The 57,671-nt window shown below is 55.4% G+C and carries 52 protein-coding genes, 3 tRNA genes and 1 pseudogene (1 of these 56 running past the window's edge); 39 read left to right on the forward strand and 17 right to left on the reverse strand.

All coding sequences use genetic code 11. The annotated features are described in order from the left end of the window. The 13 genes and pseudogenes from ACESYO_RS00895 to ACESYO_RS00955 form a co-directional block, all read left to right on the forward strand. A pseudogene (locus ACESYO_RS00895) lies at positions 1-621 on the forward strand (hypothetical protein); the annotation flags it as partial. A 2-nt stretch (positions 622-623) separates the two neighbouring features. Next, entirely contained in the window at positions 624-1,625 is a 1,002-nt protein-coding gene (locus ACESYO_RS00900; protein WP_283127888.1) for an acyltransferase family protein, read from the forward strand. 42 nt (positions 1,626-1,667) lie between these two features. After that, positions 1,668-2,423: an ABC transporter permease gene (locus ACESYO_RS00905; RefSeq protein ID WP_373211164.1), complete on the forward strand. Its 756-nt coding sequence runs from the start codon at positions 1,668-1,670 to the stop codon at positions 2,421-2,423. Between the two features lie 12 nt (positions 2,424-2,435). After that, positions 2,436-3,182, forward strand: coding sequence for an ABC transporter ATP-binding protein (locus ACESYO_RS00910; protein ID WP_283127884.1), 747 nt, complete (start codon positions 2,436-2,438; stop codon positions 3,180-3,182). 26 nt (positions 3,183-3,208) lie between these two features. After that, complete coding sequence (locus ACESYO_RS00915; protein WP_373209192.1) at positions 3,209-5,074, forward strand: DUF4422 domain-containing protein; 1,866 nt, start codon at positions 3,209-3,211, stop codon at positions 5,072-5,074. A 19-nt stretch (positions 5,075-5,093) separates the two neighbouring features. Beyond that, a complete protein-coding gene (locus tag ACESYO_RS00920; RefSeq protein ID WP_283127882.1) occupies positions 5,094-6,167 on the forward strand; it encodes a class I SAM-dependent methyltransferase in 1,074 nt (357 codons plus the stop codon). Between the two features lie 18 nt (positions 6,168-6,185). Next, positions 6,186-8,177, forward strand: a complete 1,992-nt coding sequence (locus ACESYO_RS00925) for a glycosyltransferase (RefSeq protein ID WP_283127881.1) — start codon at positions 6,186-6,188, stop codon at positions 8,175-8,177. A gap of 63 nt (positions 8,178-8,240) precedes the next feature. Beyond that, complete coding sequence (locus tag ACESYO_RS00930) at positions 8,241-9,773, forward strand: glucosyltransferase domain-containing protein (RefSeq protein WP_283127887.1); 1,533 nt, start codon at positions 8,241-8,243, stop codon at positions 9,771-9,773. 50 nt (positions 9,774-9,823) lie between these two features. Further along, complete coding sequence (locus ACESYO_RS00935) at positions 9,824-10,774, forward strand: glycosyltransferase family 2 protein (RefSeq protein WP_283127880.1); 951 nt, start codon at positions 9,824-9,826, stop codon at positions 10,772-10,774. 318 nt (positions 10,775-11,092) lie between these two features. Then, positions 11,093-12,076, forward strand: coding sequence for a Gfo/Idh/MocA family protein (locus ACESYO_RS00940; RefSeq protein ID WP_373209197.1), 984 nt, complete (start codon positions 11,093-11,095; stop codon positions 12,074-12,076). A 1-nt stretch (position 12,077) separates the two neighbouring features. Beyond that, a complete protein-coding gene (locus ACESYO_RS00945) occupies positions 12,078-12,557 on the forward strand; it encodes a DUF1648 domain-containing protein (RefSeq protein ID WP_373209199.1) in 480 nt (159 codons plus the stop codon). Between the two features lie 117 nt (positions 12,558-12,674). Next, positions 12,675-13,784, forward strand: coding sequence for a THUMP domain-containing class I SAM-dependent RNA methyltransferase (locus ACESYO_RS00950; RefSeq protein ID WP_373209201.1), 1,110 nt, complete (start codon positions 12,675-12,677; stop codon positions 13,782-13,784). A gap of 83 nt (positions 13,785-13,867) precedes the next feature. Beyond that, a complete protein-coding gene (locus ACESYO_RS00955) occupies positions 13,868-14,212 on the forward strand; it encodes a hypothetical protein (protein WP_373211166.1) in 345 nt (114 codons plus the stop codon). A 3-nt stretch (positions 14,213-14,215) separates the two neighbouring features. On the opposite strand, the gene ACESYO_RS00960 is transcribed toward ACESYO_RS00955, so the two are convergent. Both ACESYO_RS00960 and ACESYO_RS00965 read right to left on the reverse strand, forming a co-directional pair. Further along, positions 14,216-16,126, reverse strand: a complete 1,911-nt coding sequence (locus tag ACESYO_RS00960) for a hypothetical protein (RefSeq protein WP_373209205.1) — start codon at positions 16,124-16,126, stop codon at positions 14,216-14,218. Position 16,127: 1 nt separating this feature from the next. Continuing rightward, positions 16,128-17,021 (reverse strand): radical SAM protein, encoded by an 894-nt coding sequence (locus tag ACESYO_RS00965; protein ID WP_373209206.1) that lies wholly within the window; start codon positions 17,019-17,021, stop codon positions 16,128-16,130. A 222-nt stretch (positions 17,022-17,243) separates the two neighbouring features. Between ACESYO_RS00965 and ACESYO_RS00970 the strand changes: the two genes are divergently transcribed. The 12 genes from ACESYO_RS00970 to ACESYO_RS01025 all read left to right on the forward strand — a co-directional run bounded on the left by ACESYO_RS00970 (position 17,244) and on the right by ACESYO_RS01025 (position 31,260). After that, positions 17,244-18,113: a DMT family transporter gene (locus ACESYO_RS00970; protein ID WP_373209207.1), complete on the forward strand. Its 870-nt coding sequence runs from the start codon at positions 17,244-17,246 to the stop codon at positions 18,111-18,113. Between the two features lie 163 nt (positions 18,114-18,276). Beyond that, complete coding sequence (locus ACESYO_RS00975; RefSeq protein ID WP_373209208.1) at positions 18,277-20,259, forward strand: fructose-1,6-bisphosphatase; 1,983 nt, start codon at positions 18,277-18,279, stop codon at positions 20,257-20,259. 33 nt (positions 20,260-20,292) lie between these two features. Continuing rightward, a complete protein-coding gene (locus tag ACESYO_RS00980) occupies positions 20,293-21,081 on the forward strand; it encodes a tyrosine-protein phosphatase (RefSeq protein ID WP_373209209.1) in 789 nt (262 codons plus the stop codon). A 62-nt stretch (positions 21,082-21,143) separates the two neighbouring features. Beyond that, positions 21,144-21,863, forward strand: a complete 720-nt coding sequence (gene deoD / locus ACESYO_RS00985) for a purine-nucleoside phosphorylase (RefSeq protein ID WP_317407080.1) — start codon at positions 21,144-21,146, stop codon at positions 21,861-21,863. A gap of 2 nt (positions 21,864-21,865) precedes the next feature. Next, positions 21,866-22,279, forward strand: a complete 414-nt coding sequence (locus ACESYO_RS00990) for a cytidine deaminase (protein WP_058966667.1) — start codon at positions 21,866-21,868, stop codon at positions 22,277-22,279. A gap of 192 nt (positions 22,280-22,471) precedes the next feature. Then, positions 22,472-23,545 carry a BMP family lipoprotein gene (locus ACESYO_RS00995; protein WP_187120514.1) on the forward strand — a complete coding sequence of 358 codons (1,074 nt, stop codon included), beginning with the start codon at positions 22,472-22,474 and terminating at the stop codon, positions 23,543-23,545. A gap of 278 nt (positions 23,546-23,823) precedes the next feature. Then, entirely contained in the window at positions 23,824-25,365 is a 1,542-nt protein-coding gene (locus ACESYO_RS01000; RefSeq protein ID WP_058966663.1) for a YjjI family glycine radical enzyme, read from the forward strand. A 13-nt stretch (positions 25,366-25,378) separates the two neighbouring features. Then, positions 25,379-26,209, forward strand: a complete 831-nt coding sequence (locus ACESYO_RS01005; RefSeq protein ID WP_443983737.1) for a YjjW family glycine radical enzyme activase — start codon at positions 25,379-25,381, stop codon at positions 26,207-26,209. 205 nt (positions 26,210-26,414) lie between these two features. After that, positions 26,415-27,914, forward strand: a complete 1,500-nt coding sequence (locus tag ACESYO_RS01010; RefSeq protein WP_058967221.1) for an ABC transporter ATP-binding protein — start codon at positions 26,415-26,417, stop codon at positions 27,912-27,914. Then, entirely contained in the window at positions 27,907-28,971 is a 1,065-nt protein-coding gene (locus ACESYO_RS01015; RefSeq protein WP_058966659.1) for an ABC transporter permease, read from the forward strand. The genes ACESYO_RS01010 and ACESYO_RS01015 overlap by 8 nt, the downstream gene beginning before the upstream one ends. Positions 28,972-28,974: 3 nt before the next feature. Then, a complete protein-coding gene (locus ACESYO_RS01020; protein WP_373209211.1) occupies positions 28,975-29,919 on the forward strand; it encodes an ABC transporter permease in 945 nt (314 codons plus the stop codon). Between the two features lie 18 nt (positions 29,920-29,937). Then, a complete protein-coding gene (locus ACESYO_RS01025) occupies positions 29,938-31,260 on the forward strand; it encodes a pyrimidine-nucleoside phosphorylase (RefSeq protein WP_373209212.1) in 1,323 nt (440 codons plus the stop codon). Positions 31,261-31,528: 268 nt separating this feature from the next. On the opposite strand, the gene htpG is transcribed toward ACESYO_RS01025, so the two are convergent. From htpG to ACESYO_RS01045, 4 genes are all read right to left on the reverse strand, one after another. Beyond that, positions 31,529-33,451, reverse strand: a complete 1,923-nt coding sequence (htpG, locus tag ACESYO_RS01030) for a molecular chaperone HtpG (RefSeq protein ID WP_373209213.1) — start codon at positions 33,449-33,451, stop codon at positions 31,529-31,531. A 122-nt stretch (positions 33,452-33,573) separates the two neighbouring features. Continuing rightward, entirely contained in the window at positions 33,574-34,230 is a 657-nt protein-coding gene (locus ACESYO_RS01035; protein WP_058966651.1) for an ABC-2 transporter permease, read from the reverse strand. Further along, on the reverse strand, positions 34,227-35,081 hold the full coding sequence (locus tag ACESYO_RS01040; protein WP_373209214.1) for an ABC transporter ATP-binding protein: 855 nt from the start codon (positions 35,079-35,081) through the stop codon (positions 34,227-34,229). The genes ACESYO_RS01035 and ACESYO_RS01040 overlap by 4 nt, the downstream gene beginning before the upstream one ends. Positions 35,082-35,085: 4 nt before the next feature. Continuing rightward, on the reverse strand, positions 35,086-35,460 hold the full coding sequence (locus ACESYO_RS01045; RefSeq protein ID WP_283127867.1) for a GntR family transcriptional regulator: 375 nt from the start codon (positions 35,458-35,460) through the stop codon (positions 35,086-35,088). Positions 35,461-35,988: 528 nt separating this feature from the next. Here ACESYO_RS01045 and ACESYO_RS01050 point away from each other — a divergent pair. The 5 genes from ACESYO_RS01050 to ACESYO_RS01070 are packed head-to-tail and all read left to right on the forward strand — an operon-like array spanning position 35,989 to position 41,143. Continuing rightward, on the forward strand, positions 35,989-36,492 hold the full coding sequence (locus tag ACESYO_RS01050) for a response regulator transcription factor (protein WP_373209233.1): 504 nt from the start codon (positions 35,989-35,991) through the stop codon (positions 36,490-36,492). Next, entirely contained in the window at positions 36,489-37,889 is a 1,401-nt protein-coding gene (locus ACESYO_RS01055) for a sensor histidine kinase (RefSeq protein ID WP_373209215.1), read from the forward strand. The genes ACESYO_RS01050 and ACESYO_RS01055 overlap by 4 nt, the downstream gene beginning before the upstream one ends. Then, a complete protein-coding gene (locus tag ACESYO_RS01060) occupies positions 37,886-38,635 on the forward strand; it encodes a hypothetical protein (protein WP_373209216.1) in 750 nt (249 codons plus the stop codon). Before ACESYO_RS01055 ends, ACESYO_RS01060 begins: the two co-directional genes overlap by 4 nt. Next, on the forward strand, positions 38,632-39,888 hold the full coding sequence (locus ACESYO_RS01065) for a hypothetical protein (RefSeq protein WP_373209217.1): 1,257 nt from the start codon (positions 38,632-38,634) through the stop codon (positions 39,886-39,888). The genes ACESYO_RS01060 and ACESYO_RS01065 overlap by 4 nt, the downstream gene beginning before the upstream one ends. Positions 39,889-39,901: 13 nt before the next feature. Then, a complete protein-coding gene (locus tag ACESYO_RS01070) occupies positions 39,902-41,143 on the forward strand; it encodes a hypothetical protein (protein ID WP_283127862.1) in 1,242 nt (413 codons plus the stop codon). Between the two features lie 78 nt (positions 41,144-41,221). Here ACESYO_RS01070 and ACESYO_RS01075 read toward each other — a convergent pair whose 3' ends face one another. Together ACESYO_RS01075 and ACESYO_RS01080 are read right to left on the reverse strand one after the other, a co-directional pair. Next, positions 41,222-41,605: a hypothetical protein gene (locus tag ACESYO_RS01075; RefSeq protein WP_058966635.1), complete on the reverse strand. Its 384-nt coding sequence runs from the start codon at positions 41,603-41,605 to the stop codon at positions 41,222-41,224. After that, complete coding sequence (locus ACESYO_RS01080) at positions 41,602-41,784, reverse strand: hypothetical protein (protein WP_346672176.1); 183 nt, start codon at positions 41,782-41,784, stop codon at positions 41,602-41,604. The genes ACESYO_RS01075 and ACESYO_RS01080 overlap by 4 nt, the downstream gene beginning before the upstream one ends. 42 nt (positions 41,785-41,826) lie before the next feature. On the opposite strand from ACESYO_RS01080, the gene ACESYO_RS01085 reads away from it, so the two are divergent. The 4 genes from ACESYO_RS01085 (at position 41,827) to ACESYO_RS01100 (ending at position 43,837) form a co-directional block, all read left to right on the forward strand. After that, a tRNA-Asp gene (locus ACESYO_RS01085) sits at positions 41,827-41,903 on the forward strand. Positions 41,904-41,907: 4 nt separating this feature from the next. After that, positions 41,908-41,983 (forward strand) — tRNA-Thr (locus ACESYO_RS01090). A gap of 174 nt (positions 41,984-42,157) precedes the next feature. Beyond that, positions 42,158-42,233: transfer RNA gene (locus ACESYO_RS01095), tRNA-Trp, on the forward strand. 275 nt (positions 42,234-42,508) lie between these two features. After that, positions 42,509-43,837, forward strand: a complete 1,329-nt coding sequence (locus tag ACESYO_RS01100) for a putative ABC transporter permease (RefSeq protein ID WP_373209218.1) — start codon at positions 42,509-42,511, stop codon at positions 43,835-43,837. 55 nt (positions 43,838-43,892) lie between these two features. Here the strand turns inward: ACESYO_RS01100 and ACESYO_RS01105 are convergent, their stop codons facing one another. The 3 genes from ACESYO_RS01105 to sfsA all read right to left on the reverse strand — a co-directional run bounded on the left by ACESYO_RS01105 (position 43,893) and on the right by sfsA (position 46,899). Then, positions 43,893-45,146 (reverse strand): coproporphyrinogen-III oxidase family protein, encoded by a 1,254-nt coding sequence (locus tag ACESYO_RS01105; RefSeq protein WP_283127860.1) that lies wholly within the window; start codon positions 45,144-45,146, stop codon positions 43,893-43,895. 10 nt (positions 45,147-45,156) lie between these two features. Next, entirely contained in the window at positions 45,157-46,059 is a 903-nt protein-coding gene (locus ACESYO_RS01110) for a radical SAM protein (protein ID WP_373209219.1), read from the reverse strand. Between the two features lie 141 nt (positions 46,060-46,200). Then, a complete protein-coding gene (sfsA, locus tag ACESYO_RS01115) occupies positions 46,201-46,899 on the reverse strand; it encodes a DNA/RNA nuclease SfsA (RefSeq protein ID WP_283127858.1) in 699 nt (232 codons plus the stop codon). A gap of 217 nt (positions 46,900-47,116) precedes the next feature. Here sfsA and ACESYO_RS01120 point away from each other — a divergent pair, with 217 nt between their 5' ends. From ACESYO_RS01120 to bilS, 4 genes are all read left to right on the forward strand, one after another. Then, positions 47,117-48,046, forward strand: a complete 930-nt coding sequence (locus tag ACESYO_RS01120; RefSeq protein WP_283127857.1) for an RICIN domain-containing protein — start codon at positions 47,117-47,119, stop codon at positions 48,044-48,046. Positions 48,047-48,263: 217 nt separating this feature from the next. Then, on the forward strand, positions 48,264-49,610 hold the full coding sequence (locus ACESYO_RS01125) for a redoxin family protein (protein ID WP_283127856.1): 1,347 nt from the start codon (positions 48,264-48,266) through the stop codon (positions 49,608-49,610). 148 nt (positions 49,611-49,758) lie between these two features. Next, a complete protein-coding gene (bilQ, locus tag ACESYO_RS01130) occupies positions 49,759-50,244 on the forward strand; it encodes a bilirubin utilization transcriptional regulator BilQ (protein ID WP_058966623.1) in 486 nt (161 codons plus the stop codon). A 61-nt stretch (positions 50,245-50,305) separates the two neighbouring features. Beyond that, a complete protein-coding gene (gene bilS, locus ACESYO_RS01135; RefSeq protein WP_373209220.1) occupies positions 50,306-50,809 on the forward strand; it encodes a flavodoxin family protein BilS in 504 nt (167 codons plus the stop codon). A gap of 78 nt (positions 50,810-50,887) precedes the next feature. Here bilS and ACESYO_RS01140 read toward each other — a convergent pair whose 3' ends face one another. From ACESYO_RS01140 to ACESYO_RS01165, 6 genes are all read right to left on the reverse strand, one after another. Then, entirely contained in the window at positions 50,888-51,880 is a 993-nt protein-coding gene (locus ACESYO_RS01140; protein ID WP_283127854.1) for a hypothetical protein, read from the reverse strand. After that, entirely contained in the window at positions 51,877-52,608 is a 732-nt protein-coding gene (locus tag ACESYO_RS01145; protein WP_283127853.1) for an SDR family NAD(P)-dependent oxidoreductase, read from the reverse strand. Before ACESYO_RS01145 ends, ACESYO_RS01140 begins: the two co-directional genes overlap by 4 nt. 10 nt (positions 52,609-52,618) lie before the next feature. Beyond that, positions 52,619-53,035, reverse strand: a complete 417-nt coding sequence (locus tag ACESYO_RS01150; RefSeq protein ID WP_283127852.1) for a MaoC family dehydratase — start codon at positions 53,033-53,035, stop codon at positions 52,619-52,621. A 79-nt stretch (positions 53,036-53,114) separates the two neighbouring features. Beyond that, entirely contained in the window at positions 53,115-53,357 is a 243-nt protein-coding gene (locus ACESYO_RS01155) for an acyl carrier protein (protein WP_058966615.1), read from the reverse strand. Between the two features lie 15 nt (positions 53,358-53,372). Next, entirely contained in the window at positions 53,373-55,151 is a 1,779-nt protein-coding gene (locus ACESYO_RS01160; protein WP_373209221.1) for an HAD-IIIC family phosphatase, read from the reverse strand. A 122-nt stretch (positions 55,152-55,273) separates the two neighbouring features. Beyond that, the gene (locus ACESYO_RS01165; RefSeq protein ID WP_283127849.1) at positions 55,274-55,570 is read right to left on the reverse strand and encodes a hypothetical protein; all 297 of its coding nucleotides are present in this window, start codon (positions 55,568-55,570) and stop codon (positions 55,274-55,276) included. A gap of 516 nt (positions 55,571-56,086) precedes the next feature. Here ACESYO_RS01165 and ACESYO_RS01170 point away from each other — a divergent pair. Beyond that, positions 56,087-57,671, forward strand: partial view of a transglycosylase domain-containing protein gene (locus tag ACESYO_RS01170; protein ID WP_373211168.1) — the 5' portion only. The gene runs 710 nt beyond the window's last position; only the first 1,585 of its 2,295 coding nucleotides appear in the window; the start codon lies at positions 56,087-56,089; its stop codon lies off the right edge, out of view.

A 57,671-nucleotide genomic window follows, 5' to 3' on the forward strand; every position in this document is an offset into this window, starting at 1 on the left:
GGTAAGGCAGAAGGCCGCGATGCGCAGACCTATTGCCGCCTGAGCCGTTACCAGGGGCAGGACTATTCTGCGGTATACAACTACGACTATTATGTGCAGAACAATGCGGATATCCGTAACCTGTATGGATACAGCGACTATCTGACAATCCAGCATTTTGTGGAGCACGGTATGGGCGAAGGCCGCCAGGGTAGCGCGGAATTCAACGTGTACAATTACCGTGCGCGGTATGCGGATCTGATGGACTGGCTGGGAAATGATCTGCGGTCCTACTACATCCACTACAAGGACCACGGTAAGGCAGAAGGCCGCGATGCGCAGACCTATTGCCGCCTGAGCCGTTACCAGGGGCAGGACTATTCTGCGGTATACAGCTACGATTATTATGTGCAGAACAATGCGGATATCCGTAACCTGTACGGATACAACGACTATCTGACGATCCAGCATTTTGTGGAGCACGGTATGGGCGAAGGCCGCCAGGGTAGCGCGGAATTCAACGTATTTGCCTATCGGGAACGGTATGATGATCTAATGCAGCTTTGGGGAGATAATCTTGCTCCTTACTATGTTCACTACAAAGATCACGGAAAAGATGAAGGGCGAGTTGCTGTTTGGTAAAAATGAAAGATGGGACAGGAATGGGCCGGCGCATTTTATGGCTTGATGGCGCAAAAGCAATTGCAATTGTTGCGATGATCATTGGGCATGTTGTGCCGTTGGAGAGCAGTGTTCGGACACTGATTTTCTCCTTTCACATGCCGTTGTTCTTTATCGCAACAGGCTTTACGCACAAAGAACCGCAGGATTATATCGGATGGTGGAAGCAGGTAAAGCAAGATATCAAAAGAATATTGCTTCCCTGTGTGATTGCATGTGCAGTTTCAGTGGCGTTCAGTGTTGCTTTTGGTGGATTCGGTGTACTGGCAGAGAGCGCCAGGTATACATTGGACGGATTGCTGTGGAGTTCGGCTGTGGAAGTGAAAGGGCATGCTGCGCTGGGAGCTTTGTGGTTTTTGGTTGCGCTGTTCTGGGGAAAAACTCTTTTTGGTCTGACACAGGTTATGTTTCCCGGAATCAACCGGAACATTTTGTATCTGTTTTTTGCGCTGACAAGCTGGGTTCTCTCGCAAGAGAATCTCTGGCTGCCGCAAGCGATGGATATCGTACCCATCATTCTCACGTTCCTGGCAGTAGGTGAGTTCCTTCGCAGCATCTATCAGAACACTTATAAAAAATATTCCCATTGGATTGTTCCAGGGGCATTTCTGCTGTGGTCCATCTGTGTGATACAGGGAATTAATATTGAAATTGGAACGCGGTATTATCCATTCTTTTGGTTGAGTATCCTGGAAGCGATTGCGGGAAGTATTTGCGTATTTGCTTTGGCTGAGGTTTTGTGCCAGAATGCAGCGGTTAGCACAATGCTGACCTTTATTGGGCGTCATACCCTTGCGCTGCTTTGCATTCATACGCTGGATTGGCCGGTGGCTTTTCTCTGGAATGGACAATCGGTATGGCGTGCCAGCATCTTGCGCCTGATTGTGGATTTGATTCTGCTGGTTTGCTTTGTAGGATTAAAATACATACTGTTTGACAACCTTTTAAAAAAAGCGAGGAATTGATAAACAATGTTGAAAATCAAGGAATTACCTGCCTGGCAGCATTTGCAAAAGTACAAACCGTTGCTTCGTGAGCTGGTTGTACGGGATCTTAAGGTGAAATATCGTCGGAGCTTCCTGGGCTATCTGTGGAGTTTGCTGAACCCGCTGCTGATGATGACGGTTATGTCGTTCGTGTTCTCCTATATTTTCCGGTACGACATTGACAATTATCCCTTGTATTTGATTTGCGGACAGACCCTCTGGAGCTTCTTCAATGAAAGCACCAACATGGCCATGTATTCGGTTCTGGGAAATGGCGCGCTGATCAAAAAGGTCTACATTCCGAAATTTATTTTCCCCATGTCCCGGGTGTTTTCCAGCTTTGTCACCATGAGCTTCAGTCTGGGCGCCATCCTGATTGTTATGCTCGTTACCCGTGCCCCGCTGCATTGGCAGGCACTGCTGTTCCCGTTGCCGCTTATCCTTCTTCTGCTTTTTTCCATGGGTGTGGGCCTGATCCTTTCTGCTCTTTCGGTGTATTTCCGGGACATCACCCATCTGTATAACGTAATTACCCTTGCGTGGATGTATGCAACCCCGGTTTTCTACCCCGTGTCCGGTATGCCTCCGGAGGTTGTGACGGTCCTGAAGCTGAACCCCATGTATTACTATCTGGATTGTTTCCGCCAGCTGGTTCTGTATGGTACCATTCCTTCTGCCGCTTCGTGGGGAATCTGCGTGGGAGTGAGCGTGCTGGCCCTGGCGATTGGACTGGCTGTTTTCAGAAAACTTCAGCGTAACTTTATCCTGTATTTGTAAGGAGCTTTGGATATGTCGACACCTGTTGTAGAAGTTAATAATGTAACAATGCGGTTTAATCTGGCTGAGGAAAAGACGGATACCGTAAAGGAATATTTTGTCAAACTGGTCAAAGGGCAGCTCCATTTTAATGAGTTTCTGGCGTTGAAGAATGTGTCCTTTACGGTAAACCGAGGGGAATCGGTTGCACTGATTGGCAAAAACGGCAGCGGTAAGAGCACGATGCTGAAAATCATTGCCGGAGTTATGTATCCTTCTGAGGGCCAAATCAAGATCAATGGCAGCATTGCCCCCCTGATTGAGCTGGGAGCCGGTTTTGACATGGACCTGACCGCGCGGGAAAATATTTATCTGAATGGCGCCGTTATGGGAATGGATCGGCAGTTCATGAACCAGCATTTTGACGAGATCATCGAGTTTGCCGAATTGCAGGACTTTGTGGATGTTCCCATTAAAAACTATTCCTCCGGCATGGTTTCCCGTCTGGGCTTTGCCATTGCCACAGTGGTGCGCGCAGATATTCTGGTTGTGGACGAGGTGCTTGCCGTAGGCGACTTTAAATTCCAGGAAAAGTGCAAGCAAAAGATGCAGGAACTTCTTGCAGGCGGCACAACCCTGCTTTTCGTCAGCCACAGTGGCAGCCAGGTAAAGGAACTGTGCAGCCGCGCTATTTGGCTTGAGCATGGTGTGGTTATGGCAGATGGCGATGCCACGGAAGTGTATGAGCAATACGAGAAAAAAATGGAGCAGAACGGCTAAACGATTTGCTCTGATGAGGAATAAAGATGGAAAAGAATATTAAAATACTGATTTCGTGCCATAAACCCACAGATTATGTGAAAAACGATATCATGCAGCCCATTCAGGTGGGCAGCAAGAATGCCAAAGTTCGTTTGGAAGGGATGCTGCATGATGACGAGGGCGAAAATCTTTCTGAGCGGAATCCCATGTATTGTGAGATGACCGCACAGTATTGGGCGTGGAAAAACCTGGATTGTGATTACTATGGATTTTTCCATTATCGCCGGTATTTTGCGTTCAACCGCCCCGAAGGAAAGTACGACAGCTGGGGCAATCTGACGGAATCTTTTTTTGACGAGAATACCGTTGAGAAATATGGGTTGAGCGAAGAAAACATCCGTTCCATCGTGGAACAGGCGGATTTGATTTTGCCGGAAGAAAAGGACATTGCCCGGATGCCGAATATGGGCAAAAATATGATTGACCAGTACATGGCGTCCGGCTATCTTCATCGGCAGGATTTGGATATCATGATGGATATCCTGCGGGAAAAATATCCGGAGTTTGTGCCCTATGCGGAGCGTTATTTAAATGGACATACAACCTATCTGAATAACATGTACATCATGAAGAAGGAGATCTTCCATGAATACTGTGCATGGCTGTTTGATATCTTGGAGTGTCATATGCAGCGGGCCAATATGGCGGATTATTCCTGTGAAGCGCTTCGTACACCGGGCCATTTGGCTGAGCGTCTGATTAACATTTATTGCCTGTATCTGAAGGATAAGAAAAATTACCGGATCAAGGAACTGCCCACAGTGGCCTTCCAGGATACGGACCCGCTGGTAAAACCGAAGCCTGCTTTCCAGGAGAATAATGTTGCAATTGCGCTGTCTGCCAACGACTATTATGCGCCCTATGTGTCCTCTTTGCTGTATTCCATGCGGGAATATTTTACCAAAGAGAACAATTACGACATTCTGGTAATGCACCGGGATATTTCGGCGCAGACGCAGAAAAATCTGAAAAATGTCTTTGCAAAGAACAGCAATGTTTCGGTTCGGTTCTTCAATGTATCCCGTTTTGGAAAGCAGTTTGAACATCTGTTCCTGCGCGGGCATTTCGCACTGGAGACATATTTCCGGCTGTTGATGCCGGAACTAATGCCGGACTATGATAAGGTTCTTTATTTGGACTGTGATGTAATCGTAAAGGCGGATCTGGCCCAGCTGTACGCTGCCGATGTGGAAAATTGCCTGCTGGCTGCCTGCCACGATGCGGATACAGCAGGTCTGTATAACGGTTTTGAGCCCCACAAGAAGTACTATATGGACAATATCCTGAAGATTGAGCATCCCTACGAGTACTTCCAGGCGGGTGTGATCCTGTTTAACCTGGCGGAGTTCCGGAAAAGTTACACCAGCAAGCAGATGCTGGAATTTGCTGCGTCAAATGAATGGGAGCTGCTGGATCAGGATGTTCTGAACTATCTGGCCCAGAATCGATACCGCAGCGTGGATATGGCCTGGAATGTGATGACCAACTGGCGCGGCATCCGTATTCCGGAAATTGTAAGCCGCGCTCCCAAATATCTGCGGGATGAATATATGAACGCTCACAGTGCGCCCAAGATTATTCACTATGCAGGCCCGGACAAACCCTGGCAGCAGCCCGATGCAGACTATGCGGAGGAGTTCTGGCGTTACGCACGCATGAGTGAATACTATGAAGTGATGATGCAGCGCCTGATGCGGCAGAGCGTTCAGGAAGGAAGACCGCTTCCCCGCAAAGTAAGAGTGAAAAACAAGGTGAAACGGGTTTTGCAGCCCATCGCAGACAAATTATTGCCCAAGTACACAAAGCGCCGGGAAGCAGTAAAGAAGCTGGTAAAAAAAGTACGGAGATAACATCAAGAGGAGAATGGTGATGGAACGTTTGGATTTTGGTGGAAGCATGCAATATAATGCAATGGAGGCCAGCATTCATCTGAATCGGTATCTTGCAGCGAAACCGTACATCAATGGTATGAATGTGCTGGATGCCGCTTGTGGTGAGGGATATGGAAGCAACCTGATGAAAAAATGGGGAGCAAAATCTGTTGTAGGTATGGACTGCTCAGAGGATGCAATTGCCCTTGCCCGGAAAAATTTTCAAGAGGATACGATTGAGTTTGTTAAGCATTCTGTGGAGCAGCTGCCGTTTGCGGATAACAGTTTTGATGTGGTAGTTTCGTTGGAGACGATTGAACACTTGGAACATCCGGAAGCCTTTTTAACCGAAATCAAGCGTGTACTGAAGGCGGATGGAACCATTATCATGTCCTGCCCCAATGACCATTATTACGAAGTCTCTTTGGATGGTTTTGAGAATTTGTATCATAAAAGGCGGTATACTTTTGCAGAATTCAAGAAATTTGCAGAGAATATTCTGGGAGAGGCCAATAACTGGTATATGGGCATGGCAGTTGATGGTTTTATGAATATTCCTCTGGTTGCAGAAGGTGGCAAGGAAAGTGTCGCTTCCGGTTCGATGCGGGAGCTGATGCATTACAAAGAGCTTGCCCATGCGATGCAGGTACCGGCAGACGAATGTCTGGTTGCAGAGAAAAGCTGCTATTATCTTGGAATCTGGGGCGCAGAAAAGCACCCGGAAGAGGTGACTGCCGGTATTTTTGCAAAAGAGCTTTTCCAGAACCCGAAGGAGGCATCCATTTGCAGTGAGATGAGTAAGCGTATATCTGCCTTGGAAAAGCAGTTGGCGCAAGCGGAACGCGAGGCTTATTCCAATCACATTGAAATTGAACGAGCCAGACACCTGTGGAATTTGGCAGAGAAGGAAAAAGTCTTCCTTTGGAAAAGGATCGATCATTATCAGCAGCAGGTAGGACAGTTGGAAGCGGATTCCAATTACCTGCACTTCCTCCAGGGATCAAAAGCTTATAAATTGATTATGAAGTATTGGCGGTTTAAGGATAAGCTGAAACGTTTGGTGAGAAAATAAGCGAAAGGAGGTCGGACTATGGGTTGTGAACGGACTCCACATGAGCACAAAACGATGGATAAAGCATACTATACCACCCCAAGACATGAAGCGATTGGCGTTGAGAATAGTTGTATCCACAAGGCCGATTTGATCAATGTGGGAAAAAATGGAGAAAATATTACCGTAACGATTTGCATTCGGAATAAAATCGAATATGTAATTGGTTTGCTGGAATCTCTTCAGAAAAAAATTCCCGAATTCCAGGGGAAAGTATTGCTTGGGGCTGCCGGCATGTCGGCGGAGGCAAGTGCGTATTTGCATTTGCGTTTGAAGGATTTTCCTTTTGAATGTGTATTGGTCGATTTTAAAGAAAGCACAGATACTGCGGTACAGAAAAATAAGCTTTATGCGATGGTTGATACCGATTGGTTGATGACTCTGGATGACGGCATGCGATTCATTGATAACCCGCTGCCTCAAATTCAAAAGAGCTTGAACTTTCTTGGCTGTAAGTTTTTGGGACTTCCGTTTTTCAGCAAAAAAGAAGAGAAAAGTAAGGTGTATGGCGCACACCTGAAGGTGGGCGGTCAGGAGAATCGCCCGACAATCAGCTTGACTGGTATTACAGATCGGGATGAATCGGATGAGCTTCCTTATGGTTTTTTGTGTACGGGTTTACTCACGGAAGCTGCAGTAATTAACCGGGAGACATTTTTGGCGCTTAATGGATTTGACGGCAATATCTTTGCAGGATTTGAAAACCTGGAGTTTTCGCTTCGCCTTTTTCAGAAGGGGTACAAAGTTGGATGCTGCGGAGCTACCGCATTGCGTTCCATTGAGCCGGTTGAATTTGCGGCCGTGCAGAAGGAGCAGATCGAAAAATCCGTGGAATATTTTGAAGGCAAATATGGCTTCATAATTCCTTCGGAAGAAGTAAGCAAATATATCAAGAAGCCAAAAAATCCCCCGCTGGTTGCGCCTGTGGCTGCACCTAAAAAGAAAAAAATAGCACTTGTGGTTGATCGCCCGGACTGGGCGCTGGGTCATATTGCGGATCAGGTCGAAAAAAATCTGAAAGATTATTTTGACTTTGTGCGCTTCCATATGATCGATATTGATAATGTGAGCGATATCTTTTTCCTTGCCGAGGATTGTGATTTGATTCATTTCTTTTGGAGAGGCATCATAACGGTAGTGGACAGCGAATATGCCGTGAATAGAATGCGAAACCTTGGAATGACGGAAAAAGAGTTTTTTGATCGATACATAAAAAGCAAGGCTATTACAACAGAGGTATATGATCACTTGTTGCTGGAATCTGACTATGATGTGACCGAAAAATTGTTTAATAACGAACATTCGCTGGTAACATCGTATGCGGTATCCAGCAAAAAACTGGAAAAGATTTATGCAGAGCAGTTGCATCTGAAGGCCCGCCCGACCGCAGTATTGCAGGATGGCGTAGATCTTGGAATGTTCAAGCCTCAAAATCTGGAACGCTTTGAAAACATTGCGGAACGAACCATTCGTTTTGGTTGGGTTGGAAACAGTAACTGGCAGTGTGGTGATTTGAAGGGAATTGGTACAATCATCCAGCCGGCCATTCGGCAGTTACAAGAGGAAGGATATAATATTGAACTGATTACATCCGACCGAAACAAGCGAATGATTCCGCACCATGAGATGCCAGATTATTATGCAGGAATTGACTGTTACATTTGTGCTTCCACTGGCGAAGGAACGCCTAACCCGGTTCTGGAGTCCATGGCGTGTGGAATTCCGGTAATCAGCACGGATGTTGGCATTGTGCCGGAAGCTTTAGGGGAAAAACAGAAAAAGTATATTTTGAAAGAGCGCTCTGTGGAATGCATGAAAGCTGCGATTCGTGATATGGTGGAAAATCCCAATGTTTTTGTGGAGCTTTCGAAAGAAAATCTGGAAGCAATCAAAAAGTGGGATTGGAAGATAAAAGCAGGCGCCTTCAAAGAATTCTTTGAAGAGGCGATAAACATTAGAATGCAGCAGTGAAACAGGTTCAACTCTACAAAAAATTGGAAAAGAAGAAATAAGTAGGAGCTGGTTTGTGTTTTGATGAATTTTTGCTTGAAGAAAGAAGATATATATGCAATTGAAAGAAAAAATGAAGATGCGCTGAAAATGTTAAAAAAGGCGCTGGCATTCACTTTTGGGATTGGTCTGATAGCAAATTCGTACTGCTTTTTCAATTTTTCTCCGACCGTAGATTCAACCATGCTTGTGAATGAGGAAGGGCTTTGGAATCTTTCCTTGGGACGATTTGTGATTCCGGCATATTTGGCGATTCGTTCCAAAATAACCATCCCTTGGGTGATCGGGTGCTTGTCTCTTTTCTACATAGCGCTGTCTGTTTATTGTGTATGTAGTATCCTCAAAATGAAATCAACACCCGAAATTGCACTGGTTAGTGGGGTATTCACGGTTAATGTTTCATTGGCAGATAACTTTGCAGCATATCTGCATACGGCAGATTTCTATATGTTTGCGCTGCTTTTAAGCTGCTTGGGGGTGTATTTCCTCAAATTCAACTTCCGTTTTGGAGTTTTGTGGGCTGCGATTTGTTTTGTTGGCGTATTGGGAATTTACCAGAGTTATATTAGCGTATCGGCTGGTTTGATCACATTATCCGTTATTTCCAGCTTGTTGGAAAAGGAAGAATGGGGTCGGATATTTGGTTATGTTAAAAAAGCAATTTTAAGTGTTATCATATCCGCTCCGTTATATCTGCTCACAGTCAAGGGAACACAGCTTCTTTTCCATGTGGAACCAGCCAGTTCTCAGAATGGAATTGAACAGATCTTCTCCAGAACACCTAAAGAGTTGTTGCTTTTTATCCCGGAAACATATAGAACTTTATTCAGAGCATTGGCATGCCCCTACAATTATACGGGAAACCTGCTTGGCATAATTGATGTGATTCTTATCATTTGTGCTATCACAATGGGTATAGTGTTATTGAGAAAAAGCAAGGCAGGAATGGCTCTGTTTGTAATAGGAGTTGCAACTTTTCCGTGTATAACCAGCATTGCTGTTATACTCAGTTTGGGTACATCTAATCACATGCTCATGTATTATCCATATCAATTGGTGTTTGTTGCGGTGATTTTGGTTGCTAAACATTTTTGCGCCAAGCGGAATAATTATGTTCCTGGAATTGTAGTAGTTGCGCTGATTTTAGCCAATTTGTTCATAAATGGGATTGTCATCAACGGCGCTTATACTCAAAAAGAAGTTGTATATGAAAGTACAATAATTGAGTGCGCTAATATTTTACGGGATATTGAAAAAATTCCGGACTATGAGGAGGGAATTACTCCGGTTGTTTTTGTTGGTGATTTTAATAGCTCTTACTTGAATGGAAACCGTCCGGGGTTGAAAGCTTATGATGAGTGGACTGGCTTTGCAGGCAGTGCAGTCACCTATCATGGAACATTTTCTCACATGGCTAGAAATATTTTGGGGCATAGCATAAATTTGATAGAGGAAGAACTGGATGACAGCTTGGTAAAAGATATGCCACAATATCCTAATCCAGGATACTGCATTTACGATGGAGAAAAAGTTATTGTGAAAATAGCCGATGAGTAACGCGCGGTTTATTTTTAGCATTAGCTTGATACTCTCAGAAAGAGGATAATATGCTGCTTTCCATTATTGTTCCCTGCTACAACGAGCAGGAATCCCTGCCGCTGTTTTACAAGGAAATCACCCGGGTCGCGGCGGAGATGAAGCAGAGCCACGGCGCTGATTTTGAGTTTATCTTTGTGGACGACGGCTCCAGAGACAACACCCTTGCCATCGCCCGGGAGCTTCACCGGCAGGATGAACGGGTGCGCTACATCAGCTTCTCCCGCAACTTCGGCAAGGAGGCGGGCATTCTGGCCGGCCTGCAGGCCGCAAAGGGCGATTATGTGGCCATGATGGACGCGGATCTTCAGGACCCTCCGGCCCTGCTGCCCCAGATGCTGGACGCTCTTTTGCTTGAGGATTATGACTGCGCCGCCACCCGGCGCACCAACCGCAAGGGCGAGCCACCCATCCGCAGTTTTTTCGCCCGGATGTTCTACAAGCTCATCAACAAGATGAGCGACGCGGACATTGTGGACGGCGCGCGGGACTACCGGCTGATGCGCCGCAGAATGGTGGATGCCATCCTCTCCATGCCGGAATACAACCGGTTCTCCAAGGGCATCTTCGGCTGGGTGGGCTTCAAGACCAAATGGCTGGAGTATGTGAACGTGGAGCGGGTGGCCGGCGAAACCAAGTGGAACTTCTGGAAGCTGTTCCTCTATTCGCTGGAGGGCATCATCGGCTTTTCCACCGCTCCGCTGGCCATTGCCAGCCTGATGGGCATGTTTTTCTGCCTGTTGGCCTTTGTGATGATCATTGTAATCATCGTGCGCACCCTTCTGTTCGGCGACCCCACCAGCGGGTGGCCCAGCATGGTGTGTATCATCTTTTTGTGCAGCGGCGTGCAGCTGTTCTGCATGGGTGTTCTTGGCCAGTATCTGGCAAAGACCTACCTGGAAACCAAGCATCGCCCGGTATATATTACGCGAGAAACGGAGAACGATTTAAACGAAGAGTGAATGGTCTCTTGTTGCTGAAGCGATGCTTTTCCATTGTGCTGACAATAGTAGATTGTTTCGAAGTCGGAAACGGATCTATGGGAAGCCGTGGATGGAAGATGAATGATTAAGAGTGCCTGATAATGGGTGCTCTGTGACAAAACGAATATCACGCTGAAAAGGTCACCAGACGGTGGCCTTTTTTATGGTAAAATTTCTGGGAAAGACAGGCTGAGTTCCAACAGATTTACATTATGAGAAGATTAGTCAATCGGGTAGCTTGGCCAAAACAATGCGGCGTGGTATAATAACCCAAAACGTTCAAAGGGGAGAGGCAGGATGGAAAAAACGTTTAACTGGGTAATCATAGGCGCGGGCGGAATTGCTGAGGAGATGGCCCGGGCATTTGCATTCATGGGCCGCCGGCCCTTCGGCGTGGCGGGCCGTAGCCGGGAGAAAGCACAGGCCTTTGCGCAGAGGTGCGGTGCGGACAGGCTGTATGAAAGTCCGCAGCAGGCCTTTGCAGATCCGGAGATAGATATTGTCTACCTCGCCACTCCTCACAATACCCATGCAGCTTTGATCGAGCAGGCGTTGGCCGCAGGCAAGCATGTGCTGTGCGAAAAAGCTATCACCCTGAACAGTCGGGAGTTGGAGCGGTGTGTCGCACTGGCCCGGGAAAAGAAACGGATTCTGGCAGAAGCTATGACCATCTGGCACATGCCCCTGTACAAGGAACTGCGGCAGCGGCTGACATTGGGAGAATGGGGTAGGGTTCAGCTTCTGCAACTGAACTTTGGCAGCTTCAAGCCCTATGACATGACCAACCGTTTTTTTAATCCGGAACTGGCGGGCGGCGCCTTGCTGGATATTGGGGTCTATGCCCTCAGCTGCGCCCGCAGCTTTTTGTCCAGCGCGCCGGATCAGGTGCTCAGCCGGGTAAAGCTGGCCCCTACCGGGGTGGACGAACAGGCGGTCATCCTGCTGCAAAATCCGGAAAGCCAGATGGCCACCATCACCATGAGCCTGCGCTCCAAGCTGCCCAAGCGGGCGGTGATCGGCTGTGAAAACGCATACATCGAGATCGATGATTACCCCCGCGCTCAGATAGCCCGAGTGGTGGATGCAGCCACCGGCGCGGTGACCGAGGTCCGGGCGGGTGAAACGGCCCGGGCGCTGGAATATGAGGTGGCCGCCATGGAACAGGCGGTGCGTACCGGCGACGTGTCGGCCTTGCATCTGGACTGGACGCAGGATGTGATGCGCACCATGACCGCTCTGCGGCAGGAATGGGGCGTGTGTTACCCCGGCGAGGAGCTGTGAGATGAACAAGAACAAATGGAGCATTCCCAAAAGTCGTTATGACCGCCTGGCTGGTTGGCTGAGCGGAGGATTTCTGGCAGCGGCTGCATTTTATCTCTGGGCCAACTGGATGGCAATCCCACAAAAAATTCCCACCCATTACGGGTTTGGCGGCCAGCCGGATGCCTGGGGCAATAAAAGCAGCTGTGTGGTTCTGCTGGTAATCGGCGGGGTGATGTGGCTGATGATGTGGGGAATTGAACAGGTTCCCATGATCTGGAACACCGGCGTGCAGGTGACCGAGGAAAACCGGGTGCGGGTGTACCGCATTTTGAAAAATCTGCTGGTGACCATACGGCTTGTGATTGCGGCGATTTTTGCATGGATGACGGTCTGCTCGGCCCGGTCGCAGCCGTTGGGAAGCTGGTTTATGCCGTTGACCATGCTGCTGGTGTTCGGCCCCATCGTACTCTGCCTTCTTCAGCTTTACCGGAAACGTTAATGGAAGAAAAAAGCCTTGCGCCGCCTGTCTCCCCATGATATGATAGACCCTGCGACCATTCACACCGGCCTGTGAATTCACTGCAACAGGCCGCATCCAAAAGGAGTTTGCCTTATTATGAAATTTGATCTGATTGCCCCCTGTTACTTCGGCACCGAGAGCACCGCCGCCTTTGAAGTGCGCCGTCTGGGCGCCGAGGACGTGAAGGTGACCGACGGCCGCATTGCCTTTTCCGGGCCGGCGGACATCATTGCCGCTGCGAACCTGAATCTGCGCTGCGCCGAGCGGGTGCTGGTGCTGCTGAAAACCTACACCGCCACCACCTTCGACGAGTTGTTCGACGGTGTGGCCAGCATTCCCTGGGAGGAACTGATCCCGGCGGACGCCCAGTTCCCGGTGAAGGGCTCCAGCCTGTCCAGCACCCTGTCCAGTGTGCCCGCCTGCCAGAGCATTGTGAAAAAAGCGGTGGTGGAGCGGTTGAAGAAGGGTCACAAGACTCTGATGCTGCCTGAGACCGGCGCATTGTACAAGATCCGCTTTTCCATCCGCAAAAACGTGGTGGAAGTGATGCTGGATACCTCCGGTGACGGCCTGCACAAGCGCGGCTACCGGCGCAACGCCACCGGAGCCCCCATCAAGGAGACACTGGCGGCTGCCATCGCGGACCTGGGCCGGGTACGGCGCGATTCCATTGTGGCCGACCCCTTCTGCGGCAGCGGCACCATGGTGATCGAGGCTGCCCAGAAGGCGATGAACATCGCCCCGGGTCTGCGCCGCCGTTTTGCCGCCGAGCACTACACCTTCTGCCCGCCCGAGATCTGGGCCCGGCAGCGGGAAAAGGCCCTGTCTGAGATTCGGCGGGACGCGGCCTTTGAGGGCTTTGGCTACGATATCGACCCTGCGGCAGTGGCCCTTGCCACCCAGAACGCCAAGCTGGCGGGCGTGGGCGACCGGTGTCATTTTGAGCTGGCGGACGTGAAGGACTTTGCTCCCCGGCCGGAGATGATCGTGCTGACCAACCCTCCCTATGGCGAGCGGCTGGGTGATCTGGCCACCGCTGCCCGACTGGGGGGTGTGCTGGGCAAGGCACTGGAGGAGCATCCGGTGACCGGCGCCTACATCATCACTGCGGATGCAGATCTGGAAAAGCACTTCGGCAAAAAAGCCAGCCGCCGCCGTAAGCTGTACAACGGCATGATTCCCTGCCAGGTGTACATGTACTACTGATGACAAAACCATAGACGAAAAAAGCAAGCCGCCCGGAGCCATAGCATCTGGGCGGCTTGCTTTTTTCTGGAAAGAACGCTACAATGAGAAAAACAGAGGTAGTGTCAAAACAGAAAAAGGCGGGCGGTTTTATGAAAAGGCAACTGGCAAAGGCGGTGGAAATCGGCGTGGAAACCGTGAATTACTGGATTATCAGCTATGCACTGAGCAGCATGGCAATGATCTTTCGCACCGAATGGATCTTCGTGTTGTTCTTCGCATCCAATGTATGGTTGATCGGGCGCTATTATGACAGGACAGCCGCTGTGCTGAACAGCCGGAAATGGGCGATACCTGTATGCGCACTGGCATTTGTTGCCTTTGTTCTGTTTGTTTATCATGTGGGACTGGTGCAGGGCAGCGTAATGCCGTTTGCAAACTCCCAATAACCGTCAGTTATTAACCTGATAAATGCTGTATCCACCCTGATCGTAAAGCAGGGTACAGTGGGTGGCAAACCAGTTTTCGTTCACCGCATAATCTGCCCGCTCGGAGGGGCTGATCATCACGTAATCAATGCCCCACTGGTTCAGGCTCTCATCGCTGGGGGATTCCAGCAGCTGGCGTACCGCAGCTTCCTGCGCGGAATAATCCATGCCATGGTAATACAGCCAGGTGCCGGAAGCACAGAGGATGGGCCGCCCGGAAAGACTGAGAACCGGATTCAACAGCTGTGTACCGCACAGAAAGCGACCCATGGGATCGGTGTTTTCTTCCACATAGTCTGCCACGGCGATGGCGTCTGCGTCAAAATGCTGGTATTGGCTCACAGCTTCGCGCCCCAGCGTGAGGATGCTGCCGAAGGTGCCGGTGAACACCAGCATGGCGCAGAGCACCGTCTGCACGCTTCGCTTCTCCACTTTTTTCAGCAGATCCACGATCAGATTTGCCACCAGTATGCAGCCCAGCAGGTGCCAGATGAACAGCAGCTTGTTGTTGTCGTAGTCGTTGGGCTGAAACTCCACAAATTCACTGAGCAGCAGAATCAACAGGCCGCCGCCATAGACCCAGCGCAGCTTTTTGCCCGCCCACAAGAAGGCGGGAAGCAGCAAAATATAGACCAGGCCGATGTTTTTGATATAGAACCAGAAGTAGTTATCTCCCTCGTTGGACCAGTTGAAATGCAAGCGCAAAAAGCCCGATCCCTCCTGAGTATGGGGCAGTATCTGCGTGAGCATCAGCGGCAGCCAGATTACTGCTGTTACCGCAGCGAACAACAGCCAGGGGCGAAGCGCCTTCCAGTTTGTCCGGTACATGACCAGAGAGCGGGTGAAAAGCACACCGCAGATAAGCACCAGAGCAAGAGCAGAGTGCGTTTGTACCAGTGGAAGAGATGCTGCCAGTAAAACAAGCGCAGGCCAGAGCCGGTATTCTTCCTCCAGCGCAAAGCGAACCAGAAGCGCAAGGCAGGGGAAGAGCAGAGCCCAGCCGAACAGGGTGGCGCGCTGCGGAATCAGAAGATCTGCGATGGGGTTTACCCAGCGGATGTTTTCCTCCACATAATTGGTGGGAGTCTCATAGTAGGCGGTGAAAATGCGAGCAAAGTTTTCAAATCCGCCTTCCAGAAAGTAAGCAAACCCAAAGCCGCTGCCCAGAAAGAACAGCACGAAGGCAAGGCTGGCTTTGGTATTGCTGTGCAGCAGATGCCTGGCCAGAAGCCAGCCGCCGCCAAACACCGCCGCCAGTGCCACCACCTGGGGCAGAATGCAGGCGAATTTCAGCGGAGCGCCCAGCAGAAGAAATACGCTGGAAACGCTTTCACACAAAAAGGGATAGCCATAAAGCGTCTGGCCGGCCAGCATGGGGAATTCCGGCGGAAACAGTCCCTGCTCTGCGATGCTTTTTATAAAGGAAAGGTGCATGGGCAGGTCGCCGTAGGTGCTCTGTCCGCACCAGTAAGCGCCCTCCTTATAATAGAGGGTGTGCGTGTGCAGCAGCCAGATCGAAAACAGAAGCAGCGGCAGCACACAGCCCCAGAAGGCTGGGATCAGGCTGGGGGAATGGCTGACGTTGGACGTCTGTGCGCTCTGCTTGCGAAATACCCGGCCGGAAGCAGAACGGCGGGAAAGAAATCCGGCAAGTGAGATTCCTGCCGCAGTGGCCAACGCCAACAGGGCGGCCGGTAGGGTGAAACCCAATGCCAGTGCAAACAGTGCCGGCAGTGCAATCAGCAGTACCAGTCCGAAGGCGGCGGTGTAAACCAGTTGAGCTTCCGGCCCGGAAGCAGGCAACACCCGACGTGCCAGCACAAAGCCGGCGGCCAGAAAGACCGCCAGATATAAAATACTGAATAAAATTCCCATATCAGACACCCTCCAGATCAAAAGGCGGGGTATACTCCTCTTTGGCGCTGCTCTTCTGCTGCATGTAGCCCTCGCTCAATCCCAGGTCGACCGCGTAATTGACTACCTGCCGGTATTCCCAGGTGGAAATGCGGCGATCCAGCGGTTTCATCTGCACCGCCTTGTGGAAGGGGGTATACTGGCTCATCAGACTGGGCAAAAAGCTGCCGGCCGGCAGGCTGGCCATAAAGTCCAGCACTGCTTTGGAATCTGCCAGTGCGCCGGGCAGGGCCAGATGCCGCAGAATAACGCCCTTTTGCAGCAGACCGTTTTCGTCAAAACGGGGGGCGCCGGTCTGCCGGATCATCTGCCGCACCGCCCGGCTGCATACCTCGAAATAATCCGGAGCAGCGGAGTAGCGGGCAGAAAGCTCCGGCAAAACATATTTCACGTCCGTCAGCCATACGTCCACCACGCCGTCCAGAAGCTGCACGGTTTCCAGCGTCTCATATCCGCCGGTATTATACACGATGGGCAGGGTCAGGCCCTGTGCCCGCGCCTGCGCAAGAGCCTCCAGAACCCAGGGCAGCCACTGGGTGGCGGTGACCAGATTGATGTTGTGAGCGCCTTTTTGCTGAAGCTCCAGAAAGATCTGGGCCAGACGGGCTGCATCGATCGCTTTGCCCAGCCCTTCCTGACTGATTTTATAGTTCTGGCAATAGCAGCATTTCAGGCTACATCCGGAGAAGAATACGGTGCCGCTGCCCTGTGTGCCGCTGATGCACGGCTCTTCCCAGTGATGCAGCGCTGCGCGGGCCACCATCAGCTGGTCGGCCGCACCGCATACCCCGGCGCGCCGGGTCCGGTCCGCTTTGCAGCGGCGGGGGCAGAGAGTGCAGGATGCGGGAATCTGCAAGATAAAACCTCCCAAAACAGGCGGCCTTTTCAACGCGCCTGTATAAAGTAAAATAGAACAATCTTTACTATACCATATTTTCTTGTCACTGTGCCACCAAAACTCCGGTTGACGTACCCTGTCAGTCCGGTTGACGTACCCTGTCAGTCTCCCGTATAATAACCAGTTGACGAAAACCGGTACACACCGAACAACAAAGCCGGGGAGAGTGGGGAAAATGGAATGAAAACAGAACAGACCGGAACGGCCCGGAGCGTGGCGGCGTTGAATCTTGCGGTGATGCTGTTTGGGCTGGCCGCGGTGATCGGCCGCTTTGTGCAGGCACCTTCCGTGGTGATTGCGTGCGGACGGGTGATCTGCTCGGCGGCGGTGCTGCTGGCGCTGAGTCTGCTCAGCCGCACGTCGCTGCGGCTGGCAAACAAACGGGATCTGGGGCTGGCGGTGTTTGCGGGGCTGGTACTGGCCCTTCACTGGACCACCTTTTTTCAGGCAATTCAGGTTTCTTCGGTGGCAATGGGAACCATTACTTTTTCTGCCTTTCCGCTCTTTCTTACGGTGCTGGAGCCGCTGGTGTTCCGGGAACGGCTTCGGCTGGAGGGTGTACTGGAGGCCATTGCGTTGCTGGCAGGTGTAATGATCACCCTTCCACCCGACGGCTTGGGCAGCGGTGCGGCAGCCGGAGCAGGTTGGGGCATGCTGTCCGGTCTGGCTTATGCGGTGCTTTCGCTGGCAAACCGGCACCTTTCCGCCCGGTATCCGGCCCGGGTGGTGTGCCTGTATGAACAGGGCACAGCGGCCGTCGCACTGCTGCCTGCGGTTCTGTTCTGGCGTGGGGAGTGGACGATGGTCGGGCTGTGCAGCATCGGCGTGCTGGGGGTAGTGTGTACCGCCCTTGCCCATTCGCTGTATGTGGCAGCTCAGCGTCGGGTAAGTGCCCAGGCGGCTGGGGTGGTGTCCGGTATGGAGACAGTTTATGGAATTCTGTATGCGCTGGTACTGCTGGGAGAAGAGCCCACCGGCCGGGAACTGGCAGGCGGAACACTGATTCTGGGCGTGAGTTTTGTGGCTTCTCTTCGGGCAGGCAGACGATAACAGAGATCGGCGGCTTTTTCTGGCTACAAGAGATCGGCGGCTTTTTCTGGCTGCATCCTACCATTTTGGTGTGTTTCATGCTATAATGATGATACTTATCGTCCACGTCAGGTGCAGTTTCAGCACGGCGGGATAAAACCATCATTGAAAGGAGGCGCTGCCAGTGCAGGATCCATCCGCCCGGGCGCGCAAAAATCTGAAATATCTCACACTGCTCGCCCGGGAATATCCGAACATTGCCGCCGCCAGCAGCGAAATTATCAATTTACAGGCCATTCTGAAACTGCCCAAGGGCACCGAGCATTTCATGAGCGATCTGCATGGTGAAGCCGAGGCATTTACCCATATCGTGAACAACGCATCCGGCGTCATCAAGGAAAAGGTGGACCGGGTGCTGGGCCCCGGGGTGCCGGAGCAGGAACGGGCGGAGTTCGCCACCCTGATCTATTACCCGGCCCAGAAACTGGATGAGCTGAAGGATCGCCAGACCGACCTGAACGCCTGGTACAGGCAGACTCTCTACCGGCTGATCGACGTGTGCCGGGTGGTTTCCTCCAAGCATACCCGGAGCTTTGTGCGCAAGCGGCTGCCCAAGAACTACGCCTATATTCTGGACGAGCTGCTCCACGCCCATTTTGAGGATCACGACAAGGAGTTTTACTACGGGCAGATTTTGTCCAGCATCATTGATGTGGGCCGGGCCGACGACTTTATCGAGGCCATGTGTGGGCTTATCAAGAATCTGGCGGTGTTCAAGCTGCACATCGTGGGCGACATCTTTGACCGGGGCCCCCGGCCGGATCAGATCATGGAGCAGCTGCTGAATCATCATTCGGTGGATATCCAGTGGGGCAACCATGACGTGGTCTGGATGGGTGCTGCTGCCGGCAGCCCCATCTGCATCGCCACCGTGCTGCGCACCAGTCTTGCCTACAACAATCTGGAAGCGCTGGAGGACGGTTACGGCATCAACCTGCGGCCGCTTGCTCTGTTTGCGGAAAGCGAGTACCGGGACTGCGATATGCACCATTTCTATCCCCGCACTGACGAAGCCCGGGGACCCTATCACCGCAGCGAGCTGATTCGCACCGCCCGGATGCACAAGGCCATTGCCATCATCATGTTCAAGCTGGAGTGCCAGGTCATCGACCGCAACCCGGATTTTGAGCTGGAAGGGCGGGACTTCCTGCGTCGCATCAACTACCGGGAGGGCACCGTGGAGGTGGAGGGCAAATGTTATCCTCTGCGGGATGACGATTTCCCCACCGTGAACCCGGCGGACCCGGCCCGGCTCACCCGCCAGGAGCAGGAGGTCATGGAAGCTCTCCAGCGCAGCTTCATGGAAAGCGAGCGCCTGCAGCGGCATGTGCGCTTTTTGTTCGCCAAGGGCGGTGTGTATCACATTGAAAACGGCAACCTGATGTTCCACGGTGCAGTGCCCCTGACCGAAAGTGGCAGCTTTGCGGTGGAAACCTTTGAGCAGCATGGCTATGCCGGCCGGGCGCTGATGGACTACTGCGACGAGCGGGCCCGGCGGGGGTATTTTGCCCCCGAAGGCAGCGCCGAGCGGCAGAGCGGCGAGGACTTCTTGTGGTACCTGTGGTGCGGCAAACTGTCGCCGCTGTATGGCCGCGATAAGATGACCACCTTCGAGCGCCTCTTCGTGGAGGATCCGGAAACCCATACGGAGACCAAGAATCCCTATTACCGGCATGTGAACGATTCCAAGATGGCACGTGCCATTCTGGCGGAGTTCGGGCTGGATCAGACCCACAGCCACATTGTAAACGGTCATGTACCGGTGCGGGCGGCCAAGGGCGAAACTCCGGTGAAGGGGGAGGGGCGCCTGATTGTAATCGATGGCGGCTTCTGCCGTGCTTACCACGAAAAAACCGGCATTGCCGGCTATACGCTGGTATACAACAGCCGGGGGATGTCGCTGCGGCAGCACCAGCCCTTTGAAAGTGCCGAAAAAGCCATTCGGGAGAATCTGGATATTGCCTCCACTGTGGAGGTGTTCGAGACCTGTGAAAAGCGCACTCTGGTGGGCGATACCGACAATGGTCAGCGCCTTGCTGCCGATGTGGAAGATCTGAAGCTGCTGGTGCAGGCCTACCAGATGGGTCTGGTCAAAGAAAAAACCTGACCGGTCCGGTCAGCTGCAGGAAAGGTGAATCTTATGGAATGGACTCCGGGCGAGCCGCTGCCCTTTGAAACGGCGGAAAATTTCCGTGAGCTGGGCGGCTGGCCTGCGGCGGACGGTCGCAGGGTAAAGCGCGGTTTGATCTGGCGCAGCGGTGCGCTGTGTCAGATCCGCACTCCGGCCGATCAGGCGCGGTTTGAACAGCTGGGAATCCGTGTGGTGAGTGATTTGCGCTCCGCGGTGGAGCGTGGCAGGGAACCTGATCCGGAGTTCCCCGGAGTGATCCGCCATGACATCGGAGCAATCCGAAACGCTGAGGGCGGGGAACAGCCCATCGACGCCAACGATTCGCTGCATCTGGATGCGCAGGGTCTGAAGGATCTGGCGCAGGAAATGATGGATATCTATTCCGCGCTGCCTTTCAATAACCCGGCCTACCGGGAAATTTTCCGGGAAATGCTGGATGGTCGGATGCCGCTGCTGTTCCACTGCTCCGCCGGCAAGGACCGCACCGGCGTTGCCGCGGCCCTGATTCTGCTGGCGCTGGGCGCGAGCAGGGAAACGGTAATGGAAGATTTTCTGGCCACCAATACCTGCCGCCCCGGTGCAGTGCAGGAATGCCTGGATGTTTACCGGCAGATGCTGGAACAGAACCCGGAGGTGCGCCCCATTCTGGAACTGGTCAGCGGGGTGCGGCCGGAGAGCATGCAGGCGGTATTCGATGCCATCGACCGGCGCTATGCCTGCATGGAGGATTTTTTTGCCGCCGAATATGGCATGGGGCCCGAGCAGCTGCAGCTGCTGCGGGACCGGTGCCTGGAATAAGGCCGGGGGTTCCCGGCCGCAAATAAAAAGCAACCAAATAGCAAAAGGAGAGTTGACACACTATGCCTACCCCTCACAACAAAGCCGAAATGGGCCAGATTGCAAAGACTGTTCTCATGCCCGGTGACCCTCTGCGTGCAAAATTCATTGCAGAGACTTTTTTGGAAAATCCGGTGCTGTTCAATGACGTGCGCGGTATGCTGGGCTTCACCGGCACCTATCAGGGCCGCCCTGTCAGCGTAATGGGCAGCGGTATGGGCATGCCCTCCATCGGCATCTATTCCTACGAGCTGTACAGCCAGTATGGTGTGGAGAACATCATCCGGATCGGCTCCGCCGGCTCTTACACCGACAAGGCCAAAATCTATGACGTGGTTCTGGCCACCGGTGCTTACTCCGAAAGCAGTTATGCCCGCACCCAGAATGGCTGTGAGGATGATACCCTGACCCCCAGCGCCGAGCTGTGTGATGCCCTGCGCGCCAGCGCGGCCAAGCTGGGCATTCCCATGGTGGAGGGCGTAATCCATTCCAGCGATGTTTTCTACCGCCACGATGACCGCACCAACCCCACCTACTGGGAGCGCCTGCGGGATGAAAAGGGCTGTGTAGCTGTGGAGATGGAGAGCTTTGCTCTGTTCCACAATGCCAATGTGCTGGGCAAGCGGGCTGCCTGCCTGCTCACCATTTCCGACAGCTTTGTGAGCAGCGAGGCCACCACTGCCGAGGAGCGCCAGCTCAGCTTCACCAACATGATGAAGATCGCGCTGGGCGCGGAGGTGTAAGGATGGAAAAGGCTGAACTGGCGCGTCTGGCCATCCAGGCGCGAGAGATGGCGTATACCCCTTACTCCCATTTCAACGTGGGCGCCGCACTTCTGGCAAAGGATGGCCGGGTGTTTACCGGCTGCAACATTGAAAATGCTGCCTACACTCCCTCCAACTGTGCGGAACGCACCGCCCTGTTCAAGGCAGTGAGCGAGGGCGCACGGGAGTTTTCCATGCTGGCTGTGGTGGGTGCGCCTGCCGGCCAGCAGCCGCCCTTCCCGGTGACCGGCCCCTGCGGGGTGTGCCGCCAGGCACTGAACGAGTTCTGCGAGCTGGAGATGCCTATTTTGCTGGTGACCGGCCCGGACAGCTGGACCGAGGTAACGCTGGGTGAGCTGCTGCCCTATAATTTCGGGCCGCGGGATCTGGCCTGAGCGGAGCAAACGGCAGTATAGTACGACTTATTTTGGTTAATGTTAACAAATTGTAATGCCATGTATTTGCAGTAACTGGTTGAAATTTGTCACTCTGGTGGCTATAATAAAATAGCTAATGGGGAAATTCCCCAGAAACCGATGCCTGCTTGCGGCGCGGTTATTCCACAACAGAAAAAAGGAGATTGAATCATGAAAAAACTGATCTCGATCGTACTGGCAGCAGCCATGGCCGTGTCCATGGTGGCCTGCGGCGGTGCTTCTTCCACTGCCACTTCCACCGGCGCTTCCTCCGGGGCTGCTTCCACTGCTGCTTCCGGCGAAGCGACCTCCGATAAGGAGATCTCCGTTGGTATGATCACTGACGTGGGCGGCGTAAACGACCGTTCCTTCAACCAGACTTCCTGGGAGGGTCTGCAGACTCTGGCCGAGGAGAACCCCAACATCAAGGTAAGCTACCTGGAGTCCAAGACCGACGCTGACTACAGCGCCAACATCGAGACCTACCTGAGCGAGGGTACCGACCTGATCATCTGTGTTGGCTACATGCTGGCTGAGGCCACCAAGGCTGCCGCCGAGGCCAACCCCGATCAGCTGTTCGCCATCATCGATGACGCTTCCATCGATCTGCCCAACGTTGCCTGCCTGATGTTCTCTCAGGCTGAGGCTTCCTACCTGGTGGGCATCGTGGCCGGCCTGGCTACCGAGACCAACACCGTTGGTTACGTTCAGGGCATGGTTTCCGATTCCATGAACCAGTTTGGCTGCGGCTTCATCGCCGGCGTTAAGTCCGTGAACCCCGAGGCCACTGTTCTGCAGTTCAACGCCAACAACTTCGGCGATCCCACCGGCGGTAACACCGCTGCTACCGATATGATCACCAAGGACGCTGACGTGGTATTCCACGCTGCCGGCGCTACCGGTAACGGTGTGATCGAGGCCTGCAAGGCCAACGGCGTATACGCCATCGGCGTGGACACCGACCAGGCTCCTCTGGCCCCCGAAACCGTGATCACTTCTGCCATGAAGCGCGTTGACATCGCTGCTCAGGACATCTCCCTGGCCGTTGCCAACGGCACCTTCACTCCCGGCGTGCACCTGTACAGCCTGGAGAACGGCGGTGTTGACCTGTCTCCCACCCGCGATCTGCTGACCGACGAGATGCTGACCGCTGTTGAGGATGCCAAGGCCAAGATCATTGCCGGCGAAGTTCAGGTTCCCTCCACTCCCGAAGAGCTGGGCGGCGATCTGTTCACCCTGAAGTAAGCATTATTCAGGCTTGTAAGAGCCGCGCCTCAAAATCGAGGCGCGGCTCTTTTTTTGGGAGCACACTGCGTGCGTTCTTTGCACTGAAAAAGGTGTAAAGTACTACTTTCGGTTTTTTGAACAAAAGCACTGGCTAATTTCAGTCTGTTTGGTAGGAAACACGTGATCGTTGTTGAAATAGGGCGGGCTTTTTGGTACAATAATACTGAAAAAAAGTTGGCTTTTTTGCCGACTCTGGATAAGCAATAAAGCTGAAACCAAGGGAGGGTATGCTCACTATGAGAAGCATTTCTATGGAGACCGTGGAGGCAAAGCGCGCCGAGATCCTGGCCACTCTGAAGGATCAGACCGCGACCCACGAGCAGAAAGTTACCTATCTGGCCCGTCATGCGGAAAATTTCCTGACCGTGCTGGATGAGCCGGAAGGTCTGGATGAGCTGATGCGCTGCGAACAGGAGGATCGCTGCATCTGCAATCTGTTTGAGGGCGATGCGCCCTATCGCCCCCGTTACATCTGCCCGGACTATCCGAAATTCATGAAAGAGGGCAGCGCGTTCCTGCAGCTGGATCCCCCGAAGGATCTGTTTGAGGCTTTGAACAACCTGCAGATTCTGTATCACAACGTTCCCAGCATCACCAACTACCCCGTATACATCGGTGATCTGGATCTGCTGCTGGAGCCCTTTGTGAAAGATCTTGACGACGAGACCGTGAAGAAGGCTCTGCGCCTGTTCCTCACCAGTGTGGACCGCACCATTCTGGACTCCTTCTGCCATGCCAACATCGGCCCCACCATGACTCGTACCGGCATGCTGCTGATGGAGGTGGAAGCGGAGCTGCAGAACGCCGTACCCAACCTGACCATGCGTGTCAGCAAGGACACCCCGGATGAGTTCGTGATGGCTGGCATCGAGTGCGCGCTGCGCTGCGCGAAGCCCAGCTTCGCCAACGATCGCATGTTCCGCAGCGAGCTGGGCGATGATTACTGCATCGCCAGCTGCTACAACGGCCTGTACAAGGGCGGCGGATCCTACACCCTGTGCCGGCTGCTGCTGGCCGGCATTGCCAAGCGCAGCAAGAACATTCAGGATTTCAAGGAAAATCAGCTTCCCCATGTAATGGACGTGATGGCCCGTTACATGGATGCCCGCGTTCGCTTCCTGGTAGAGGAGAGCGGTTTCTTCGAGAGCAATTTCCTGGCTCTGGAAGGTCTGATCCGCCGCGATCGTTTCAGCGCCATGTTCGGCCTGGTTGGTATGGCCGAGTGCGTCAACGACCTGCTGGCCAAGGAAGGCATCGAAGGCCGCTTCGGCCACAGCGAGGCTGCGGACAAGCTGGGTGTGGAGATTATGGAGCAGATCAATGCCTTCTGCAACGCGCATCCCGCCCCCTACTGCGAGGCCACCGGTGGCCACTACCTGCTGCATGCGCAGGTGGGTATGGATTACGATAAGAACAGCACCCCCGGCACCCGTATCCCTGTTGGCGAGGAGCCTGCCGAGCTGATCGACCACCTGAAGAACATCAACCTGTTCCACAAGTACTTCATCTCCGGCGCCGGCGATATCTTCCCGGTGGATCTGACCGTGCACAAGAACCACAAGTTCCTGCTGGATGTGATCCGCGGTTCCTTCGATCTGGAGATCCGTTACCTGAGCTTCTACGGCAGCGACAGCGACGTGATCCGTGTGACCGGCTATCTGGCCAAGCGTTCCGAGATCGAAAAGCTCGCCGAGGGTCATAACGTGCTGCTGAACACCACCGGCCTGGCCCTTGGTGCCACCCGCAACTGCCACGCTCAGGATCGTCGGGTGCGCTGATATGAAGGCGCTGGTGAATAAGATCATCCCGTTCAGTTCGGTGGACGGGCCGGGCAACCGAACCGCGATCTTTCTTCAGGGATGTAACTTCAACTGTCTTTACTGCCACAACCCGGAGACCATCAACCAGTGCGTGAATTGCGGTCAGTGCGTGAAGGTGTGCCCGGTGGGCGCGCTTTCCATGCAGGACGGCAAGGTCTGCTATGACTACACCAAGTGCGTATTCTGCGATGCCTGCTTCAAGCAGTGCCCCAACAGCTCCTCACCCCGGGTTCGTTCCATGACCCCGGAGGAAGTTATGGTGGAGGTTCGCAAAAACGTGCCCTTCATCCGAGGAATCACGGTGTCCGGCGGGGAATGTACCCGCTGGAGGGATTTTCTGGTGGAACTGCTGGGCATCGCCAGGGCTGAGGGGCTGTCCACTTTGCTGGACAGCAACGGCAGCTATGATTTTTCTCAGGATCCGGAACTTCTGGCCGTGACCGATGGCGTGATGCTGGACATCAAGGCCTGGACCAGCGAGGATCACAAGGCCGTCACCGGGGTGGACAACACCCAGGTGCGGGCCAATCTGGAATTCCTGACCCGAGCCGGCAAGCTGGAAGAGCTGCGTACCGTGGTGGTTCCCGGCCTCTTTGATGCCGAGACTGCGGTGCGTGAGGCATCTGCCGTTGCTGCCCCCTGGCAGGACAAACATCCCATGCGGTACAAGATTATCTGCTACCGCCCCATGGGCGTGCGGGAGAGCGAAAAAGAGCGCCTGCAGCAGCCCACAACGGAATACCTGCAGCAGCTGGCCGACCTGGCCCGCGCACAGGGCATCCGCGATGTGGTGATCACCTGATCGCCACTGTATTCCTGAAAAACAGGGAAGTGCACAGGCGCTTCCCGGAACCGATGGGTATTGCCCGCAGACCGGGCAGCGCCTGCCGGATATGAAACCGCTTTGCACCCCGCACGCAGGCCGATGACGCGGGTGGGGCGCAGGGTGAAAAGGAGGCTTATTTTTGGACAATCCACATCTGGACCTGAACACTGTCGTGGTGGACATGCGGAACATCACCAAAAAATTCGGTGACTTTACCGCCAACGACGGCATCCAACTCACCGTGCACAAGGGTGAGATCCACGCCATTCTGGGCGAGAACGGCGCCGGCAAAAGCACGCTGATGAATCAGCTGTACGGCATGTATCCGCCCACCTCGGGTGAAATTTATATCAAGGGGCAGAAGATCCACATGGACAGCCCCAAAAAGGCGATCAGCGCCGGCATCGGCATGGTGCACCAGCACTTCATGCTGGTGCAGCCTTTTACCGTTACGCAGAACATCGTATTGGGCATGGAGCCTCAGAAGGGCATCATGCTGGACATGGCCACTGCGCGCAAAAACGTGGAAGCCATCTCCAAGAAATACGGCCTGGCGGTGGACCCCGACGCGAAGATCGAGGATATTTCCGTGGGTATGCAGCAGCGCGTGGAAATTCTGAAAGCGCTGTACCGCGGCGCGGAGATCCTGATTCTGGACGAGCCCACTGCTTCGCTGACCCCCCAGGAGATCAGCGAGCTGATCGACATTATGCACAGCCTCACGGCGGACGGCAAGAGCATCATTCTCATCACCCACAAGCTGAAGGAAATCAAGGCTTCGGCGGATTACTGCACCATCATTCGTATGGGCAAGTACATCGACACCGTGGATGTGAGCAAGGTGAGCGAGGATGATCTGGCCAGCATGATGGTGGGTCGCAACGTGAACTTCAAGGTGGACAAGCAGGAGCAGGAGCCCGGCGACGTGGTTCTGGACGTGAAGGATCTGCACGCAGTGGACTACCGTGGTGTGGAGATTTTGCGTGGTCTGAACTTGCAGGTGCGCAAGGGCCAGATTCTGGGCCTTGCCGGCATCGACGGCAACGGCCAGACCGAACTGGTGGAGTGCATCACCGGTCTGCGCAAGGCCACCAAGGGCGCCATCACCGTGAATGGTACCGACGTATTCAACAAACCGCCCCGTTACGGTTTTGAGCACGGGGTGTCCAGCATTCCGGCGGACCGTCAGAAGCACGGTCTGGTGCTGGAGTTCAGCGTGGCCGACAACATGGTCCTGCAGAACTTTGCCGAGGACAAATATTCCAGCCACGGCATCCGCAATATGGACGCCGTGAACAGCTTCACCCAGGAAGCCATCGAAAAGTTTGACATTCGCCCCCGCGACTGTCTGAATAAGCCCGCGGGCACTCTGTCCGGCGGCAACCAGCAGAAGGTCATCATCGCCCGCGAGGTCACCAACAACAAGGACCTGCTGATCGCGGTGAACCCCACCCGCGGTCTGGACGTGGGCGCCATCGAGTATGTGCACAAATATATCGTGGAGCAGCGTAACAAGGGAAAGGCCGTGCTGCTGGTGTCCTTTGAGCTGGACGAGATCATCAGCCTTTCAGACGAGATCGACGTGATCTTTGACGGGCGGATCAACGGCAGTCTGCCCGGAAAAGATGCGGACGAAAATACCCTTGGCCTGTGGATGGCGGGAGGTAAGGCGGATGAATAAACTGGAAAAATTCCTGAACAGCAAGTTTCTGGTAACTCTGTTCTCGATCTTGCTGGGCTTTGTAGTGGGTGCGCTGTTCCTGCTGCCCATGGGCATCAGCCCCATTGAGGCCTATGCCAAGCTGTTCGATGGTGTGTTCGGCAGCGTGCGCAACATGGCATACAGTGTGGTGTATGCAACTCCGCTGATCTTTACCGGTCTGGCGGTGGCGTTCTCGTTCCGTACCGGCGTGTTCAACATCGGTGCTGAGGGTCAGTTCGTCATGGGCTCCATGGCTGCCTGCGTGGTGGGTATCCTGGTGCCGGCACCTTCCATCATTCTGGTTCCGCTGTGCTTCCTGGCTGCTTTGGCCGTGGGCGCACTGTGGGGTCTGATCGTGGCGTTCCTGAAGGTTAAGTGGGGCATCAACGAGGTGCTCAGCATGATCATGTTCAACTGGATTGCCTTCTACCTGTCCAACTATATTGCGGATCTGCCCATGATCCACAATGAGGGCAATGCGGAGGCCACCAAGAACGTACAGGACGCTGCCCGCATCCTGTTCCCCCAGGCCTGGCTGGACGCTCTGTGCCCCGCTTCCAACTGGGGCATTCTGCTGGCTGTGCTGGCTGTGATTCTGATTTATGTGCTCATTGAAAAGACCACCCTGGGCTACCAGCTCAAGGCAGTGGGCTTTAACCGTTCGGCTGCGGAATACGGCGGCATCAGCGTGAACAAGTCCATCTACATTGCCATGGCAATCTCCGGTGCGCTGGCCGGCATGGGCGGCGCCATCCAGCTGCTGGGTATGGGTAGCCGTATCAGCATCTTTACTGCACAGGAGAGCTTCGGCTTCCAGGGCATCAGTGTTGCGCTGATCGGTGCTTCCAACCCCATCGGCGTATTCTTCGCCGGTCTGTTCTACGGTGCACTGAAGTATGGCGGCTCCAAGCTGAACCTGATCGGTGCTCCGTCCGAAGTGATCAACATCATCATGGGTACGGTTGTATTCTTCATCGCCATCTCCCATGTGTTCCGCTTTGTGAAAAAACGCAAGAGCAAGAAGGGGGAGGCATAAGCAATGGATCTGATCATCAACAACCTTGGCATCATTATTTACGCCACCCTGCTGTTCACCCCTCCGCTGCTGTTCGCGGCCATGGGTTCCTGCTTCTCTGAGCTGAGCGGCGTGGTGAACATCGGCATTGAGGGTATGATGACCATCGGCGCCTTTGTGGGCGCTGCTGCCGGCCATTATACCGGCAATCCCTGGCTGTCCTTTATCTGCGGCGGTCTGGCCGGTATGCTGTTTGGTGCGCTGCATGCACTGGCTACCGTAAAGCTGAACGCAGACCAGACCATTTCCGGTACTGCCATCAACTTCCTGGCACCCGGCGTTGCTGTGCTGATGGCCAAGGCGCTGTTCAACTCTTCCGATACGGCGCCTCTGGATTCCAGCAGCAAGATTCCCACCCTGTTTGCTGATACCTTTACCGGCGGCGGCGTGTGGAACAACTTCCTGAAGAACGTATTCTCCACCTATGCCACCACCTATCTGGTGTTCATTGTGCTGATCATCGTATGGTTTGTATTCTACAAGACCCGCTATGGTCTGCGCCTGCGTGCCTGTGGTGAGCATCCCGAGACCTGCGATACCCTGGGTATCAATGTAATCCGCATGCGGTTTTCTGCTGTGTGCATTTCCGGTTTCCTGGCTGGTCTGGGCGGCGCCTGCGTGACCATGGCCACCATGAACCAGTTCCGCCCCACCTCCATCGTGGGTCAGGGCTTCATTGCCATCGCGGCCGTTATCTTCGGTAAGTTCCGTCCGCAGGGTGCCATGATCGGCTGCCTGCTGTTCGGCATGTGCTCCGGTATCCGCGTGGTTGTGGGCAGCAATGCGATGGTTTCCGCGCAGCTGATCTCCATGATCCCCTATGTGGTCACTGTGATCGTGCTGATCCTGTTTGTTGGTAAGGCTCATGTGCCTTCCGCCAACGGCAAGCCCTATGTGAAAGCAAAATAACAAGGAGGCTGCGGCCCTATGCGTATGTTTGATATTATCGCGAAAAAGCGCGATGGCGGCGTGTTGAGCCGCGAAGAGCTGGAATTTGCGGTGATGGGCTTTGTGAACGGTCAGGTACCGGATTACCAGATGAGCGCCCTGCTTATGGCAATCTACCTGAAGGGTATGACCGAGAAGGAGACTGCCCAGCTTACCGACGTGATGGCCCACTCCGGCGATATGGTGGATCTTTCCTCCATTTCCGGCATCAAGGCCGACAAGCATTCCACCGGCGGCGTGGGCGACAAGACCACTCTGGTCATTGCGCCCATCGTGGCTGCCTGTGGCGTGAAGATTGCCAAGATGAGCGGCCGAGGTCTGGGTCACACCGGTGGTACGGTGGATAAGATGGAAGCCGTGCCCGGCACCCAGACCGCCGTGGATCGGGAGCGTTTCTTTGCGCAGGTGAACGAGATCGGCATCAGTGTGATCGGGCAGAGCGGCAATCTGGCCCCGGCGGACAAGAAAATGTACGCCCTGCGGGATGTGACTGCCACCATCGGCTGCGTTCCTCTGATTGCTTCCTCCATCATGAGCAAGAAGCTGGCCGCCGGGTCCGACTGTATCCTGCTGGATGTGAAAACCGGCAACGGTGCTTTCATGAAAACGCTGGACGACTCCATCGAGCTGGCCAAGGCCATGGTGAGCATCGGTCAGCACAACGGCCGCAAGGTGGCTGCCCTCATCACCGATATGGACACTCCGCTGGGCCATAACATCGGCAACAGTCTGGAGGTCATCGAGTCGGTGGAGGTTCTCAAGGGCCACGGCCCGGCAGATCTGACCGAGGTGTGCTATCAGCTGGCTGCCAATATGCTGTATCTGGCGGGCAAGGGCACGCTGGAAGAGTGCCGCCGTATGGCGGAGGAAGCTGTTGCCAGCGGTGCGGCTTACGAAAAGCTCAAGCAGATGTTTGCTGCACAGGGCGGCGATGTGTCTGTGCTGGACGATCCGGACAAGTTCCAGAAGGCGAAGTTCAGCCGTCCTCTGCTGGCCAGTGAAAGCGGTTATCTGGTGCGCATGAACACCGAGATGGTGGGCAACGCCAGCGTTGGTCTGGGTGCGGGGCGTATTACCAAGGAAGATGTAATCGACTTCGCGGCAGGCATTGTGCTGCACAAAAAGACCGGAGACAAGGTGGAAAAGGGCGAATGCCTGGCCACCCTGTATGCGGATCATGAGGAGAAGTTCGACGCAGCGGAAGAAATGTTCCGTGCGGCGCTCACCTTCGGCCCGGCTCCGGAGCCGGTTCCCGCGCTGGTCATGGCCCGTGTGACCGAGGAAGGCGTGGAGCGGTTCTGACGTTTCCTGTGTGTTCGAAACAAAAGCAACAAACAAGGCCCGGCGGGTTTTCCGCCGGGCCTTGTCTTTTGAAACTGGAGTACTTGCTGATGCAAAGCCATATCAGAAATCCGATGCCGTGAAAAGCAGCAGGGGAGCCTCACGGTATGAGCGCGTGCTTTCATAAAAACAAAAATAAGAGCTGCCCGGCCTTTGCCAGCAAACGCTGGCGGGCCGGGCGGCTCTTTATCTTTTTGCCTGTTTTGGGGGATAGGAGGACAGAGAGCGCTTATTTCAGCAGCTCGCACACTGCCTGTGCGTAAGCCACGGGATCCTCGATGGGCATGCCCTCAATGAGCAGCGCCTGATTGTACAGGATGTTCGCATACTTGCCCAGCTTTTCGGTCTCGCCGTCTGCCTGAAGCTTCTTCAGAGTCTCAAATACCGGGTGAGAAGCATTCAGCTCCAGAACCTTTTCGCTCTTGGGGGCGGGCATGTCGCCGCTGTTGGGCATGGAGCTCAGCACCTTTTCCATCTCCAGGCTCAGGGGGCCTTCGCTGGCGATGCAAACGGGATGGCTCTTCAAACGGGTGGACAGGCGCACAGCAGTCACCTTGCCGTCCAGAGCGGTTTTCATGGCCTCGAACAGGTCCTTGTTTGCCTCGCTGGCTTCTTCGGCGGCCTTCTTTTCCTCTTCGGATTCCAGACCCAGATCGCCGCTGGAAATGTTCTTGAATTCCTTCTCCTTGTCCTTCTCGCCGTAGTGGCGCAGCACCTGCAGGCAGAATTCATCCACATCCTCGGTGAGCAGCAGCAGGTCGTAGCCCTTGTCCAGCACCAGCTCGGCGGCGGGCAGTTTGGCCAGGCGCTCGGTGGAATCACCGGCAGCGTAGTAGATGTACTTCTGATCCTCGGGCATCTTATCCACGTATTCCTGCAGGCTGATCAGCTTGTTTTCCTTGGCGCTGTGGAACAGCAGCAGATCCTTCAGCAGGTCGCTGTTGGCACCGTAACTCTCGTAGCAGCCGAATTTCAGCTGGCGGCCGAAGCTCTTGAAGAACTCGTCGTATTTCTCACGGTCGTTGTTCTTCATGGCGTTCAGTTCGTTCTTGATCTTCTTTTCCAGGCTGTTGCGGATCAGCTTGAGCTGGCCGTCCTTCTGCAGCATCTCACGGCTGATGTTCAGGCTCAGGTCCTGGCTGTCCACAATGCCCTTCACGAAGCTGAAATGATCGGGCAGAAGGTCGGCGCACTTGTCCATGATCAGCACGCCGGAAGCATACAGCTGCAGGCCCTTTTCGTAGTCGCGGCTGTAATAGTTGAAGGGGGCATGGCCGGGGATGAAGAGCAGAGCATTGTAGGTGGCGGTGCCCTCGGTGCGGCTCACAATTACCCGGGCAGGATCGGTGAAGTCGTAGAACTTATCCTTGTAGAACTGATTATATTCCTCGTCGGTTACGTCACTCTTGCTGCGCTTCCACAGGGGAACCATGCTGTTCAGGGTCTCCAGCTCAGTGTAGGTCTCGTACTCGGTCTTGTAATCCTCACCGGCGTCGGCGGGGCGCTCCTTAGCACGGGTCTTTTCACGCTCCATGCGGATGGGGTAGCGCACATAGTCGCTGTACTTCTTCACGATGTGCACCAGATTGTACTCGTCCAGGAACTCATCGTAGTTCTCGTTCTCGGCGTTTTCCTTGATCACCATGATGATCTTGGTGCCCACGTCCTCTTTGTCAGCCTCGGTGATGGTGTAACCCTCAGCACCGGTGCTCTCCCACTGCCAGGCAGTGTCGCTGCCGAAGGCGCGGCTGATCACGGTGACGCGGCTGGCAACCATGAAGGCGGAGTAGAAGCCCACGCCGAACTGACCGATGATGTCGATGTCCTCGGCTTTGTTGTCCTTCTTGAAGTCCAAGCTGCCGCTGCGGGCGATGGTGCCCAGGTTCTCTTCCAGCTCTTCCCTGGTCATGCCGATGCCGTTATCGGTCAGAGTCAGGGTGCGGTTTTCCTTGTCCAGCTCCAGCAGGATCTGATAATCCTCCTTTTTGGTGGTGACGCTGTGGTCGGTCAGGCTCTTGAAATAGAGCTTGTCGATGGCGTCACTGGCGTTGGAGATCAGCTCACGCAGGAAAATTTCCTTGTTGGAATAGATGGAATGGATCATCATGTCCAGCAGCTTTTTGCTTTCGGCCTTAAATTCTTTTACAGCCATGATTGAACGCTCCCTTTTATGAAAAAGTATTGTAAAACAAAAAAGATTAGCACTCGTTATGTTTGAGTGCTAATCTAATATACACCTTTTTGAAGAAAACTGCAAGAGGGTTCACAAAAAGTTTAAAACTCCTTGCGGCTGTAAATGCGGGTGGCGATGGCCCAGCAGAGCAGATACACCAGAATGCAGCACACCGGCATCACCACAGCCCAGCCCCAAATGGCCAGATCCCCCAGAAACAGCGTTTGCAGCAGACCGGGCAGGGCAAAGCTTTGCAAAAGATCCAGCTTGCCCAGCGCGAACAGACAGCCGAACACCGCCGCAGCGGCCAGCAGCACCGCAGTGCGGGCTTTCTCCACGCCATATTTATAGGAAAGCACCAGAGAAACGCCGAAGTAGGCAAGGCAGACAAAGGATACCGCAAACAGGCTCAGCAGGTTTTCCAGAAAAGGAGTACCCTTCAGCAGAGTCAGCAGACCGCACAGCAGGGTGCCGATTACAAAGCTGATGAGCAGCGCCAGGGTGATGAGGATAAACTTTGCGCCTACGATCTGCCGCTTGCTCACCGGCAGGCTGGCAGCGTACAGATCCCATTTGGAATAATTGTCGATGGTCAGTCCGCTCAGAATATAGAAGCCGGAGATCCAGGCAAAGAAGAACACCATAAAGGTGAGATCCATCGCCAGAGCCATGACGCTGTAAAGCACCAGAACAAGGGCCAGATTTTTATGGTAAGCGTGCCAGAGAATGAAGAAGTCTTTTTTCAGCAGGCCGATCATTGTGCATCCCTCCCGGTATAAAACTGCATGATGTCCTCGATGCTGGCCCGGTCAATTACCGCGTCCGGCAGCGCCCGGCGGGCGGCCGCTGCATCGCTGACCAGCGTTTCGCAGGTAAAGCCGGTTTTGCGTGTGGCGACTTTAAGCCGATTGTCCAGTACTTCCAGCTGTTCCGGGCTGCACCGCAGAACGCCGTACTTTTCCAGCAGCTCGTCCCGGTCCATCTGGAACAGCAGTCGCCCCTTGCGCAGGTAGGCGATGGAATCCGCCACCTTTTCCAGATCGCTGGTGATGTGGCTGCTCATCAGAACGCTGTGGCTTTCGTCCTGAATGTAGTCCCGCAGGTAGTCCAGCACCTCGCCGCGCACCACCGGATCCAGGCCGCTGGTGGCTTCGTCCAGAATCAGCAGCTTGGGTTTATGCGCCAGAGCGGTGGCCAGCCGGAACTTCATCCGCATGCCCTTGCTCATATCCTTGATGAGCTTTTTCTCGGGCAGCTGGTAGACCTCCAGCAGCCGGGCGAATTCGGCGCTGTCCCAGCCGGGCTGCAAACTCTTCATAATGCTGTTTACCTGCCGTGGGGTGAGGGTCTCGTAAAAGAAGGAATCTTCCATCACCACGCCGATCTGGGATTTGTCCAGTCGGTCGGGGTCGGTGCAGCCCAGCACCTCAATGCTGCCCCCGTCGGTGCGGATGGCTCCGAAAATGGCCTTCAGCGTGGTGGTTTTACCCGCACCGTTTTCGCCCACAAAGCCCACGATGGTGCCGGTGGGCACGGTCAGGTCCAGATTTTCCAGCGAAAAATCCTCGTAATGCTTGCACAAGCCGCGGATGCAGATCGCGTTTTCCATAGGATCAGTCTCCTTCCAACAACAAATTCAATGTTGCCAGCACCTCCGCCTTGCTGATGCCCCCGGCCAGCGCGGTGTCCACCGCCTGTTGCAGGTATCCTTCCATCTTTTTCAGGGTCTCCTCCCGGTGCAGCTCCATATTCTGGGGTGCAACGAAGCAGCCCTTGCCGGGCACTGTGTTGATGAACCCGGCCTTTTCCAGATCCTCATAGGCTCGTTTGGTGGTAATCACGCTGATGCGCAGCTCCTTGGCCAGCAGCCGGATGCTGGGCAGCGCGTCGCCTTCCTTGAGCCGGCCGTCGAAGATGGCGGCGCGGATCTGGTCGGTGATCTGGGCATAGATTGGCTTTGGGCTGGAATTGCTGATGTAGATCTCCATCAGTATTCCTCGCTTTCCCTTTGGGCAACACCGTACCATTCAAGCCTGGTGGCTCAGGCGGCGTATCACGCCAAAATTTTCCGTGATATTTTCCAAAAATGCTCGCCAATCCAGCCAAGGATTGCCTGCGCTTTTTGGTTCATCTCACGAAAAATTTTCCGGCGCGCTCCACCACCTGGAATGATGCGGTGCTGCCCTTTGATTTTGCCAGACTGTACATATCTGACATATACAGTATATACGCGTATATACACGGTTGTCAAGGCTTGAAAAGAAAAATCTGAAAAAACGCCAAAACAACCCGGTTGGATAAGAACATGATACAATTTGGATACGAACCCCGGATATCATCAAATCACAGGGCGGATATCCGCACTGGAACAGAGAAAAGAGGAACCCCAATGAATCCCATTTTGATTGTTGACGATGAACGCCCCATTGCCGAGCTGATCGAGCTGACCCTGTTGGGATGGCGATACCGCAGCGGATAAAATCGAGGTCGGCCACTATGATCTGATTCTGCTGGATATCATGCTGCCGGGCGTCAGCGGCTATGAGCTGATGGAATATATTCAGCCCACCGGAACGCCGGTGATCTTTCTGACCGCCAAGGGCATGCTGGCGGACCGGGTGCGGGGCCTGCGTATGGGGGCGGATGATTACATGGTAAAACCCTTCGAGCCGCTGGAGCTGCTGGCCCGGGTGGAAAGCGTGCTGCGCCGGGCGGGCCGGGGCAGTGGGCTGTTGCGGGCCTTCGACGTGGTGGTGGACCCGACAGCCCGCCGGGTAGAAAAGAACGGCGTGCCGGTAGCCCTCACGCCCCGGGAGTTTGATCTGCTGGTGCTGCTTTTGCGCAATCAGGGCATTGCCCTCTACCGTGATGTGATGTACGAGCGGGTGTGGGGCGGCGAGGAGGAAGCGGGCAGCCGCACGCTGGATTTGCACATCCAGCGGCTTCGAAAGAAACTGGGACTGGCGGATCAAATCAAAACCGTTTATAAGGTAGGTTATTTACTGGAGGTGGAAACGTGAAACTGGCAGCCAAACTGACATTTGCCATCCTGCTGCTGTTGGCGCTGCTGCTGAATCTGGGGGCGGCCTGGCTGATCAGCAGCGGATTTTCCGCCCAGCTGCAGGCGGCGGCGCAGCAGAACGCAGCCGCACATCGGGCGGAGTGCTATCAGCTGCAAAAAGAAATGATCGATACCCCGGAGCTGGAGACTCAGCCCGCTCTGGTGACCCGATACGGGCAGCAGCGTACCGCGCAGGCGGGGGAGGGGCTGGCTATCCTCAGCGAAGACGGCGCTTTCCTCTATTCCGGCACCGGAATGAAAAACGGCTGGCAGCCGGTGCTGCGGTCGGTGGACGCCGGGGCGGACAGCATGACCTACGCCAAAGAAGGAACAAACGTCTGGCAGCTGTTCGCCAGCCCGGTGCAGTGGCAGGGGCGAACCCTGTGGCTGGTGAGCAGCTGCGATGTGAGCGAGGTGTTCCAGCTGCGAAACCAGCAGCTGGTCGGGTTTGTTCGATTGGAACTGATCGCCTTCGTCGGGGTGACGCTGGCAATATGGGCGGTGAGCCGCCGCCTCACCCGGCCGCTGAAAACGCTGGAAGAGACCAGCAAGGCCATTGCCGCAGGGGCATACGACCGGCGTACCGGTATGACCGGAACCGATGAGGTAGCGGGCCTTGCCGCCAGCTTTGACGCCATGGCCGAGGCGGTGGAGCAACGGGCACAGCAGCTGGATCTGGCGGTGCGCCAGCGGGAGGATTTTGTGAGTGCCTTCACCCATGAGCTGAAAACCCCCATGACCAGCATGCTGGGCTATGCGGATCTGCTGCGCAGTGCTGAGGTGAAACCGGAGGTACGCCAGCGGGCGGCGAATTACATTTACCACGAGACAAAGCGGCTGGAAGCCCTGAGCGCCAAGCTGATGACCTTCATGGCGCTGGACCCGGAGCATAAAACGCTGGAGCTGCGCCCGGTTTCGCTGGCGGTGCTGGCGGAAAAGACTGCCCGTACTTTGCCTGAAACCTGCCCGGTGCAGCTGTGTTGGCAGGGCTTTGAAACAGGCTGTGTTCTGGGGGACGAGGAACTGCTCACCGCCCTGCTGGAAAACCTGATCAGCAATGGCGTGCGGGCCGAACCGAAGGACGGACTGGTGCACATTAGCGCCTGTGCAAACAGCGGACAGGTGGAGATCACGGTGCGCGACCGGGGCCGGGGCATCCCGCAAACGGAGCTGGAACGCATCACCGAGCCCTTTTATATGGTGGATAAATCCCGCGCCCGGGCTCAGAATGGCAGCGGTTTCGGGCTTGCGCTCTGTGACCGCATTGCCCGGCTGCACGGCACACAGCTGGAATTTGAGAGCCAGCCCGGTGAAGGCACCGCAGTGCGATTTACAATAAAGGAGGCGGGGGAATGAAACGAAAAGAGCAAATCAAAACGGGTCTTTTCTGTGTCGGTGTATTGCTGCTGGTGCTGGCCTGTATGGCGCTGCCCTCTGTCTTCTGTGCCATGCAGCAGGGAAGGCTGCTGCAAACCAGTCATTCCCGCCCGGCGGAGGAGAATGCTCTTTCCCGGCAGGGGCAGGAGAATGCGCTGGCGAAGCTGCTGTATGACCGGCAGTTCCTGGCGGGCACAACGCCGGAGTGGGATTCCACCGGCTGGCAGATGTTGGAGCAAACCGAAGAAGAGCAGGCGAATTCGATTGGCGCGGCACTGGAACATCTGCGGCAGGAAGGCCTGCTGAACGAAACACAAACCTCGGCAGCGTACGGGCTGCTTGAAACCGAACAGCCCGATGCCCGCAAAACCGCACTGCGGGATGCGGCAGGCTTCGTGCGCTATGAGTGGAGCACACAGACCGAAAGCCTTTTGATGGAGCTTGGCCCCGGTGAAGAAGTGGTGCGTCTGCGGTGGAACGGCGGCAGCGGACAGCTGCGAGCGGCTGAGCTGTTGGAGACATACAAATGCTTTTTGAACGTGACAGAATTTACCGACTGGCAGGACCTTTCCAGTGAGGATGGCCATCTTGCTGCTGCCTATTCCCCTGCGGCGCAGCTGTATGTGTACGCGTCGGACAGGGGCGGCACAGAGCTTGGCGCAGAGCATAAAACGCCGGAGCAGGTGGCCGCGGCAATGAGTGGAGAAAAGGAGAGAACGGCATGAACAGAAAAATAAGAGCGGCTGCGCTGGCGCTGAGCCTTCTGCTGCTGGCAGGCTGCAGCACGCAGCCTGCTCAAAGCGAAGTGTCCACGGAAGCGACCGTGCAGCCCACCGTAACGGGCGCTTTATACCAGACTGGCGGAAGCAGAGGTGTGGACTGGAGTATCAAGGGCGAGACTGCCTTCACCGTAACCCGCAATGAGCAGGGAGCTTTTCTGCAGGCCATCGATCTGACCGATGGCAGTTGTGCGCCGCTCTGCTCGCAGAAAGGATGCACCCACAGCGGCGCGGATTGCCCGGCCTGGGTGAAGGAACAGGGCACGCTGCCCTATGTGAACTGCCTGGAAAACGGTGATCTGGTTTTATATTATCTGACCAGTGAGGAGACGGGCGGCAAAGCTGCCGTGGAATTGAGGGCAGCGGATGGCACCCTGATCCAGGCGCCTGCAGCCTTGCCGGAGGAAGGGCAGGGCTGGTCTCCTTCCGGATTTTACAGCGACGGCAAAGATTTATATGTGGTGCGGGAGGATCGGTGGTATCAGTCCGGCTGGCTGCCTTTGTATCGGCTGTACCGCATTCATACGCAGGCGGGCGATGCTTTCGGAACCATGGAGGAAACAGCAAGCTGGCAGCTGGAAAACACCTCGATCCTCACCGGGCAGACTGCCGGCAGCGGATTGCTGGTTTGCCAGCTGGCCGACGACGGGCAGATTCTCAGCGAACTGCTGTGGAATGGGGAAATACGTACTATCCGCCAGGCGCAGCCCCAGCAGGTATTCTGGACAGCCCAGTATTCCGGCAGCCTGGAACCGGAGCCTGCCATCTGTTTGTACGATAGTATGAGCGGCCAGCTGGAACGGCTGGACCCTGCCACCGGCGAGAGTGTGCAGACTGCTGCGCTGGAACCGGGCCTTTCGCTGGTGGGAACACCATTCTGGCTGGAAGATACATTATATGTGGGGATGTTACGGGAAGGCGGAGCAGAACAGGCGTTTGCTATCCATAAGGATGGAGCCGTGGAGCCGATCACACGCCAGACCAGTCGAAACGGTGCAATCTGCCCGGCGGTTCCGTCGGCTGTGATTGACGGCATGCTGCTGGTGCAGCTGAGTGAAACCATGGTGGAAACCGGTTACCGGGATAAGGATGGAAAACTGGTTTCCGGTCAGACCAGCGAATTCCGCTACGGCCTGTTCACGCCGGAGCAGTATATGGCAAACGATGCGGAATGTCTGCCCATTCAAGGGGCGTTTTAAGGAGTGAGCAACAATGAAAAAGCATATCCGAGCGGCGGCATTGGTGGTTAGCCTGTTGCTGCTGGCAGGCTGCGGTACCGCCCGGAGCCAAAGCGAGCCGATCCCGGTAGCGGAGCAGACGAATACGGAACAGACACTGGGAGGGCTGCATCTTGCGCAATCCACTCAGGGAGACGCAGGGATCTGGATCGTGTCCGGCGATCAGGCATTTCTGACGGGAGAACGGCAGGTCGATGGGGGATACCTTCTGCAATCGGTGGATTTAACGACCGGACAGCGGACGGTTCTGTGCAAAAAAGCGGGCTGTGCCCATTCCGACCGGGGCTGCGATGCATGGCTGCGCAGTGATGCATTCCTTCAGATGACGGAGACGGAATCGGGGGCGCTGGCGCTGTTCTGGCAGCTCGATGGCGAAGCGGCGGTGGAGCTGCGGGATCAGAGCGGAAAGGTGCTCCGTTCGCAGACAAAGATTCCCGCATTGCCGGTGAGCGGTCCCGTGTATCGGGATGGCAGCAGTTTGTATTATATGAGCAGCGCCGAGCAATACCAGAATTTGTGGCAGGTCAATGTGGAGGATTCTGAACAGTTCGGCCAGTGCGAAGAAGTTTGCCGCTGGCAGCTGGGGGAAAATCCTTATCCGCTGCTTTGCACAGAGGATGGCATCGTGGTGGAACAGACCAGCGGCACCGGAGAAGAGGAAAATCAGGGGACGATCTGCCTGTATCTGCTGCGCTGGGATAACACGGTGCAGAAGATTTTTGAACAGGATCTGGCTCAGGGTATGATTTGGAAAGCGGAGGGAGATACGGCGCTGTTTGCTTATCAGCGGGCAAGCGGAATGCTGGAGCAAATCAACCCGGCCGATGGAACGCTGACGAAATTTGCGCAGGTGCAGCCGGGCATTCGATATGCAAACCCGGTCAATATGACCCAGAACCGGTTGATTTATGGCTGGAATGACGGCGAAGCCCACGGACAGAGCTGGGTGGAGCAGAATGGCCAGCCGGTGGAGATCAAGGCGCTTTCCCGCAGTCACAATGGAAGCGTAACGGATGCCATTGTGCTGCAGGTGTTGGGAAACGGACGCCTTCTGGCAGATCTGGGAGAGCTCGAATATCCCATCGCAGAGACCGGTACGGATGGCAAGGCCTTTTCCATAAACACCAGCGAGCGGCTGTATGGTATTTTTACGCTGGATGAATATTGTCAGAGTGGAAAGGAATATCTCCCGGTTCAGACGGAAGCGGAATTCTGACGCTCAAAAACAGCCCGCCGGGCAGCGCATGCAGAATGCGTCACCCGGCGGGCTGTTGATTCAGAAAAAAGAGAAGGATTACCGGCCCAGCAGCTTGCCCAGCTTTACCTTCAAAGCGGTGTAGCCGTTTTTGGCGTCGGAAGAAAAGTCGGAGGCAATCTCCCACTTCCAGCGCTGGTTATCGAAATAGAGCACATCGCCCTCACGGCCGGTCAGGGCCTTGGGCAGGGCGGCGGGGTCCACCAGCGGGTCGAAGGGCTGCTGGTAGGTGAGCACCCCGTCCGGAGAGATGCTGGCCCACACGCCAAACACAAAGCAGGCGCCTTCGCCGTAGCAGAAACGTTCAAAGCGAACTTTCCCATCGTAATAAAAGGAAAGGCAGTCGCGAAATTTGTTCAGATATTCCTTTTCGTAGCGGCGGCCGCAGTTTGCACCCGCCAGCTCTTTGGCAGAAATGTTCATGGCAGTTTCCCTTCCCGCGGCCGGGCCGCAAACAGGCGGCCAGGCATGCGGCGTTTGTTTTTCTCATTATAACAGGTTTGCAGATTTGCCGCCAGAAAAAGCGTGAAAAAAGGGCGAAAAACCAGTTCGAAAAAAACTTTAAAAAATGTGAAAAAAGCTGTTGACATTTCTCGATTCATGCCGTATAATAAACAACGTCGCTGATGCGGCAACGCAAAGATGGCCCGGTAGTTCAGTTGGTTAGAACGCTAGCCTGTCACGCTAGAGGTCGTGGGTTCGAGCCCCATTCGGGTCGCCATCTTGCTGCTATAGCTCAGTCGGTAGAGCGCATCCTTGGTAAGGATGAGGTCAGCAGTTCAAATCTGCTTAGCAGCTCCATGGTAGAGCCCTTTCGGAACTTACCGAAAGGGCTCGTTTTTTGTCTCCAAACAGAAAACTTTTTGACCGAAAAATGGGTCAAAAAAATTATCAGAAAATCGAAAATACTTGTTGACAGGTTGCCCTTTTTTTGGTATAGTAATAAAGCACCCGGCGAACGGGGCAACAGAATAAAGGGGTATAGCTCAGCTGGTAGAGCAGCGGTCTCCAAAACCGCGTGCCGAGGGTTCGAATCCTTCTGCCCCTGCCAGAAGCCCGTGAATGCGAAAGCGTTCACGGGCTTTTTTGTTGCGTTTAACAGGGGAAATCTTGGGGATACACCCGGGTGAGAGATGCAAAAAGCAATCCACGCATATATAAAATTGGGAAAAAGATGCTCTAAGAACAAAGTTCGTTGTTTGTGCAATTGATTTTACCGTGGGATATGGTACACTTAAGCTACACTGTTAAGTCCGGAAGAAAGGAAGCGATCCCGGCGAACGTTGTTGAAAGCGGCGGGAGATTCCCGCCCAAAGGAGAAAATGTATGTATGAATTAAGCATGTTGTTTCTGTATTTTATCATCTACGCCTTTTTGGGCTGGTGTGTTGAGGTTGCCGTTACCGCGGTGAAGCAACACCGGTTCGTGAACCGAGGCGTGATGAATGGCCCGATTGTACCGCTGTATGGTCTGATGGCAACTCTGGCGGGCGTTTTTCTGGAACCGGAAGAAAACAATCTTCTGGTCTTTGTGCTGGGTGCTGTGGTGCTGTGTGCTGCCGTCGAGGTTGTGGCCGGCGTCATTCTGGAACGGCAGTTCGGCCGCCGCTGGTGGGATTACTCTGATCGCCCCATGAACCTGAAAGGCTATATCTGCCTGGAAAGCTCGCTGATCAAGGGTGTTCTGGTAGCTCTGGCGGTGCGTTTCCTGACGCCGGTGCTGCACTGGGGCCTGAGCTTCCTGCCGGCCATTGCGCTGCAGATTCTGGCGCTGGTTCTGGCGATCATTCTGGCAGTGGACGCGCTGGTTATGGTATATGGCGTACATGCGGTGCGCCGTCGCTGGAAGATGAGCGAGCCCATTGCCGAATATCTTCAGCAGGCCAGCGAAACCATTGGCGATGGGCTGACCACCCGCACGCTGGGCTGGTATCAGGGGTATCAGAAGCGGCATCTGGCCAAGGCCTTCCCCAATCTGACCCGACTGTCCGCCGAGGACGAATGCCCTGACGCCAACGTGTTTGCGGCAGGCATTGGCTTCTATAAGCTGTTCTGGCTGTTTTTGATCGGTGCCTTTGTGGGTGATCTGATCGAGACGGTGTTTGTGTGGGGCACTTCCGGCGTTCTGATGAGCCGCAGCAGCCTTCTGTATGGTCCGTTCAGCGTGGTCTGGGGCCTGGGGGCGGCGATCCTCACTGTGGTACTGCGCGGCCTGATGGACAAGAGCGACCGTTACATTTTTGTGGGCGGTGCGCTCATGGGCGGCGTGTACGAGTACATGTGCAGCGTGGTTACCGAAAAGCTGTTCGGCAAGGTGTTCTGGGATTACAGCAAAATCCCCTTTAACCTGAATGGTCGTATCAACCTGTTGTATTGTGTATTCTGGGGCATTGCCGCAGTGGTCTGGGTGAAGGAGGTTTATCCCCGCATTTCGGCCCTGATCGAGAAAATCCCCATGAAGGTGGGCAAGATACTCACCTGGGTGCTGGTGGTTTTGCTGGCAGTGGATGTGGCGCTCTCCTGCATGGCGCTGGGGCGCATGGACCAGCGGGAAAAAGGCATTCCTGCCACCAATGCAGTGCAGCAGTTCCTGGATGAGCAGTATCCGGACGAGTACCTCACCCAGCGGTATCAGAATATGAAGCTTGCGGGCTAAAGTGCCCGAAACAAAAACAGCGCTCTGGTGAAAAACCAGAGCGCTGTTTTACTGTTCACAGTTCGAGTTGTTCGGGAAACGCTTCCCTGCGCAAAATGCCCCACATTTTGTCGATGTAGGCCAGCGTATAAAAATTTTCGTAATGATGGTAGTAAAATGCCCCGCGGGGTGTCATATGCCAGATACTGTTTTCCTTTTTTATGAACCCAAGCAACCGGGCCAATTGCAGTTCAGCACCGTACACCTTGCTTAGAGGAACACCGAAAAAACGCTCAAATGCCCTGGGGTCTACTTGGGTGCTGTATGCCGTCCAGAACAGATAATAGACCATCCGCTGACGGGCGGTGAAGCGAAGGGTCAGCGCGGTGGGAAGAAAACCGGCATCCACCTGGCGGCAGTATTCCGGTACCGAAAAGGTGTTGATTTTGAACTGATCTCGCAAAAGGGTGGTGGCTGAGCAGCCAAACCCCAGGAAATTATCCCGAGTCATGGAAGAATAGTTGGCCTGCCCGTTTTTGGCAAAGGTCCAGATGGAGGTACGAACATACCCTCGGTGGGTACAGTAACGGGTGATGGCGTCCAGTAGAGTGCGCTTTTGCCGCCGGGGCATGGCGGGGATGGTGCTTTCGGTAAAGGTGAAATCGATGAAGGGATAGATGGCCACATGATTTGCCCCGTTCCGGAAGGCTGTGTCGATGTCTGCTCGCAGATCCCGGAAGGTCTGGCCGGGAAGGGCAAAAATGAAATCCATCGAAACGGTTTCAAACGGCATCCGAGCCAGCGCTTTCCGCAAAGTCTCTGCATTTGTGTCAGACCGCCCCAGAATCTTCTGGAATTTTGGCTGGAAGGACTGTACTCCGATGCTGATTTTGGTTACGCCCGCAGCCTTCAGGGTGCGCAGCACGGGTGGGGTTACGTCGGCGGGATGCAGTTCCACCCCGATGCCCTGGCTGACGGTAAAATGTTCTTGAAGCGCGGCGATGATTTCGCTCAGGCGGTTGGCGGCAAGAGCGGGAGAGCCGCCACCGAAATACAGGCTGGTCACGGCTTTTTTGCCGGGGTGCTGGCTGCCCACCAGATGAATCTCACGAATCAGAGCATCGATGTACCGGTTACAGAGGTCCTTGGAGTAAACCACCTTGCAGTAGGGGCAGAAATTGCAGATGCTGCGGCAGAAGGGAATATGCACATAAAGGCCCAGATTCTCGCAATGGGAAAACCGGAGTTGCTGGTCGGCCTCGTTGTAAAAACGGAAGGGCTGCACCGAGCGGGTCAGCCACATCCGGGTCAGGGTGGTTGGCAAAGACATGGCGCACCTCCTAGATATATTTCAGATAGGTCCACAGCATGTCCCAGATGATTCTGGGATCGCCGTGGAACAACAGGGTGTATTCCGCCACGAAGAAATAGCCGCACCGGCTGCACAGACCCGGTTCATGAATGCAGCGCCCACAGGTGGACAGCACCCCGTTTTCCATTACCACACACTGGTGGCAGGGAGTAGGAAACCGGTTGTGGATCAGGTATGGGAAGGCGCTTTTCAGGTTGAACACCGGAGCTCCTTCTTTCATCATGCGGGTGATGGTACGGCAGCAGCGGGCTTTGTCCGGCTTACTGAGGGCCAGATCCTGTGTGTCCGGGTACGGGGTGTGAAAATTGAACGAGACTGCCCGCACGTTCTTTAAATCCCGGGCAAGGCGGCAGACATGGGCCACAGCACCTTTGTTGATCTGGTTGATGGCCATGTAAAAACAGATGTTGTCTGCCGTAGCGTTGTTTACATTTTTTAAAATTGTGTCGTAGGTGTCACCCCGGATGGCGTTGTGTCGGGATCGGTCGCCGTCCAGACTGAGCAGGATCAAGTCTGCTTCCGGCAAATCCAGTGAAAAAGTGCCGTTGGTGACGACGTTTACAATCAAAAAGCCCATTTGCTTTGCTTCCTGTACCAGATCCCGCAGGTTGTGGCCGTCGCTATGCCACAAAAAGGTCTCACCGCCACAGAAAAACAGAATGCGCACGCCCATAGCATAGAGCTGCTGCATCTCCCGGCGAATCTGCCGGTATGGATAGATAACCCCGGTGATGTTGTTTACCGAGCAATGCTTGCAGTGCAGGTTACATTTGTCCGTGAGGATAATGGTGCCCAGAATGGGGTCTTTTTTCCCCAGCAGGATGGTTTTTGCTCCAAAGGCGGCAAATTGCACAAACGAGGAAACTTTCATGGAGGTGCACCTCACTTTTTGAGAGATGGAGTCAGATGTCTTTTTCTCAGTGTAGCACATCTTTTGTGTTGCTGCCATTCTTTCGGGGCAAAAAACAGAGCACGCCCCGGCGGAGCGTGCTCTATGGTGTAATGGAGCATGTTATGCGAAAGGGTTCGGCGGGGTCAGGTCCACTGGAACCGGGGCGTTCACCGTCAGGCTGGAAGGGGTGACGCGGCAGTCGTAAGCCAGCAGTGTGACGCCCGCATCCACTGCCCGGCGCAGCGCGTGGCCGAAGTCTGCATGGGTGGCCCAATTGGGAGAAAACTGCTTCATTCCCTCCATCTGCAAAAGGATCATCACATAGCAGCGCCAGCCCTGCCCGGCCAGTGTGGTCAGCTCCTCCACGTGCTTGAGCCCCCGCAGGGTGGGGGCGTCCGGGAAACGGGCGAAGCCGCCATCCTCCAATGTGCAGCCTTTTACTTCCATCAGAATCTTTTCTTCACCCCGGCGGGCGAAAAAGTCGAAGCGGGAAGCGCCCAGCTTATATTCGGCGCGCAGTTCGTCCAACGGGCCGATGCCGCCTGCGGCCAGCCACTCCGCCACCGCCTGATTGGGGGCAGCAGAATCCATATTCACCAGAAGGCCGGCCTTGTCCACAGCAATCAGATCATAAGGTGTTTTGCGGGCAGGGTTATCACCGGGCTGCAGATAGACGGTGCAGCCCGGGCGCAGCAGTTCGGCACAGCGACCGGTATTTTTTACATGGACGTTCAACACCTGCCCTTCCAGCTCCACCCGGGCGATAAACCGGTTTGGGCGGCTGAGAAAGCGGGCGGAGATTACGTTGGAATATCGCATGAGGAGACCTCCTGAAACGTGGTGTGCGGCTTTTGTCGAAACTTGACGCAATTGTGAAGTATTCTTCGCAGGCGTGCAACCACTGGATTTTAGCAGAATAATATGGTATAATCAGGCAAGAAACTAAGCACAAAGCAAATGCGTCAGCTTTGGAGGAGAGAGGGTCGTACGGCTGGCTTGGTTTGAGGTTTCAGATAAGGAAGGAGCAGCGAACATCATGAAAAAGACGGTTCAAACGGTAATCAGTCCTGATAAATTCTACACCATTGCAAGTGCAAATGGCAAGGTTGTTGAAGTGGCGGATTTTAACACCGAAAACGGCGCAGCCATTCAGCTGTGGGATTACGCGGGCGAAGAGTGGCAGCAGTGGGCGTTCGTGCGCGCCGGGGAAGGCGTGTATCGTATCCGCAACCGCTTCACCGGCAAGATGCTTGACCTGATTGCCGGCGGTGTAGTGGACGGCACCTGGCTGCACCAGTGGGAAGGCACCAGCGGCTCCAGCCAGCTGTGGGTTTTGGAGAATACCGGCGACGGCCGCGTAAAGATCAAGTCCAATCTGTCCGGCAAGTGCCTGGACGTGGTGGGCATGAGCCAGGATAACGGCGCACGCCTGCAGATCTGGCAGGATGTGAACGGCGACAACCAGCTGTGGGTTGTGGAGGAAGTGAAGCCCAAAAAGACCAGCCGCAAGAAGGCTGAGCCTGAGACCGAAGCTGCTCCTGCCGAAGAGACCAAACCTGCAAAAAAGACCACTGCGCGCAAGACTGCGGTCAAGAAAACCACAGAGAAAAAGGCCGAAGAGGCTCCGGCGGCGAAGAAGCCCCGTGCAACCCGCAAAAAGGCTGAGCCTGCGGTTGAAGCGACCAAAGCGCTGAAGGAAGCGGAAGAGCAGAAGGCTCTGAAAGCGGCAGAGGAGCAGAAGGCTCTGAAGGCCGCAGAGGAACAGAAGGCCCTGAAAGCGGCAGAGGAGCAAAAGGCCCTGAAGGCCGCAGCAGAGCAAAAGGCTCTGAAGGCTGCCGAGGAACAGAAGGCTCTGAAAGCCGCGGAGGAAAAGAAGGCTGCGGAAGCCGCGAAGCCCGTGGAGGCTCCGAAGCCCGCGCCCAAGCCGAACCTGAAAAAGGCCGGCAAGCGCCGCGCTGCCAAGTAAGCCTGGCATAAAAGAAATTGAAAACAGGGCGGTTCGGTTCGCCTGCCCTGGAGAGAGACGTTCCGGCGGTTTCGCCTTTCGTCCCGCCCCAGGCAGGTGGGCCGCTTTTTGTGTGCACAAGGCAAATGCTCATACGGTTTGTGATTATGGCACAGTAGCAGACCAGATGCTTTTGCTATACTGATACCAATTCTTATTATGGGAGGACCATTCGTTTATGGGGTTTAATCTGGAAACCAGTATTTCGGTATTTACGGTGTTTGTGCAGGGATTGTTCAGCTTTTTCTCGCCCTGCGTGCTGCCGCTGGTGCCGCTCTATCTGGGCTATCTGGCAGGCGGCGCGGCCAGTGCCAGCCTGACTGATAAGCAGCGCCGCCGTATTGCGCTGCGCAACACCCTGTTTTTCGTTCTGGGCGTGAGCTTCGCCTTCTTCATGCTGGGGCTGGGTTTCACGGCGCTGGGCAAGCTGCTCAGTGGAAACCGGGCGCTGGTCGCCCGCTTGGGTGGTATTCTGATCATGCTGTTGGGCCTGTATCAGGTGGGCTTTTTGCAGGTGGACGCTCTGCAAAAGGAGCACCGCCTGCCCTTTGACCTGAACCGGTTCAGCATGAACCCGCTCACTGCGCTGATTCTGGGATTCACCTTCAGCTTTGCCTGGACTCCCTGTGTGGGCCCCGCTCTCACCAGTGTGCTGGTCATGGCCGGTTCCTCCGCATCCCGGACACAGGGCTTTCTGCTCATCGGTGTGTACACCCTGGGCTTCGTGCTGCCCTTTTTGCTTGTGGCCTTGTTCACCAGTCAGGTGCTTTCCTTCTTCCGCCGCCACACTTCCTGGCTCAAATATACGGCCAAGGCAGGCGGTGTGCTGCTGATCCTGATGGGTCTGATGATGTTCACCGGCTGGATGAACAGTTTCACCGGGTATTTGTCCGGCGTGGGCACTTCCGGCGCTGGGGTATCTTCGTCCCAGGTGGTAAGCAGCAGCCAGCCCGATTCTCAGCCCGCGAGCCAGCCGCAGGCGACCAGTGAACCGGCAGAGTCCGAGGCAGCAAGCCAGCCGGAGAATGCAGCCAGCAGCCCGGAGGAGGAAGAATATCCGGTGATTGCCGCGCCGGACTTCACTATGGTGGACCAGTACGGCAACGAACATACCCTTTCCGACTACAAGGGCAAGACCGTGTTCCTGAACTTCTGGGCCACCTGGTGCGGTCCCTGCAAGAAGGAAATGCCGGACATCCAGCAGCTGTATCTGGATTACGGAGAAAATACCGGTGATGTGATCATTCTGGGCGTGGCCGCACCCAAGAGCGATGCCAACCCCTTCAATCAGGAGACGCTGGATGCGGACGGCATTGCAGATTTTCTGGAGGAAGGCGGTTACACCTATCCGGTGTTGATGGACACCACCGGCGATGTGCTGATGGACTACGGCATCTCCGCCTTCCCCACCACCTTCATGATCGACAGCGACGGCAATCTGTTCGGTTATCTGCAGGGCTCCATGACCCGCGAGATTATGGACAGCATCATTGACCAGACCGTGAGCGGCATCCGGGCGAATTGATTCCGGTCGCCACAAAGCAAAGCAAAAGAGGCACTTTCCTTGTAAAACAGAGGAGAGCGCCTCTTTTTTGAGTAAAATACTTGACAAATGCAAATAAATTCATATAATTGATTTTGTCAGGAAAAATAAAAGAGGATGGAGACGGGACATGGAACAGACACTTGCGTTCTATATCAATCTTCTGCGGGGGGATTTCACCCAGTTCTGCGCCCAGCGGTTGAAGGAGCTGGGGCTTTCGCAGGGGCTGCTTTACTTTTTGCTGTATGTGGGGCGGCATCCGGGCTGCTCGGCGGGAGAGCTGGCCTCGGTAATCGGGGCGGACAGCGGCCATACCACCCGCTCGGTGGAAAAGCTGGTGCAGCAGGGCTTCATGACCCGTACCCGTTCCCAGCAGGATAAGCGGGCGGTGGTGCTGGAGCTGACCGAACAGGGCCGGGATGCCTTTGTGCAGGCCGGCCGGTGGTTTTACCAGTGGGAAGCGCAGCGCACCGAAGGCATGAGCCCGGAAGAGGTGGCACAGCTGAAAGCGCTGCTGCAGAAGGCAATGGCTGGGATTCCCATGCCCAAATCCCCCATGGAATCGGCTCCCGGGCCGGTGCGCAAAGCCATCCGCAAGGAAACTTGCAGTGAATAATTACTCACCCCAGCCGCTGAAGCAGCGGCGATCTGCAATTGTGCAGGAAAGGAAATCAATTATGCGTTATTCCATTGTATACTCCAGCAACACCGGCAACACCCGCCAGCTGGCTGAGGAAATTGAAAAGCAGCTTCCCGCCGGGGAGCTGGTGTATTGCGGCGCACCGGATACAGCGGCGCTGCAGGCGGAAGTACTGTTTGTGGGCTTCTGGACCGATAAGGGCAGCTGCGACGAAAAGGTGGCGGAGCTTTTGAAGCAGGCAGACGGAAAGACCGTATATCTGTTCGGCACCGCCGGTTTTGGCCAGAGCCAGCAGTATTTCGATCAGATTCTGGCCCGCGTGCGGGAAAATCTGCCCGCCGGGGCGGTGTATGGCGGCGGCTTCATGTGTCAGGGCCGGATGCCTCAGGCGGTGCGCAGCCGTTACGAGGCCATGCAGGCCAAGGAGCCGGAAAATGCCCGCTACAAAATGCTTATCGAAAACTTCGACGCAGCACTGGCACATCCGAACGCCGATGATCTGGAAGCTGCTGCAGCCTGGGCTAAGAGTTGCCTGGCGTAAGGGTTTCCGGAAATGATAAGAAAAAGGCACCGTGAACGTGCGCTTCGCGCCGTCACGGTGCCTTTTTTGTCTGGAAAATCAGTCTACGGTCAGATTGGGCCGGTCCTGATCACCGTCTGCCTTGAACAGCACGAACTGATCCGGGCAGCTGGTGAAGTAGTAATATTCCGTGTTCTCAAACAGGGGAGGAGTCAGATAGTTGGGCAGGATGTTTTCGCTGCCCTCTTCCCGCTCACAGAAGCCTGCCGCCGCAAACACCTCAGCGGGGATACCGGCGCAGTAGCACTCGGCATATTCCGCACCGGCGGCATGGAGCAGGTTATCAATGGCCTTGCCCAGCCGGGGAAGGGTTTCATCCCGGCCAATGAAATCCACGATGCGCAGCACCTTGCCGCAGCCGCTGTCCACCACGCGGGCCGCAAGATATGCCAGTATGACGCCATTCTCCCGGGCGCAGTACACATCGTAAGTAAGATGGGGAAAGGCAAAATAACGCCGGGTCAGGTACCACAGATCCTTTTTGGGGGTGTGGGGCGTTTCGGGCAGGCCCAGCTCGGCCAGCTGTTCCGGGCTGTTCACCTGCTCCAGCGTCAGGTCGCCGCTCACCGGCAGCACGGTGGGGTCTGCCACACGGGCCAGCGTGTAGGTCACCTGACCGGAAAGGCGGTAGTAGTGAGGCACCCGATCCGCGTGCCAGCCCAGAAACCGGTAAAAGGCCATGGTTTTGGGGCGGATATTGTTGCAGGCTACCACCGAAGCGCCGGTGAGCCGGGGCATGGCGTTCATCAGGTCCAGCCCCACGCCGTTGTGGCCCTTTTTTGCCACCCACACCGAGACCCAGATGTCCGGGGTGGGAGATTCGTTGGCCCGGATGTATCCGGCTACCGCCAGCAACTTGCCGTTTTCCTCGGCCAGCGCATATTGCAGCGCATTGCCGCTGCGGTAGTAAAAATCAAAATATTCCGGCAGGTTCACCAGCGGAAGCTTCCAGTCGAAGTTTTCGTTGATGAACGCGATTACCCGGTCAGCTTCCTCCGGCCAGGCCAGACGCAGGGTCAGAGAATCGCTCATAAGGCGCTGCCTCCGGTGATGGGCAACGTTACGCCGGTGATGAAGCCAGCCTCATCGCTGAGCAGGAAGGCCATGGCGGGCACCACGTCGCTGGGGCGGGCGTTGCGGCCCATGGGGTTGGCCTCGGCGCTGGCCTGCACGATCAGGTCGCTGGTCTCGGCCAGGAACTTGGTCTCCATCATGCTGGGGGCCACGCAGTTAACGGTTACGCCGAAGCTGGCGTAGTCTGCGGCCAGGCTTTTGGCCAGACCGGCCAGAGCACTTTTGGCCATCACATAGGCGGCGGTGTTCTTGGGAGGCATACCCAGCAGATAGCTGGTGAGCATGAACAGAACCCGGCCCTTTCTGGCCTTGGCCATGGCGGGCACGAAGGCCTTGCACAGGGCTACCGCGCTGCGCACCTGCACCGACAGGTCCAGTTCGAAACGCTCCTCGTCGAACTTCTTGAATTTGGTGTTTACCACCCGCAGGGCGGGCAGGTGCACAAAATGGGTGGGAGCGGGGCAGTTCTTCTGCACGTCCTCGATAAAGGCGCACAGCGCCGCCTCATTGGTCAGATCCACATCGTAGGTGCGGATGGTGCCGGGGTGCGCCTTGCACAGGTCGGCCAGCCCCTTCAGATCGCCCGCGCCTTGGGCGATGAACAGATCGCCCTCCTGATACAGCCGCTCGATCAGCGCGCAGCCCACATCGCTGGAAGCGCCGGTGATCAGATATACATTGCCCATAAAGTCCTCCTTATTTTGCCACGCCCGCCTTGATGACGCCGCGGGTCACTTTTTTGCCGTCCTGATTGGTGATGGTTGCCTTGATGGTGATTTCGCCGAACACATCGTTTACCTCGTCCACCTTGCCGGTGATGGTCAGGGTGTCGCCGATGAAGATGGGCTTGGCGAATTTGGACTCCACGCTGTGCAGCAGGCAGTGTTCACCGGGCAGGTAAACACCCGCCAGCGTGGAAAAGAAGCTGGCGCCCAGCATGCCATAAACCACCCGGCCGGGAAAGCCGCGCCCGGCGGCGTATTCTTCGCTCATGTGGATGGGGCTGTTGTCGCCGGTGATGGCATAAAAAGCATCCATCATTTCGGCGGTCACGGTTACGGTGAAGCTTTCGGTCATACCGGGGGTGATGTCCGCCAGAGTGTAGCTGTTCATAATGGATATGTCCTCCTTTGAAAAAGGGCTCAAACAGAAAAGGGGCCGGGCCCGCAGCCCAGCCCCTTTTTGCGATTGTTTACGCGGTCAGACGCTCGATCAGATCCAGCAGGTCACCCACGTTCTCCAGGCCGCGCACGTCATCCAGCTTGAACTTCAGGCCGAACTTCTTCTCCATGGCGGTCAGCAGGTTGATCTGCTCCAGGCTGTCCCAATCCTCGATGTCGTCGGCGCAGGTCTCGCGGGTGATCACCAGCTCCTCGTCGTCGAAGTTGTCGCGGAAGATCTGCTGTACGGCGTCAAAAATGCTCTGCTTATCCATTTGAAAAACTCCTTTTTAAACGATCTCGATCTCCATCACACCGCACTGGGGCTCGTAGCCTGCAAAGCCGGTGAATTCGAAGGTCAGGTTGCCCTGGTCGTCCTGGGCGGTTTGTTCAAAACCGATTGTAGCATAAAAATCGCGAACGAGCAAATTTTTTGCGGTGGGATAGTAGTGGCCCACGATCTTTTCCACACCGGCAGCAGCGGCGCGGCGCACCATCTCATCGAACATGGCGTGCTCCAGCCGGCGCTTGAAGGTGCGGCAGCTCATGATCCACAGGCCCATATCCAGCACATTACCCTCGATGTGGCCGATCATGGCGGTGACCAGACCGTTGTCACCGAACTTGTCCACCAGGCGGCCGTACAGGGTGATGTAGCCCGGATCGGTCATAATGCTTTCGATCTCGGCGGCGGTGTAGCGGCGGGTGGTCAGGTTGAACTGGTTGGTCTTGTTGATCAGCTGGGTGATGCGCTCGGCGTGGGGCTCGTCAAAGGCGCCGATCTCGCAGTGCATCTCCAGACTCTTCAGATAGTCGTTGTAATCGCCGAAGCTCTGCTCCAGCTGGGCCCGCTCCAGATTCTGCTTGTACATGCTGGCCCGCTTCTTGTCGTCGGCCGAGAGGGTGGTCACCTCGAAGTAGCCGCTGCGGTCGATGGCTGCGATGTACTCCTCCGGTGCGCCCAGCTCGGGCACGGTCACGCCGGGCAGCTCCTGGCGCACGATTTCCCGCTCGGCGGGGTTGTCGTCCACAAACACGAAGCTCTCAGGCAGGATGTTGATCTCCTGGGCCATGGCCGCGATGTTCCGGCTCTTGGGTTCCCAGTTGGCCTTGAAGCAGAGGAAATCGTCCCGCTTGAGCACGGTGTCTGCCCGCTCGAAGCCGGTCAGGGCGATCTTCTCCTCGTTCTTGCTGCACACGTTCAACAGGATGCCCAGCTTGGACAGCTCCTTTAAGTAGCTCTGGAACTCCGCGTAGGCCATGCCGGCGGGGGTTTCGTTGCCCATCACGATGCCCTCGGGGCCGTCGTCACCGATGATGCCGCCCCACAGGGTGTTGTCCAGATCCAGCGCCAGGGCCTTTTTGTTCTTACCCAGCAGGCTCTTGATGATGTTGGCCACGCTCTGGCACAGGTAGGGGATGCAGTCGATGCTCACCGCGTACTTGTAGGCGTACCAGGCAGTCTGGCTGCTGAAGGCGTCCATGCCGTGTACCGCCTGCAGGTAAGCCAGATCGTTCAGGTAAAGGTTCGGGGTGGCTTCGGCCAGAGAAGCCAGCTTTTCGTTCAGCTGGCGCACGAAGCGCACCCGGCCGTGGCAGTCCACGCCCTCCCGGTTGCCCATCACCCGGTAAACCGGCAGATCGAAGTTGTTGGCAATGACTGGGCAGCCGAAAGCCAGCGCAGCGCGGATGGCCTGCTCAAAGCGGCTGTATTCCGCGTTCAGCTTTTCCTCCACCCGGGCGGGCTCGTCGGAAATGTCCGGCCAGAGCTTGATGTTGCGCACGCTGGTGTGGATATAGATCACATCCGGGGCGAACTCCTTCAGCGAGCCGTCGTCAAACACCAGGTTTTCATAGAACAGGGCATAGGCACCCTCGTGGAAGGTGGGCTTGATACCGTTTTCCAGCAAAAACAGTTCCAGAATATTTTTGATCTCGCCAATGGTGCTGCCGCTCATAATGGCGACCTTTTTCTCAATCAGACCCTGTTTCTCCAGCAGCTGGCGCTTGAGGCTGCGCTTTTTCTGCAGCAGATAGGCCGGGTCCAGAGGATAATCAAAACAGTTCACGGCAAAATTCCTCCTTGCACAAATCATGACCTGCCGGAAAGCGGCGGTCAAAGCCACGGGCGCAAGCGGGGCCCGTCACATTCAGTTTGATTATACTATAAACCCCGGCGGCACGCAACGCGTCACAGGCCAAAATCCTCCAAAAGGCGCTGCAGCTGTTCACGGTTTTCCAGCGGGATGCCCGCCTGCAGGCTCAGCACATCGTTTTCCGGCAGCAGGTGGGTATAAACATCGTACACCTCCACCGGCTGCTCCGCTTCACCGGATTCGAACAGGGCCAGCCTGCCGTGCCAGTCCCGCAGGGTATAGCTGCTTTCGGGTGCTTCTTCTTCGAAAGGGCGCAGCGTAAACACAGCCACGCTGGCAGCAAGCCCCAGCGCACAGAGCAGAGCAAGAAGATAGATCCATACTTTCGGCATAGTGATTCACCTCTTTGAAAACAGTATGGCCCGAACAGGGCGGTTTCAAACGGACAGATGTGAAATTCGGTTTTTGCTGTACTTGCGGCAGGCAGTTGTGGTATAATATCAAAATAGGCAGGGTAGGGCCTGAATGTGAAAGCCTTCTGAAAACGGCTTTCAGGGTCTGCCCGGCTTTGCTGAAAAAACGGCTTCGGCGTTTTTTGGCAGGGCTGCCCGGGGCAAAAATACCCTGCGGCGATGCCTGAAATAAAACAATGAATCATTTCCGCAAAGGAGGCGGTCCCCATCGAAAACAACGAACACCGCAATATCCGGCGCCCGCAGAACAGCCAGAGTGGCCAGAGTGCACCCCGCCGGGTAAACCGTACGCCCGGTGCGGGTACGCAGCGCACGGTCAACCGCAGTGCGGCGGTCGGCGCCCAGCGCAGCACCGGTGCGCCGAGAAGCGGCGGGCAGGGCTCTTCCGGTGCGCCCCGTTCCGGCGGACATACCCCCAAAAAGAAAAAGAGTGGTGTGCGCCGTTTCTTCGGCGGTTTGTTCCGGTTCATCGCTGTATGCATCTGCCTGGGTGTGATGGTTGCCAGCGTGGTGGCTGTGGCACTGAGCCTGTATCTGGTGGAAGCCACTGCTGACGACAATCTGAACCTGACCGAGGTCAAGCTGGCCCAGACCACCTGGATCATGGCGCAGGACCATGAGACCGGCGAGTGGGTGGAATACGAGGATTTCTACCGCACCAATAACCGTGAGTGGGCCGAGCTGAGCGAGATCGAGTCCAGCCCGTATCTGAAGTGGGCCTTTATCTGCACCGAGGATAAGGACTTCTACGAGCACCACGGCGTGAGCTTCAAGCGTACCATCGCCGCGGCCATCAATGAGTACACCCCCATCAAGCTGTTTGGCAGCCGGCAGGGTGCGTCCACCCTGGAGCAGCAGCTCATCAAGAACCTTACCGGCGACGATGAGCAGGACGCCATGCGCAAGGTGCGTGAGATCTTCCGCGCCTGGGGTCTGGACAACCGATACAATAAGGACACGATTCTGGAGACCTATCTGAATACCATCAGCCTCACCGGCAACACTGCCGGCGTAAAGGCAGGCGCCATCCAGTACTTTGGCAAGGATGATCTGAGCCAGCTGACCGCCGCCGAATGCGCCAGCATTGCGGCCATCACCAAGAGCCCCAATACCTACAATCCCTACAAAAACCCGGAAGAGCATCTGCAGCGCCGTAATGTGATGCTGGAAAACATGTACGAGCAGGGCCATCTGACCGAGGAAGAGTATAATGAGGCGGTGAATTCGCCCCTGACTCTGGCCGAGACGGATACCGACAGCTCCACCAGCACCGGCGTTCGCTCCTATTTCAGCGATGCGGTTTACACCGCGCTGAAGCAGCAGCTGGTGGACGAGCTGGGCTGGACCGAGGCTGAGGCAGAGAACGAGATCTTCAACGGCGGTCTGCGCATCTACGCCACTGTGGATCCCTATCTGCAGGAAGAGATGGAAAAGATGCTGCTGAACGAGGACGAGAGCATTCCCTGGATGGAACGGGAAGAGGAGTTCGAGCTTGGCAGCAAGACCGAGGAGGATCTGGCCGAGGAGAAGGGCGTTGTTTACAACGAGGACGGCACCCTCAAGACCAAGACCGACAAGGACGGCAAGGTTTACTATTATAAGACGGTTCACAGCCAGGTGGCCATGGTCACCATGAACTACGAAGGTGAGATCAAGGCGCTGGTGGGCGGTCTGGGTGAAAAGACCACCGATCTGAGCCTGAACCGGGCCAATGTGGCACGGCAGACCGGTTCTACCATGAAGCCCATCGCCGCCTATTCTCTGGGCATTGATATGGGCTGGATCAACTACTCCACCAACTTTGTGGATATGGGTGTTGGCAAGGTGCTGCTGGATAACCAGAAAAACAATTATCCGCAGTACCGGGACAAGATGTTCGAAAACGACGCACCCGAGGTACTGGCCAATCCCGGCATCTGGCGCGACTGGCCTCAGAACTATGTGACCAGCACCGGCCACGGCGAGCGCACCGTGAATGTGAACTACGCTCTGGCTAAGTCCCTGAACACCGTTGCGGTGC

The organism is Allofournierella massiliensis, assembly GCF_964241245.1.
In the GTDB taxonomy this organism is placed as follows: domain Bacteria; phylum Bacillota; class Clostridia; order Oscillospirales; family Ruminococcaceae; genus Allofournierella; species Allofournierella massiliensis.

Coding starts and splice junctions, on each gene's coding strand:
- ACESYO_RS00955 (WP_373211166.1), top strand. CDS start 13,868: ATGAGAAAAACAGAGGTAGTGTCAAAACAGAAAAAGGCGGGCGGTTTT.
- ACESYO_RS01025 (WP_373209212.1), top strand. CDS start 29,938: ATGCGTATGTTTGATATTATCGCGAAAAAGCGCGATGGCGGCGTGTTG.
- ACESYO_RS01120 (WP_283127857.1), top strand. CDS start 47,117: ATGAAAAAGACGGTTCAAACGGTAATCAGTCCTGATAAATTCTACACC.
- ACESYO_RS01080 (WP_346672176.1), bottom strand. CDS start 41,784: ATGAATCGAGAAATGTCAACAGCTTTTTTCACATTTTTTAAAGTTTTT.
- ACESYO_RS01010 (WP_058967221.1), top strand. CDS start 26,415: ATGCGGAACATCACCAAAAAATTCGGTGACTTTACCGCCAACGACGGC.
- sfsA (WP_283127858.1), bottom strand. CDS start 46,899: ATGCGATATTCCAACGTAATCTCCGCCCGCTTTCTCAGCCGCCCAAAC.
- ACESYO_RS00950 (WP_373209201.1), top strand. CDS start 12,675: ATGAAATTTGATCTGATTGCCCCCTGTTACTTCGGCACCGAGAGCACC.
- ACESYO_RS00945 (WP_373209199.1), top strand. CDS start 12,078: ATGAACAAGAACAAATGGAGCATTCCCAAAAGTCGTTATGACCGCCTG.
- ACESYO_RS00915 (WP_373209192.1), top strand. CDS start 3,209: ATGGAAAAGAATATTAAAATACTGATTTCGTGCCATAAACCCACAGAT.
- deoD (WP_317407080.1), top strand. CDS start 21,144: ATGCCTACCCCTCACAACAAAGCCGAAATGGGCCAGATTGCAAAGACT.
- ACESYO_RS01070 (WP_283127862.1), top strand. CDS start 39,902: ATGAAAAAGCATATCCGAGCGGCGGCATTGGTGGTTAGCCTGTTGCTG.
- ACESYO_RS01065 (WP_373209217.1), top strand. CDS start 38,632: ATGAACAGAAAAATAAGAGCGGCTGCGCTGGCGCTGAGCCTTCTGCTG.
- ACESYO_RS01105 (WP_283127860.1), bottom strand. CDS start 45,146: ATGTCTTTGCCAACCACCCTGACCCGGATGTGGCTGACCCGCTCGGTG.
- ACESYO_RS01075 (WP_058966635.1), bottom strand. CDS start 41,605: ATGAACATTTCTGCCAAAGAGCTGGCGGGTGCAAACTGCGGCCGCCGC.
- ACESYO_RS00930 (WP_283127887.1), top strand. CDS start 8,241: ATGAATTTTTGCTTGAAGAAAGAAGATATATATGCAATTGAAAGAAAA.
- ACESYO_RS01140 (WP_283127854.1), bottom strand. CDS start 51,880: ATGAGCGATTCTCTGACCCTGCGTCTGGCCTGGCCGGAGGAAGCTGAC.
- ACESYO_RS00940 (WP_373209197.1), top strand. CDS start 11,093: ATGGAAAAAACGTTTAACTGGGTAATCATAGGCGCGGGCGGAATTGCT.
- ACESYO_RS00980 (WP_373209209.1), top strand. CDS start 20,293: ATGGAATGGACTCCGGGCGAGCCGCTGCCCTTTGAAACGGCGGAAAAT.
- ACESYO_RS00920 (WP_283127882.1), top strand. CDS start 5,094: ATGGAACGTTTGGATTTTGGTGGAAGCATGCAATATAATGCAATGGAG.
- ACESYO_RS01150 (WP_283127852.1), bottom strand. CDS start 53,035: ATGAACAGCTACACTCTGGCGGACATCACCCCCGGTATGACCGAAAGC.
- ACESYO_RS01165 (WP_283127849.1), bottom strand. CDS start 55,570: ATGCCGAAAGTATGGATCTATCTTCTTGCTCTGCTCTGTGCGCTGGGG.
- ACESYO_RS01020 (WP_373209211.1), top strand. CDS start 28,975: ATGGATCTGATCATCAACAACCTTGGCATCATTATTTACGCCACCCTG.
- htpG (WP_373209213.1), bottom strand. CDS start 33,451: ATGGCTGTAAAAGAATTTAAGGCCGAAAGCAAAAAGCTGCTGGACATG.
- ACESYO_RS01100 (WP_373209218.1), top strand. CDS start 42,509: ATGTATGAATTAAGCATGTTGTTTCTGTATTTTATCATCTACGCCTTT.
- ACESYO_RS01110 (WP_373209219.1), bottom strand. CDS start 46,059: ATGAAAGTTTCCTCGTTTGTGCAATTTGCCGCCTTTGGAGCAAAAACC.
- ACESYO_RS00900 (WP_283127888.1), top strand. CDS start 624: ATGAAAGATGGGACAGGAATGGGCCGGCGCATTTTATGGCTTGATGGC.
- ACESYO_RS01155 (WP_058966615.1), bottom strand. CDS start 53,357: ATGGATAAGCAGAGCATTTTTGACGCCGTACAGCAGATCTTCCGCGAC.
- ACESYO_RS00970 (WP_373209207.1), top strand. CDS start 17,244: ATGAAAACAGAACAGACCGGAACGGCCCGGAGCGTGGCGGCGTTGAAT.
- bilS (WP_373209220.1), top strand. CDS start 50,306: ATGCGTTATTCCATTGTATACTCCAGCAACACCGGCAACACCCGCCAG.
- ACESYO_RS01060 (WP_373209216.1), top strand. CDS start 37,886: ATGAAACGAAAAGAGCAAATCAAAACGGGTCTTTTCTGTGTCGGTGTA.
- ACESYO_RS01145 (WP_283127853.1), bottom strand. CDS start 52,608: ATGGGCAATGTATATCTGATCACCGGCGCTTCCAGCGATGTGGGCTGC.
- ACESYO_RS01015 (WP_058966659.1), top strand. CDS start 27,907: ATGAATAAACTGGAAAAATTCCTGAACAGCAAGTTTCTGGTAACTCTG.
- ACESYO_RS01040 (WP_373209214.1), bottom strand. CDS start 35,081: ATGGAAAACGCGATCTGCATCCGCGGCTTGTGCAAGCATTACGAGGAT.
- ACESYO_RS01000 (WP_058966663.1), top strand. CDS start 23,824: ATGAGAAGCATTTCTATGGAGACCGTGGAGGCAAAGCGCGCCGAGATC.
- ACESYO_RS00910 (WP_283127884.1), top strand. CDS start 2,436: ATGTCGACACCTGTTGTAGAAGTTAATAATGTAACAATGCGGTTTAAT.
- ACESYO_RS01035 (WP_058966651.1), bottom strand. CDS start 34,230: ATGATCGGCCTGCTGAAAAAAGACTTCTTCATTCTCTGGCACGCTTAC.
- ACESYO_RS00990 (WP_058966667.1), top strand. CDS start 21,866: ATGGAAAAGGCTGAACTGGCGCGTCTGGCCATCCAGGCGCGAGAGATG.
- ACESYO_RS00935 (WP_283127880.1), top strand. CDS start 9,824: ATGCTGCTTTCCATTATTGTTCCCTGCTACAACGAGCAGGAATCCCTG.
- ACESYO_RS01045 (WP_283127867.1), bottom strand. CDS start 35,460: ATGGAGATCTACATCAGCAATTCCAGCCCAAAGCCAATCTATGCCCAG.
- ACESYO_RS00995 (WP_187120514.1), top strand. CDS start 22,472: ATGAAAAAACTGATCTCGATCGTACTGGCAGCAGCCATGGCCGTGTCC.
- ACESYO_RS00925 (WP_283127881.1), top strand. CDS start 6,186: ATGGGTTGTGAACGGACTCCACATGAGCACAAAACGATGGATAAAGCA.
- ACESYO_RS00960 (WP_373209205.1), bottom strand. CDS start 16,126: ATGGGAATTTTATTCAGTATTTTATATCTGGCGGTCTTTCTGGCCGCC.
- bilQ (WP_058966623.1), top strand. CDS start 49,759: ATGGAACAGACACTTGCGTTCTATATCAATCTTCTGCGGGGGGATTTC.
- ACESYO_RS01125 (WP_283127856.1), top strand. CDS start 48,264: ATGGGGTTTAATCTGGAAACCAGTATTTCGGTATTTACGGTGTTTGTG.